Genomic DNA, 57671 nt, shown 5'->3' with positions numbered 1-57671 from the left:
CCCGCGCCCGTTCGAGGATGCGTTCGCCAACCCATTTCGACAGGTTGTAGCCGTTGCGGATGTAGATCGGCGGCGTCGGTGCGGCGGGCAATTCCAGCACCCGGCCTGCGTCGTCGACGGTGCTGGAGGCGGACAGCGTCGAGACGAAATTGAACACCTTCTTGCTGCGCCCTTCGCACAGTCGAAGCAGTTCGAAAATCGGCTCGACGTTGTCCGCCGCCAGCGACTCGTAGTCGAGTACGTGATTGACGTTGGCGGCGTTGTGCACCAGCGCGCCGAATTCACGATCCAACCGCTCGAAATCGTCATCGGCCAAGCCCAGTTGCGGCCGGGTGATGTCCGCCGAATAGACCCGCACCCGACTCAGGTCCAGATGTTCCAGGCGGTTCTCTCGCAGCGCTTGGGCAAAGCGCTGCGCCGCGGTTTGCCCGCCGCCGTCGCGCACCAGACACGCCACTTCGCTGACGCCCCATCCCAGCAGCGCCTCGACGATGTGCACACCGACAAAACTGTTGGCGCCGGTGACGATCACCTTGTGCACATCGCCCATGCGGCTGATCGGCAACGGCTCGATTTCCAGCGTTCGCTCGGCGTCGGCCATTGCCTGGGCGCTGAGCACCGCGCTGTCATCGGTGCCGCGTACCAGGGTGGCGAGCTTGGTGATGGTCGGCAGTTCGATGAAGCGGTTGATCGAAATGCTGCGACCGAATTCCTCCCGCAGACGCAGGAGCATGCGCGACAGCAGAATCGAGTGACCGCCGAGATTGAAGAAGCTTTCGTCGGTGGAAATGTCGCTGGTCGGCAGCTCCAGCAGTTCGCCCCAGATCTCCAGCAGCAGCGCTTCGTCGGCGTTGGCCGGCAGGCATTTGGGGCCGCTGTCCTGCACGCTGACCGGCAGTTCCAGCAAGGCCTTGCGATCGACTTTGCCATTGGCGGCGAACGGCATGTTCGGCAGTTCCGTCCATGCCACCGGTTGCATGTAGTCGGGTAAAAACTGCTGTGCGTGAGCTTTCAACGACTCGCGCGCGGCGTCCGATTGCGGCTGGGCAAGGAACGCCAGAATCCGTCGCTGACTGTCGATCACCACGGCGATCTGCCGATACAGCTGACTCTCGCGCAGGCAGCGCTCGATCTCCTCCGGCTCGACCCGGAAGCCGCGAATCTTCACCTGATTGTCGCGGCGTCCGCACAGCTCGATGCCATCCTCGCCCCACTTGGCCATGTCGCCGCTGCGGTAGGCGCGCAGACGCTGACCATCCGGCAACTCCAGGTCCAGATAGCGCTCGGCGGTCTGCTGTGGATTGTTCAAGTAACCCAGGCACACGCCGGGGCCGACGATGAACAGTTCGCCCACCGTTTGCTCCGGCACCGGTTGCAGATCGTCATCGAGGATCAGCACCTGACTGTTGGCAATCGGTCCGCCGAGCGTGCGATTGCTGTCGCTTGGTCGCAGTTGTCGCGCGGTGATCAGCACCGTGGCTTCGGTCGGACCGTAGAGGTTGTGCAGCTTGCCCTGGCGGGTCAGTTGCTCGATCACGAACGGCTCACACACATCACCGCCGGTCATGATTTGCCCGACGCTTTGCAGTTGCTCCAGCGGCAGGATGCTCAACAGCGCCGGCGGCAGGAACGCGTGGGTCAGTTGCCGACGGCGAATCAGCGCCACCAGTTGCAGCGGATCACGGCGCTGGTTGTCGTCGGGCACCACCAGTTCCGCGCCTTCGAGCAGGGTCGGGAAAATGTCGATCAGCGACGAGTCAAAACTCAGCGACGAGAACTGCAGCACCCGGCTCTCGGCCCGCAACTGCACATAGCTGGCGTACCACGCGGTGAAGTGGGCAAGGTTTGCCTGACTCAGCAGCACACCCTTCGGATGCCCGGTGGTGCCCGAGGTGTAGAGCGCCATGCACGGCGCATCGAGCTCGGGCTGGCGAAGCATCAACGGTTGCGACAGATCGACGTCAGTGCTGTCGATGCGGCAGACATCCAGCCCCGGCATCGAACCGCTCAGTGGGTGTTCGCCGTCGTGCAGCAACAGCACCGCTCCGGCGTTTTCCAGAATGTACTGCTGACGCTGAAGCGGATGGCTCGGCTCCAGCGGCAGGTACACCGCGCCGCTGCCGAGAATCGCCAGGATCGAAGCAAACAGCGCATCGCATTTCGGCAGGCAAATCCCCACCACCCAAGGTTGCGGTTGTGTCTCCAGCATTGTCAGCAACCGTTGCTGGATTGCACGGCTGTGATCATGCAACTGGCGATAGCTGATCGACTGCTCGGCGAGGTGCAGCGCCGGGCGCTCCGCGTGTTCGATCAGACTCTGTTGCAGCCGCTCGATCACCGGGATTTGCGCCTGTTGCAGCAAGGCCGGATGGGCCGTGGCATTGAGGCGATGGATGTAAGCCAGGCTGTCGAGGAACAGCAGGTTTTCCACCAGCTCGAAGTCCGGCGCACGGGCCGCTGTCGCGTGCTGGAAATACTCGGCATCGCGGGAAAAACGGCTGACCAGCAGCGCCACTTCGTCCACCACTTGCGCCAGTGTTCGCTGGCGCAGGGCCTGCCCATTGCCGGACGGTTCGTCGGCGATGGGCACGCGGCTCAGCAGCGTCGAGTTGCAGAGGCATAGCAGATCGAGCACCGGCAGTCCGCCGATGCCCGTTGCACCAATGCCCAGGCGCAAGTTCAGCTGCGCTGTCGTGCCGTAATCCTGGGGCGCAAGACTGCCGTCATCGATCACCAGATCCACCGACGGAGCAATCTCTGTCAGCAATGAATGACCGTGTTGTTCGAGCTCCTGCGCCAGGTCGGTCAAGGCCTGGCTGCGGCCCCTCAGCAAAATGTCGAGACGTCTCATGTCAGCCTCCTTGTCAAACCAGGTAGTCGCGCAGGGCGTGCTGCACGCACGGTGTGTCGAGCAGCGAGCTGTTGTGGAAAAACCGCACGATGTTGCCCACCAGCGGGTGGTGGCGATTGATCGGGAAGGCCAGCCCGGCCATCTCGTCTTTCAGTGCGCGGCGGGTGGCATCGTTGACTGGCAGGGCGTCGATCAGGCGCAGGTCGAAGGACTTCTGGATGTCGTTGGTCAGGTAATGGCCGATGAACACCGGCAGGATCTGCGCGATGCAGTCGCGATCCGCATCGCTCGCGGTGTGCCAGTAGATGCGCACCATCCGCGCCCAGAAACTCGAGTGCCGGCCCTCGTCGAGCAAGTGGTCGGCCATCAGGCCCTTGATCGATGGCTTGACCGTGTCGTCCCGGGCGAACGCCGCGACATCGCCAGTCACGGTGTTTTCGGCGATGGCCACGCAGATCAGCTCCACGGCGCTGCGCAGGTGTGGCGGAGCCAGTTCGACGGCGGCCGGAATCGCCCGGCTCAGTTCGATTTCATTCGGCAGCTCGATCGGCTGGATGCCGGTCATGGCCACCGTCTGCTGCATGAAATCCATCGCCACCAGCGCGTGGTAATCCTCGTCCACCACCACGGTCATAGCGTCGTAGCGACAGGCGAACGGGAAGGCCACGGCGAAGCGGTTCTTGGCGATGCTGCGGGCGGTCTTGTCGACGATCTCGGTTTCGAAAATCACCACGTCGTTGATGAATTTGTACAGCGTCTGCACCAGGGCGAAATCACGCTGCTGCGGGCATTCGCGCAGGAAGGTTTCGCTGAGCACCAAGGGCTGGCGGCTGAGCGGATAGATCAGCCGCGCGTCGTCCTCCAGCACGCGGCGTGGCCGGGTGCGGATGGTCGCGCGGCTTTCCCAGGCGTCGGCGAAAGACTGGTAGTCGGCGGCGTTCATTGGGCCACCTCCGCCAGCGGTTCGCGTATGCTCAGGCGCAGGCCGTCCCACAGGGCGATGCGGCTTTCCACGGCGGCGATGGCGCTGGCGTAGACCTCGGCTTCGCGCTGCGGATCGCCATCGACCAAGCGATCCAGCAGTTGCTCGGCGGCCGGGCCGTGGTCTTCGGAGTCGACCTCGATGTGTCGCTCGAGGTAGTAACGGAAGGTCGGCGCCTGTTCGACGCCGATGCCCCAGGCATCGAGCATGCGCTGGAACATGGTCGGGATCACGCTCTCGCGACCGTGAAGGAATGCGGCGGCAACGCTGTGACCGGGTGCATGCAGTGCGGTGTGCAAGGTGTCACGGACGAACCGCGCAGCGGCCGGATCGACCTCGACGCTTTGCAGGGCGACGTCGTAACTCACGCCTTCCTGTTGCAGCGTCACGAAGCGCTCCACCGCTGTCGTGTCCGCACCGACTTCGCGCATCGCATCGAGGTACAGTTCGAAGTGACTGTAATGCCCGTGTGACAGCCGATCGTCCGATTCTTCCCCGAGCACGATTTCGTTGATCAGTCTTGCCGCGTGCGGATCGCGAGGCGGCAACCACGGCAGACGCGTGCAAGTCAGTTCCTGCTGCAGGCGCTTGGTCAGCGACATGAAGTCCCAGACAGCAAATACATGGGACTCCATGAACCGGCGCAATGTCGCCAAAGAATCGATTTCGGAGAAGATCGGATGAACGCTGAGTTCGGATTTCTTTAGTGTAAGTTGCTCTTTAGTTGGCATGGTTGCGAGACTCTGGCTAATGGGGAAGTAGGGACTGCTCAATCAATCGCTAATAACGCTGAACAAGTTTCTCCAGGCGAACGACAGCCTCATTCGGTTTCGATGAAAGCAGGCAATGTTTGAAGGGCCCGAGACAGCAGCGGACGGTCAAGCCGTCGCAATCGAGGCCGTACTGCAAGGTTGTACCGGGTTCGTCATTTCGGATCCAAACTCGGCGAAGAAAAACTAATACATCGCAAAACAACTTAACAAGTTTATTTTTAATTATTTTTAGTTGGCTGTTTTTGAAGTATGAGTGGGTCTGATAAAACTTATAAGTTAAGTTTTATTTGGGCGTAGTTGCTCCTTTCGGCGTTTAATGGCCAAAATTGAACGACAAGAGTGAATGCCTCACTCGAACCAACTTTCCAATTGAGTAATTGAATGAATATGAGGGGATGAAGTCGGGCTGTAACGGCGCCGTTTCTTCCTGTTCCCGTGACAAGGCTCCTTCCGTAGGTTCCTGGTGCGGGGACTGCTGCCGGGGCGGCGCGTCCCCGTTCTATATTGGGTTGGCGGTCCAAGGGTGCGCGTAAATCAGCGCCGCGGCTATCGTCGAAAATGACTTCCTTGCGGGTGCAAATTCCGGGCTGTTCAAAGCAGGGGGAGGTTAGAGCGCAAGCGTCGATGTGCCACGGCAAATGACCGTGACCGGTGGGGGGATTTGTAAGCGGGTTATTCGCCGGGTGAGTGGAGGCTCACCCGGGAGGGAGAATTCAGCGTGCTGCTTTGCGGCTTTGGCCGGCTGAGCTGGCGAGGTAACGGGTGATCACCTCGACACCGCGATTGAGGTGTTGCTCCAGCAGTGTCACGGCGTGCGGGGTGTCACGCTCTTTCACGGCCTGCAACAACGCGCGGTGATCGTCCTGGGAGAGTTTGCCCAGGCCCATGGCCTCGAGGTTGAAGCGCAGGAAGCGTTCTTCTTCATTCAGGCCGTCTTCCACCAGTCGCAATAGCCGGCCATTGGGCGCCTTGCTGTAGAGCGCCATGTGAAACAGACGGTTGAGCCGGCCGATTTCGGTGTAGTCGTGTTCGTTTTCCAGTTCTTCGATGTAGCCGGCCGCGCGTTCGTGATCGGCCGGGGTCAGCAGCGGGATCGACTGGCGCAGCGCTTCTGACTCCAGCAGGATGCGCAGCTCATAGGTTTGCGTTGCATCGCCCTGAATCAGTGGCGCCACCACGGCGCCCTTGTGGGCAATCACGCTGAGCAGGCCCTGAGCCTCAAGTTGGCGCAAGGCTTCGCGCACCGGCATGCGGCTGACACCGAACAGGTCGGCCAGGTCTTGCTGGCGCACGGCGGTGCCGCAGGGCAGGCGCCCGTCGAGAATCGCGGCTCGCAGGGTTTCTTCGATGACCGAGCGCGCCAGATGCGCGGGAATCGGGCCGTCGACTTTGATGCTGTGGAGTGGCTTGGGCTTCTGGGTCACAACTGCACACCCTATGACTGCGGATTTGGATCCAAAGGACACTAGTGATTGCTCTACAGGTTGTCAAACCGTGTAGAAGAACCCTGTCACATCTGAAGTTTAGCGCGCCAGCGATGATCTCAGGGTGCCATTGTTTTTTGCTGGGCTAACCTTCACCATCAAGCGCTTTCCTCTCTGCCCTGGATGCCTTGCATTGGCGGTACGTTTCGCGTTCCCACGGATCGCGCGCTGGCTTGCCTGCGCGCTGCTGCTGGCCGGCATCATGCTGGGCGGCCTGCATGCCGATTGGGATTTTTCCGCGATCAGCCGCAAGGCCACGGCGCTGTACGGGCCGTTGGGTGCCGGGCAACAGCGGATCGATGCCTGGCAGAATCTGCTGGCCACGCAGAAGCAGGTCAGCGAGATGGAAAAGCTTAAAGTGGTGAACCTGTTTTTCAACAAACAGATGCGCTACGTCGAAGACATCGATCTGTGGCACGAGGTCGACTATTGGGAAACCCCCATCGAAGCCTTGTGGAAAGGCGCCGGCGACTGCGAAGACTATGCGATCGCCAAGTATTTCAGCCTGCGCCACCTCGGTGTGGCCAGTGACAAGTTGCGCATCACCTACGTCAAGGCGCTGCGCCAGAACCGCGCGCACATGGTCCTGACTTACTATTCCAGCCCTGACGCCATGCCGCTGGTGCTCGACAGCCTGATCGACCCGATCAAGCCGGCCGCCGAGCGAACCGATTTGCTGCCGGTCTACTCTTTCAATGCCGAAGGGTTGTACCTGCCGGGCGCCAAGGGCAACAAGAAGGTCGGTGACACCAAACGCCTGTCACGCTGGCAGGATGTGCTGAAGAAAATGCAGGCCGAAGGATTTCCGGTCGAGACGACTAACTAGGAGCACGCGCTCAGATGTCTTTGTTCAAACAGCTGTTGATCGCTATCTGTCTGTTCCTGGTGGTCGCCTTCACCGGCAGCTTCATGGTCAGTCTGGAGAGCTCGCGCACCCAGTACGTCAACCAGTTGCGCTCCCACGCCCAGGATGCGGCCACGGCGCTGGCGCTGTCGTTGACGCCGAACATCGATGACCCGGCGATGGTCGAGCTGCTGGTCAGTTCGATCTTCGACAGCGGTTATTATTCGAGCATCCGCGTGGTCGATCTGAAGACCGACCAGACCATCGTCGAGCGCAATGGCATTCCGGCGGTCACCAACGTGCCGGACTGGTTCGTCAAATTGATCGGCCTGGAGCCGGCCGGTGGCGATGCGCTGGTCAGCCGTGGCTGGGAGCAGGCAGCGCGGGTCGAGGTGGTCAGCCACCCGATGTTCGCCCTGGCCAAGCTCTGGCAGAGCGCACTCGGCAGTCTTGGCTGGTTGCTGGTCTGCGGTGCGGTCAGTGCGGTGCTGGGCGCGTTGTTGCTGCGTCGGCAATTGAAGCCGCTGGATTACATGGTCAAGCAATCCCACGCCATCGCCCGCCGCGAGTTCCTCAGCCTGCCGGACCTGCCGCGCACGCCTGAATTGCGCCGCGTAGTGCTGGCGATGAACCAGATGGTCGAGAAGCTCAAGGCGCTGTTTCAGGAGCAGGCAGAGCGCAGTGAAAAACTGCGCACCGAGTCCTATCAGGACAACCTCACGGGGCTGGCCAACCGGCGTTATTTCGAGATGCAACTGAATGCGCGGGTGAGCAACCCGGAGCAGGCCAGTTCCGGTTATCTGCTGCTATTGCGGGTCAAGGATCTGGCTGGGCTCAACCAGCGTCTTGGCGGTCAGCGTACCGATGAATTGTTGAAAGCGGTTGGCGAGCAACTGTCCCGCGAGTGCGCCAAATACCCGGAAACCCAGAACCTCATCACCCGCATTCGCGGTGGTGAATTCGCCGTGCTGGCGCCGGGGCTGACCCGCGAAGAAGCGTTGCAGCTGGCGCAGAGCCTCGACAGTGCCCTGAGCAGCCTGCACGCGACGGGCGCCACCGACGTGGCCGCCGTGGCTTCTATCGGCCTGGCACCGTTCGCTCACGGCGACTCGCCGCAAGCGGTCCTCAGCCTCGGCGATCAGGCGCTGGCCCAGGCCGAAGGGCAGGGCGAGCAGAACTGGGCATGCCTCGATCAGAGCCTGGTGGCGGACGTCGGTGACGATCACCACGCTTGGCACCGTTTGCTCGATCAGGCGTTGAATCAGCGGCGTTTCGAGCTGTTCTTCCAGCCGGTAGTGGCGGCGCAGGACACGCAACTGGTGCTGCATTACAAGGTGCTGTCGCGCTTGCTCGACGAGCAGGGCCAGACCATTCCCGCCGGGCGCTTCCTGCCGTGGCTTGAGCGCTTCGGCTGGACCGCGCGGCTGGACCGGTTGATGCTCGAGCGGGTGCTGGAGCAGATGGCCGGTCATGAAGAATCCCTGGCGCTGAATCTGTCCTCGGCGACCCTGGCCGATCCGCAGGCGTTGAACAAAGTGTTCGAGATTCTGCGAGCGCATTCCAACCTCGGTGCGCGCCTGACCCTGGAAATCGGCGAGGAACAATTGCCGGAGCAAGCGGTGCTGGAACAGTTGACCCGGCGCCTGCGCGAGCTCGGTTTCTCCCTGAGCCTGCAGCGTTTTGGCGGACGCTTCAGCATGATCGGCAACCTGGCGCGGCTGGGGCTGGCGTATTTGAAGATCGATGGCAGTTACATCCGGGCGATCGATCAGGAAAGCGACAAGCGTTTGTTCATCGAAGCGATCCAGCGTGCGGCGCACAGCATCGATCTGCCGCTGATTGCCGAGCGGGTCGAGACGGAAGGGGAATTGTCGGTGATTCGCGAGATGGGGTTGTATGGGGTTCAGGGGCAGCTGTTCGGTGAGCCCAAGCCCTGGAAATAATGCAGCGCCAAACTGATCGTTCCCACGCTCCGCGTGGGAATGCATAAAGGGACGCCCCGCGTTCCAGTCACACCGTCGGTGTCGCGTCAGACACTGATGTGACGCGGAGCGTCACGGGCGGCATTCCCACGCAGAGCGTGGGAACGATCGACTGTAGGCAAATCAGATCAACCCGCCCTCATCCTCATCAATCAACTGACTCAACCCGCCCAGCGCTTCCCGCGCCTGGGTCCGGTCCATCAACTTGGCCTGGGCCGCCGCTGGCAGGTCGGTGACGCGGATCACGCCTTTCTGGGTCAGCACCTGAATCAGGTCATCGAGTACCCGGATCATTTCCAGGTCGCTCTGCTTGAGCTGTTTGAGGCTGTTCTCCACGGCCTCGTTGGCGTACCAGGCCTGGATTTCGTGGTGGTCGGCCGGCAGCGTTTCCGTGGCCTCGGCGTAGGCCGCAGCTTCCACGCGAATCAACTGACCCTGCGCATCGCGTTGCACGTAAAACATTGAGCATCCCTCGGAAATGGACCAGCGTCATGCTGTCAGCAGCATAGCCAACTGCGCGCGAGTATGCGGTGCGCCGACGAAATCGTCACCGGTTCAAGCACCGCAAACGTGACGGCCGCCCCAAGTGGGGCGGCCGTTGTTCACGCATCAGCTGTTGTTGTGGTCGACCTTGATGGTCGGATCGCTGCCGGCAATCAGGTTATGAATGTTGGCCGTGGACCAGTTGTTGCCTTCCAGTTTGATCGTCACGTCCGGTGTGGCGGCTGCGGCATCGCCCGAGTTGAACTTGCCGCCCGAGCTGACTTGCAGCGACGACACGCCGTCGACCGTGGTGATCTTCAGGAAGTTGTCGATGGTGCTGCCACTCTCACCCTGCAACAGATCACGCAGGTCGATGCGGTCGCCTTCGCTGGCCTTGAAGTCCTTGATCACGTCGTTGCCGGTGTCGCCCGCCTTCCAGACGAAGGTGTCGGCACCCGAACCACCGATCAGGATGTCGTTGCCCTGACCACCGATCAGCGTGTCGTTGCCGGTGCCGCCGAGCAGGATGTCATTGCCCTTGCCGCCGTCGAGCAGGTCGTTGCCGCCCGAGCCGAACAGGATGTCGTTGCCCGCGCCGCCCAGCAGCGTGTCGTTGCCATCGTGGGCACCGGACACATCGAACGCCTGATAGTGCTCGGTGATGTACTGGTGCACGTTGCTGGTGGTGACTTTGCTGACGTCGACCCCGGTTTCCTTGGCCACGAACGCCTGCATCGCCTGATAACCCTCGCCGGCAATGCCGTTGAAGCTCACCAGGTCGCCGAACAGGATGTCGTTGCCGTCGCCACCGCTGACGGTGTCGTTGCCCGGCATCGTCGCTTCGGTGTGGCCGATGATCGAGTTGGCCAGGTCCTTCGGATCGATGTTGGTTTGCGGCGTCTTGTCCGAATCGTACGGTTTCAGGTCGTTGAGGCTGACACCGCTGTTGATGCCGATGGCCTCCACGTTCGACAAACCGTTGAGCAAGGCGAAACCGCTGCTGGCGTTATCGGTGGTCGTGGTCGTGGTGCTGCTGCCGTTGCCCGCCAGACTCGAGATCTCGTAGGTACCGTCACCCTGAGCGTGGATGGTACCCAGGCTGTTCCAGCTCCAGCTGCCGTTCTTGTACGTCTGCAATACCACGGCGCCGGCAGTGTTGATACTCAGGTAGTGGGTGTTGTCGATGTAGGTGCTGAAGCTGTCGCCCAGTTTGTAGTTGCTGGTTTTCACCACGTCATCGAGCTTCACGTTGCCGTACAGCGTCGGGTTGGTCTGCTCGTTGCTCTGGTAGTAGGTCGGCTGGCCGTCGGTGATGAAGTACGTGAGGTTCTTCGCCCCGGTGTTGGCCAGCGCTTCGGCGCTCTGGAAGAAGTTCGCCGTGGCCTTGAACACGTCCTCGTAGTTGGTGCCGCCGCCGGACGACATCGAGTCCAGCACGGCCTTGAGCAAGGTCAGCGCGTTCGGGTCGTTGAGGTTCACCGACACCGACTTGTTGACCTGGGTATCGAAGTCCACCAGGAAGATGTTCACCGTGCCGGAGTTGCTGCCCAGACTCTGCTTGAGGGTGTTGAACACCGACGTCAGCGAGTCCTTGGCGGCGTTGATTGACGAGGCGCTCATACTGCCTGAGCTGTCGACCATGAACGCGATGTTGTAGTTGGTGCCCGGCACCACGGTCAGGCCGCCGATGTCGGCGACGATGATGTCGTTGCCGTCGGTGCCGGTGACGGTGTCGTCCGCCGAAGTGGCGACCACCGCGTTGTAAACCGCTGGCACCACGGTGACCGGGATGGTCGCAGTGGTGCTGGCCGAGCCGCCGACTTGTTCGGTGGAGGTCGAGGTCACGGTCAGGTTGAACTGGCCGTTGTAGTAGGTCGGCGGGGTTACGGTCAGGGTGCCGAGGTTCCAGCCGGTGACGTTGGCGTCGCCGCTGGTGGCGGTCACGGTGAAGCTGTGGCCTGCGCCGTCGCTCAGTACCGAGCCGACCGGTGCGCCGCTGATCTTGATGCTCAGGGTTTCCGAGCCGTCGGTATCGGTCAGCGCGGTGCTGATCGACGACAGTTTCACCGTGGTGCCTTCGGCGCCGGTGTTGAGTTTGTAGCCGTCGTAATAGCCTTCGCCGTTGTTGCCGTGCAGATCGGAGACGGTCACGCCGGCATTCACCAGATCCTGCACGCCGGTGTAGATCGGCACGCCGGCACTGCTCAGGTCGATCGGCGTGCTGCCGTTGACCGACAGGTTGACGTCGTAGCTGCCCGGGCCGCTCTGGTTGTGGTGGTAGATGTCCAGGGTGTAGTAACCGCTGGTGGTCGGGGTGAACGAACCGTTGAGGTTGCCGCCCGCGCCCCACGTGGTCGAGGCCACGTTCTTGCCGCCGATGGTCACCAGCAGGCTGTCATCACCGGTGCCGCTGAAGGTATAGGTCTTGCCGGCTTCCAGATAAATCAGGCCCGAGGTTTTCGACGCAGTGCCGGCGGTCACGCTGCCGTCGGACTGCACGTTGTTCACAGTGCCGCTGGTGTTCGGCTTGCCTGCGCCGTCGATCACGTTTTTCAGGGTGGTCGAGTTGGCGCCGCTGCCGTCGGTGCCCAGGCCCGACAGACCGGTCCAGACTTCCTTGATCAGGCCGGTGGACTTCACGCTGTTGTCGGCCACCGACAGGGTCGGTGCATCCGCCACCGGCGTGATGTCGATCTTGATGGTGCCAGTGTTGCCCAGCAACTGGCCGTCGGTTGGCTGGAATTTGATCTGCGCGTAGTCGGCCTGATTGTTACCAACGCCAGTGCCACCGTAACCGTTCACACCCGACTCGTTGGCATCCGGCAGGAAGCGCAGCTTGCCGGCGTCGATATCGGCCTTGCTGAAGGTCTGGTTGTTGGCGACGTCTTTCCAGGTCGAACCGTCCAGATACTGCAGTTTGCCTTCGCCCGGCAGCTGGGTGATTTTCACGCCCAGGCTGCTGGCCGGGCTGTCGACGTCGCTGACGCCGAAGGTCGACCAGCCGAGAACCAGCGGGGTGTCTTCGGTGCCGGTGACGTTGACCGGTGCAGCGACCGGCGCATCGTTGACCGCCACCACGTTGACCGTGGTGGTCGCGGTGTTGGAGTAGTTGCCGCCATCGGTCACGGTCACGGTGATGATCCGTGGCACGGTGCTCGGATCTTCACTGCTGTTGGTGAAGCTGATGTTCTTGATCGCCTGCATGTAGTCGGCGAGCGTCGCGTTGCCCGACAGGGTCAGGGTGACGGTGCCGTTGGTGCTGTTGGCGTTGATGGTGATGCCGTTGACGCTGTTGCCCAGATTCAGCGCATCGCCGTCCTGACGGTTGGTCAGCACGACGGTGGCGCCGGTCAGCATGGTGCTGTCCGGGTCGGTGATCTTGATGTCGGTGTCGGCAATCGACACGCCTGCGCCCGGGGTGTTCTCGGTGAAGGTCACCTTGTAGTCGGCACCCGTTGCACCGCTGGAGTTGTTGGCGTCGAGGTCGATGACCGGCGGTGCATCGTTGTCGATGATCGAGGTGCTGACGCTGCCATTGGTGCTGCTGACCGCCAGGTTTTCGAAGTTGCCACCGGTGGCCGAGTCGATCTTGACCACGAAGTTCTCGGTGCCTTCGGTGATCTTGTCGTCGATGGTCGCAACGTTGAACTGCGCGCCGCTGGCACCGGCCGGGATCTTCACGGTGTACACGCCGGTGAAGTCCGAACCGTCGGCGGCGGTGCCGCTGTAGACGATTTTCAGGGTCACTTCGGTCTGCGCCGGGTGGGTCAGGCTGACGGTGTAGCTGGCGGTCTGGCCTTCGGTTACCGAGGTGCTGCCGGTGATGCTGACAGTGGTAGTGTCGATGGTGTCGGTGATGCTGGTCACGGCTGGCGTGGTGCTGGTGACCAGGTTTTCGAAATTGCCGCCCGTGGCGTTGGTGATCGTGGCTTGCACGTTGCCGGCGTCTTTGTAGACGTCATCGGCTGGCGCAGGAACGGTTACGGTGCCGGTGGTTTTGCCCGCTTCGATGGTGATCACGGCGCCGTTGCTCAAGGTCACGGTCACCGGAGTGCCCGCAGCATTGGTCAGGGTTGCGGTGTAAGTGATCGAACCACCCTCGGAGACCGAGTTGGTGGCGCTGAGGGACAGGTTGGTGGTATCGATGGTGTCGGTGACGGTGGTGCTGACCGGCGTCTTGTCGGCCACGAGGTTTTCATAGTTGCCGCCAGTCACGTTGGTGATGGCGTTGGTCAGCGGTGTGTGGCCGGTCAACGCGTCGTTCGGCGCGGTAGTGGTCACGGTGCCGGTGGTTTTGCCGACTTCGATGGTGATCGACTGACCGTTGGCCAGGGTCACGGTCACAGGCGAGCCTGTCACTGGCGCGCCGACGGTCGCGGTGTAGACCACGTTGCCACCTTCGGCCGCCGTCGTGGTCGCGGTCAGCTTCACGGTGGTGGTGTCGATAGTGTCGGTGACGCTGGTCACGGCTGGTGTGGTGCTGGTGACCAGGTTCTCGAAGTTGCCGCCGGTGGCGGACTTGATCGTCGCCTGCACGTTGCCGGCGTCTTTGTAGACGTCGTCAGCTGGCGCAGGAACGGTCACGGTGCCCGTGGTTTTACCGGCTTCGATGGTGATCACGGCGCCGTTCGACAGGGTCACGGTCACTGGTGAGCCAGCGGCGTTGGTCAGGGTCGCGGTGTAGGTGATCGAGCCACCCTCGGCCACGGTGCCGGTCGCGCTGAGCGACAGGTTGGTGGTGTCAACGGTGTCAGTCACGGTGGTGCTGACCGGCGTCTTGTCGGCCACGAGGTTTTCGTAGTTGCCGCCAGAAACGTTGGTGATCGAGTTGGTCAGCGGTGTGTGGCCGGTCAACGCGTCGTTCGGCGCGGCAGTGGTCACGGTCCCGGTGGTCTTGCCGACTTCGATGGTGATTGACTGACCGTTGGCCAGATTCACGGTTACCGGCGAGCCAGTCACCGGCGCACCCACGGTAGCGGTGTAGGTGACGGTGCCACCCTCGGCCGCTGTTGCGGTTGCGGTCAGCTTCACGGTGGTGGTGTCGATGGTGTCAGTAACGCTGGTCACTGCTGGCGTGGTGCTGGTCACCAGGTTTTCGAAGTTGCCGCCCGTGGCGTTGGTGATCGTGGCTTGCACGTTGCCGGCGTCTTTGTAGACGTCATCGGCTGGCGCAGGAACGGTCACGGTGCCCGTGGTTTTGCCCGCTTCGATGGTGATCACGGCGCCGTTGCTCAAGGTCACGGTTACCGGAGTGCCCGCAGCATTGGTCAGGGTTGCGGTGTAGGTGATCGAGCCACCCTCGGCGACCGAGTTGGTAGCGCTCAGGGACAGGTTGGTGGTGTCGACGGTGTCAGTGACGGTGGTCAAGACCGGGGTCTTGTCGGCAACCAGGTTCTCGTAGTTACCGCCGCTGACGTTGGTGATGGCGTTGGTCAGCGGTGCATGACCGTTCAGCACGTCGTTCGGCGCGGTGGTGGTCACGGTGCCGGTGGTTTTGCCGACTTCGATGGTGATCGACTGACCGTTGGACAGGTTTACGGTCACAGGCGAGCCGGTTACCGGCGCTCCCACGGTAGCGGTGTAAGTGACGGTGCCACCTTCAGCCGCGGTCGCGGTTGCAGTCAGCTTCACGGTGGTGGTGTCGATGGTGTCAGTAACGCTGGTCACCGCTGGTGTGGTGCTGGTGACCAGGTTCTCGAAGTTGCCACCGCTGGCGTTGGTGATCGTTGCCTGTACGTTGCCGGCGTCCTTGTAGACGTCGTCGGCTGGCGCAGGAACGGTCACGGTGCCGGCGGTTTTGCCCGCTTCGATAGTGATCACTGCACCGTTCGACAAGGTCACGGTCACTGGCGAGCCAGCGGCGTTGGTCAGGGTCGCGGTGTAGGTGATCGAACCGCCTTCGGCCACGGTGCCGGTCGCGCTGAGCGACAGGTTGGTGGTGTCGACGGTATCGGTGACGGTGGTCGAAACCGGGGTTTTATCAGCCACCAGATTTTCGTAGTTGCCGCCGCTCACGCCGGTGATTGCGTTGGTCAGCGGTGCATGACCGGTCAGCACGTCGTTCGGCGCGGTAGTGGTCACGGTGCCGGTGGTCTTGCCGACTTCGATGGTAATGCTCTGGCCGTTCGACAGGCTCACGGTCACAGGCGAGCCAGTCACTGGCGCACCTACGGTAGCGGTGTAGGTGACGGTGCCACCCTCGGCCGCTGTTGCGGTCGCGGTCAGCTTCACGGTGGTGGTGTCGATGGTATCAGTAACGCTGGTCACTGCTGGCGTGGTGCTGGTCACCAGGTTTTCGAAGTTGCCGCCCGTGGCGTTGGCGATCGTGGCTTGCACGTTGCCGGCGTCTTTGTAGACGTCATCGGCTGGCGCGGCGACGGTCACGGTGCCCGTGGTTTTACCGGCCTCGATGGTGATCACGGCGCCATTGCTCAGGGTCACGGTCACCGGGGTGCCCGCAGCGTTGGTCAGTGTCGCGGTGTAGGTGATCGAACCACCTTCGGCCACGGTGCCGGTCGCGCTGAGCGACAGGTTGGTGGTGTCGACGGTGTCGGTCACGGTAGTGCTGACCGGCGTTTTGTCGGCCACCAGATTTTCGTAGTTGCCGCCCGTCACGTTGGTGATCGCGTTGGTCAGCGGCGCGTGGCCGTTGAGCGCATCGTTAGGTGCCGTGGTCGTCACGGTGCCGGTGGTTTTACCCACTTCGATGGTGATGCTCTGGCCATTCGACAGGTTCACGGTCACTGGCGAGCCAGTCACCGGCGCGCCAACGGTAGCGGTGTAGGTGACGGTGCCGCCTTCAGCCGCCGACGTGGTCGCGGTGAGTTTCACCGTGGTGGTGTCGATGGTATCGGTGACCTGGGTCACGGCCGGAACGGTGCTTGGCACCAGGTTCTCGAAGTTGCCACCGGTGGCGGTCGAAATGGTCGCTTCGACTTTGCCGGCGTCTTTGTAGACGTCGTCTTTCGGTGCGTCGACGGTCACGGTGCCGGTGGTTTTGCCAGCTTCGATGGTGATTACGGCGCCGTTGCTCAAGGTCACGGTCACCGGAGTGCTCGCAGCGTTGGTCAGTGTGGCGGTGTAAGTGATCGAACCGCCCTCGGCAACCGAATTGGTGGCGCTGAGGGTCAGGTTGGTGGTGTCGACCGTGTCAGTGACGGTGGTCGAAACCGGTGTTTTGTCGGCTACGAGGTTCTCGTAGTTGCCGCCCGTCACGCCGGTGATCGCGTTGGTCAACGGCGCGTGGCCGGTCAGCGCATCGTTCGGTGCGGTGGTGGTGACGGTGCCGGTGGTCTTGCCCACCTCGATGGTGATCGACTGACCGTTGGTCAGGGTCACGGTGACTGGCGAGCCGGTCACAGGCGCGCCCACGGTGGCGGTGTAAGTGACAGTGCCGCCTTCAGCCGCCGACTCGGTCGCGGTCAGTTTGACCGTGGTGGTGTCGATGGTGTCGGTGACTTCGGTCACAGCCGGAACGGTGCTCGGCACCAGGTTTTCGAAGTTGCCACCGGTGGCGGTCGAAATGGTCGCTTCGACTTTGCCGGCATCTTTATAGACGTCGTCTTTCGGTGCGTCGACGGTCACGGTGCCGGTGGTTTTGCCGGCTTCGATGGTGATCACGGCGCCGTTGCTCAAGGTCACGGTCACCGGAGTGCCCGCAGCGTTGGTCAGTGTGGCGGTGTAAGTGATCGAACCGCCCTCGGCAACCGAATTGGTGGCGCTGAGGGTCAGATTGGTGGTGTCGACGGTGTCAGTGACGGTGGTCGACACCGGCGTTTTGTCGGCTACGAGGTTTTCGTAGTTGCCGCCAGTCACGCCGGTGATCGCGTTGGTCAGCGGCGTGTGGCCGTTGAGCGCATCGTTCGGCGCGGTGGTGGTGACAGTGCCAGTGGTTTTACCCACTTCGATGGTGATCGACTGACCATTGGCCAGGGTCACGGTCACAGGCGAGCCGGTCACTGGCGCGCCAACAGTCGCGGTGTAAGTGACGGCGCCACCTTCAGCGGCCGTTTCGGAAGCGGTCAGCTTCACGGTCGTCGTATCGACGGTGTCGGTGACTTCCGTTACGGCTGGAACGGTGCTCGGAACCAGGTTCTCGAAGTTGCCACCGGTTGCGTCCTTGATGGTCACTTCAACCTTGCCGGCGTCTTTGTAGACGTCATCGGTTGGCGCGGCGACGGTCACGGTGCCGGTGGTTTTGCCGGCCTCGATGGTGATGACAGCGCCGTTCGACAGGGTCACGGTCAGCGGTGTGCCGGCCGGGTTGGTCAGGGTCGCGGTGTAAACGATCGAGCCACCTTCGGCCACGCTGTCGGTCGCGGTCAGCGACAGATTGGTGGTGTCGACGGTGTCGGTCACGGTGGTGCTGACCGGCGTCTTGTCGGCGACGAGGTTTTCGTAGTTGCCACCGCTCACGCCAGTGATCGCGTTGGTCAGCGGCGTGTGGCCGTTAAGCGCATCGTTTGGCGCAGTGGTGGTCACGGTGCCGGTGGTCTTGCCCACTTCGATGGTGATCGATTGACCATTGGCCAGGGTCACGGTGACCGGCGAGCCAGTCACCGGAGCACCAACGGTGGCGGTGTAAGTAACGGTGCCACCTTCAGCGGCCGTTTCGGAAGCGGTCAGCTTCACGGTCGTCGTATCGACGGTGTCGGTGACTTCGGTCACGGCCGGAACGGTGCTCGGCACCAGGTTCTCGAAGTTGCCACCGGTGGCGGTCGAAATGGTCGCTTCGACTTTGCCGGCGTCTTTGTAGACGTCGTCTTTCGGTGCGTCGACGGTCACGGTGCCGGTGGTTTTGCCGGCCTCGATGGTGATGACAGCGCCGTTCGACAAGGTCACGGTCACCGGAGTGCCGGCCGGATTGGTCAGGGTCGCGGTGTAAACAATTGAACCGCCCTCGGCCACCGAGCCAGTTGCGCTCAGGGTCAGGTTGGTGGTGTCGACGGTATCAGTGACGGTGGTCGAAACCGGCGTTTTGTCGGCCACGAGATTTTCGTAGTTGCCGCCAGTCACGCCAGTGATCGCGTTGGTCAGTGGCGCATGGCCGTTGAGCGCATCGTTCGGTGCGGTGGTGGTGACGGTGCCCGTGGTCTTGCCGACTTCGATGGTGATCGACTGACCATTGGCCAGGGTCACGGTCACAGGCGAACCGGTCACAGGCGCGCCGACGATAGCGGTGTAAGTAACGTTTCCGCCTTCAGCCGCCGACTCGGTCGCGGTCAGTTTCACCGTGGTGGTGTCGATGGTGTCGGTGACGTTGGTCACGGCCGGAACGGTGCTTGGCACCAGGTTCTCGAAACCACCGCCAGTAGCGGTCGAAATGGTTGCCTCGACTTTGCCGGCGTCTTTGTAGACGTCGTCTTTCGGTGCATCGACGGTCACGGTGCCGGTGGTTTTACCGGCCTCGATGGTGATGACGGCGCCGTTCGACAGGGTCACGGTCACCGGCGTACCCGCCGGGTTGGTCAGGGTCGCGGTGTAAGTGATCGAACCACCCTCGGCAACCGAATCGGTGGCCGTCAGGTTCAGGTTGGTCGTGTCGACAGTGTCCGAAACCGAGGTATTTGCCGGTTTGCCGTCGACCGCCAGGTTTTCGTAATTGCCACCGGTGGCCTTGTCGATGGTCACGCTCAGCGAGCTGCCGCCCGCCAACGGGCTGTTCGGCGCGACGAAGTTCACGGTGCCGGTGGTCTCGCCGACGGCGATGGTGATGGTCTGTCCGTTGGACAGGGTCACGACGAGCGGCGAACCGGTCACTGGCGCCGTCACGGTCGCGGTGTAGACCACGGTTTCGCCTTCGGCGACGTTGGCGGTAGCGGTCAGCGACACGGTGGACGTGTCGATGGTGTCATTGACGGTGGTGACCGCCGGGGCGGTGCTGGTGACCAGGTTTTCGAAGTTGCCACCGGTGGTGGTCGAAATGGTCGTCTCGACTTTGCCGGCGTCCTTGTAGACGTCGTCCTTCGGTGCATCGACGGTCACGGTGCCGGAGGTTTTACCGGCCTCGATGGTGATCACTGCGCCGTTGCTCAAGGTCACGGTCACCGGGGTGCCGGCGGCGTTGGTCAGGGTCGCGGTGTAGGTGATCTGGCCACCTTCGTTGACTTCCGGCGTGGCGCTCAGGGTCAGGGTGGTGGTGTCGACGGTGTCGGTCACGGTGGTGCTGACCGGGGTTTTGTCGGCCACGAGGTTTTCGTAGTTGCCGCCGCTCACACCGGTGATCGAGTTGGTCAGCGGCGTATGGCCGTTGAGCGCATCGTTTGGCGCGGTGGTGGTAACGGTGCCGGTGGTCTTGCCAACTTCGATGGTGATCGACTGACCGTTGGCCAGGGTCACGGTCACAGGCGAGCCGGTCACTGGCGCGCCAACGGTGGCGGTGTAGGTAACAGTGCCGCCTTCAGCAGCCGACTCGGTCGCAGTCAGTTTGACGGTCGAGGTGTCGATGGTGTCGGTGACTTCGGTGACGGCTGGAGCGGTGCTTGGCACCAGGTTCTCGAAGTTGCCGCCAGTTGCATCCTTGATGGTGACTTCGACCTTGCCGGCATCTTTGTAGACGTCGTCTTTCGGCGCATCGACGGTCACGGTGCCGGTGGTTTTACCGGCCTCGATGGTGATGACGGCGCCGTTGCTCAACGTCACGGTCACCGGGGTGCCGGCCGGGTTGGTCAGCGTCGCGGTGTAAACGATCGAACCGCCCTCGGCCACCGAGTCAGTGGCGCTGAGGGTCAGGTTGGTGGTGTCGACGGTATCGGTGACGGTGGTCGAAACCGGGGTCTTGTCGGCTACGAGATTCTCGTAATTGCCGCCGGAAACGCCAGTGATCGCGTTGGTCAGCGGGGTGTGACCGTTCAACGCGTCGTTCGGTGCGGTGGTGCTGATGGTGCCGGTGGTCTTGCCGACTTCGATAGTGATCGACTGACCATTGGCCAGGGTTACGGTCACAGGCGAACCCGTCACCGGAGCGCCGACGGTCGCGGTGTAAGTAACGGTACCGCCTTCAGCCGCCGACTCGGTCGCGGTGAGTTTCACCGTGGTGGTGTCGATGGTATCGGTGACTTCGGTAACAGCCGGAACAGTGCTCGGCACCAGGTTCTCGAAGTTGCCGCCGGTTGCATCCTTGATGGTCACTTCGACTTTGCCGGCGTCCTTGTAGACGTCGTCTTTCGGCGCATCGACGGTCACGGTGCCGGTGGTTTTACCGGCCTCGATGGTGATGACTGAGCCGTTGCTCAACGTCACGGTCACCGGAGTGCCGGCCGGATTGGTCAGGGTCGCGGTGTAGGTGATCGAGCCGCCCTCGGCCACGGAATCGGTGGCGCTCAGGGTCAGGTTGGTGGTGTCGACGGTGTCAGTGACGGTCGTCGAAACCGGAGTCTTGTCGGCGACCAGATTCTCGTAGTTGCCGCCGCTCACGCCGGTGATCGCGTTGGTCAGCGGAGTGTGACCGTTCAACGCGTCATTCGGCGCAGTGGTGGTCACGGTGCCAGTGGTCTTGCCGACTTCGATGGTGATCGACTGACCGTTGGCCAGGGTCACGGTCACCGGCGAGCCGGTTACCGGAGCGCCAACGGTGGCGGTGTAAGTGACAGTGCCACCTTCAGCCGCCGACTCGGTCGCAGTCAGTTTCACCGTGGTGGTGTCGATGGTGTCAGTGACTTCGGTAACGGCAGGAACAGTGCTCGGTACCAGATTCTCGAAGTTGCCACCGGTTGCATCCTTGATGGTCACTTCGACTTTGCCGGCGTCCTTGTAGACGTCGTCTTTCGGCGCATCGACGGTCACGGTGCCGGTGGTTTTGCCAGCCTCGATAGTGATGACGGAGCCGTTGCTCAACGTCACGGTCACCGGAGTACCGGCCGGGTTGGTCAGGGTCGCTGTGTAGGTGATCTGGCCACCTTCGGCCACGGTGCCGGTCGCGGTCAGCGTCAGATCGGTGGTGTCGACGGTATCGGTCACGGTAGTGCTGACCGGGGTTTTGTCGGCTACGAGGTTTTCGTAGTTGCCGCCGCTCACGCCAGTGATCGAGTTGCTCAGCGGGGTATGACCGTTGAGTGCATCGTTCGGCGCGGTGGTGGTGATGGTGCCGGTGGTCTTGCCGACTTCGATGGTGATGGTCTGACCGTTGGCCAGGGTCACGGTGACCGGCGAACCAGTCACCGGAGCGCCAACAGTGGCGGTGTAGGTGACGGTGCCGCCCTCAGCCACCGACGTATCGGCGCTCAGCTTCACGGTCGACGTATCGATGGTGTCAGTCACTTCAGTGACGGCCGGAACGGTGCTCGGAACCAGATTCTCGAAGTTGCCGCCGGACGCATCCTTGATGGTCACTTCGACTTTGCCGGCGTCTTTGTAAACGTCATCGGCAGGCGCCGGAACGGTCACGGTGCCGGTGGTTTTACCCGCTTCGATGGTGATCACCGAGCCGTTGCTCAGGGTCACGGTCACTGGCGTGCCAGCCGGATTGGTCAGCGTGGCGGTGTAAACGATCGAACCGCCTTCGGCCACGGAACCTGTAGCGCTCAAGGTCAGGTTGGTGGTGTCGACGGTGTCGGTGACTGACGTCACGGCCGGAGTCTTGTCGGCGACCAGGTTTTCGTAATTGCCGCCGCTGGTGCCGTCGATCTTCACGCTCAGCGTGTTGCCGCCGGCCAGTGCATCGTTCGGTGCGGTGTAGTTGACGCTGGCGCTGCTGGCGCCGACCGGGATGGTGATGGTCTGGCCGTTGGACAGCGTCACGACCACTGGCGAGCCGGTCACCGGTGCGGTGACGGAGGCGGTGTAAACCACCACGCCGCCTTCAACTGTGCTGGCCGTAGCGCTCAGGGAAACGGTGCTGTTGTCGATGGTGTCGGTGACGTCGGTCACCGCCGGGGTCTTGTCGACCACCAGGTTTTCAAAGTTGCCGCCCGTGGTCTTGGTGATGCTGGCGTCGACTTTGCCGGCGTCCTTGTACACGTCGTCGCCCGGTGCGGCGACGGTGATGGTGCCGGTGCTCGCGCCTTTGGCGATGTTGATCACCGCGCCGTTGCTCAGGGTCACGGTCATGGCCGTGCCGGCCGGGTTGGTCAGGGTCGCGGTGTAGACGATCGAACCGCCCTCGGCAACCGAGCCGGTGGCGCTCAGGCTGATGTTGGTGGTGTCGACGGTGTCGGTGACCTTGGTCACCACCGCCGAACGGTTGGCATCGACCTGTTCGAAGTTGCCGCCGCTGTGGCTGGCAATCGCGGTCTGCACCTTGCCGCCGTCGATGTAAGGAGTGTTGGCCGGCGCAGGGAAGTTCACCGAACCGCTGGTGGCACCGGCGGCGATGTTGATGACCGCGCCGTTGGCCAGGGTCACGGTCATGGCGGTGCCGGCCGGGTTGCTCAGGGTCGCGGTGTAGGTGATCTGGCCACCTTCGCTGACAGTATCGCTGGCGCTCAGGGTCAGCGTGGTCTTGTCGATGGTGTCGTTGACCGTGGTGCTGACCGGCGTCTTGCTGACGTCGAGCTTCTCGAAGTTGCCGCCGCTGGCATCGGTCATGGTCACGGTGAGCTTGCTGACATCCTTGTAGACGTCATCGCTCGGCGCCGGGATGGTCACCGAACCGCTGGTCTTGCCGGCCTCGATAACGATGGTCTGGCCGTTGCTCAGGTTGACGGTCACCGGCGTCTGCGCGGCGTTGGTCAAGGTCGCGGTGTAAGTGATCGACGTGCCTTCGAGCACATAGCTTTCGGCGCTGAGGGTCAGGTGCGTGGTGTTGATGGTGTCGGCGACGTTGGTCACCGCTGGCGTCGGGTTGGCCACCAGGTTTTCGAAATTGCCGCCGGAAGTGTCCTTGATGGTCACTTCGACTTTGCCGGCATCTTTGTAGACGTCATCGGCAGGAGCCGGAACGGTCACGGTGCCAGTGGTTTTGCCGGCTTCGATGGTGATGACGGAGCCGTTGCTCAACGTCACGGTCACCGGGGTGCCGGCCGGGTTGGTCAGGGTGGCGGTGTAGATGATCTGCCCGCCCTCGTTGACGTTGCCGGTGGCGGTCAGCGATACGGTGGTGGTGTCAACGGTATCGGTGATGGTGGTGCTGACCGGCGTTTTGTCGGCCACGAGGTTTTCGTAGTTGCCGCCGCTCACACCGGTGATCGAGTTGGTCAGCGGTGCATGGCCGGCCAGTACGTCGTTCGGCGCCGTGGTAGTCACGGTGCCGGTGGTTTTGCCGACTTCGATAGTGATCGACTGACCGTTGGCCAGGGTCACGGTCACCGGCGAGCCGGTTACCGGGGCGCCAACCGTCGCGGTATAAGTGACGGTACCGCCTTCAGCGGCCGATTCGGTCGCGGTCAGTTTGACGGTTGAAGTGTCGATGGTGTCGGTGACCTGGGTCACGGCCGGCACAGTGCTTGGCACCAGGTTTTCGAAGTTGCCGCCGGTTGCGCCGGTAATGGTCGCTTCGACTTTGCCGGCATCCTTGTAGACGTCATCGGCAGGGGCCGGAACGGTCACGGTACCGGTGGTTTTGCCGGCTTCGATGGTGATGACGGAGCCGTTGCTCAACGTCACGGTCACCGGAGTGCCGGCTGGATTGGTCAGCGTCGCGGTGTAGATGATCGAGCCGCCCTCGGTCACGGAGTCGGTGGCGCTCAGGGTCAGGTTGGTGGTGTCGACAGTGTCGGTCAAGGTGGTGCTGACCGGCGTCTTGTCGGCGACCAGATTCTCGTAGTTTCCGCCGCTCACGCCGGTGATCGCGTTGGTCAGTGGTGCGTTGCCGGCCAATGCGTCGTTCGGTGCGGTGGTGGTGACGGTGCCGGTAGTTTTGCCGACTTCGATGGTGATCGACTGACCGTTAGCCAGGGTCACGGTGACAGGCGAGCCAGTCACCGGTGCGCCGACGGTGGCGGTGTAAGTAACGGTGCCGCCTTCAGCCGCCGACTCGGTCGCGGTCAGTTTGACGGTGGTCGTGTCGACGGTGTCGGTCACGTCGGTGACGGCCGGAACGGTGCTCGGCACCAGGTTCTCGAAATTGCCGCCGGTGGCGTCCTTGATGGTCACTTCGACTTTGCCGGCGTCTTTATAGACGTCATCGGCTGGCGCCGGAACGGTCACGGTGCCGGTGGTTTTGCCAGCTTCGATGGTAATGACGGAGCCGTTGCTCAACGTCACGGTCACCGGGGTACCGGCCGGATTGGTCAGGGTCGCGGTGTAAACAATCGAACCACCCTCGGCGACAGTGCCGGTGGCGCTAAGGGTCAGATTGGTGGTGTCGGCCACGTCTGTCACCGTGGTCGAAACCGGGGTTTTGTCGGCCACCAGATTTTCGTAGTTACCGCCGGAAACGCCGGTGATCGAGTTGGTCAGCGGTGCATTGCCGGTCAACGCATCGTTCGGCGCAGTGGTGGTCACGGTACCGGTGGTTTTGCCCACTTCGATGGTGATCGACTGACCACTGGCCAGCGTCACAGTGACCGGCGAACCGGTCACTGGTGCGCCGACAGTAGCGGTATAAGTGACAGTGCCACCTTCAGCCGCTGATTCGGTCGCTGTGAGTTTTACCGTGGTGGTGTCGATAGTGTCGGTGACTTCGGTAACGGCCGGAACGGTGCTTGGCACCAGGTTCTCGAAGTTGCCGCCGGTTGCGTCCTTGATAGTGACTTCGACTTTGCCGGCGTCTTTATAGACGTCATCGGCTGGCGCCGGAACGGTCACGGTGCCGGTAGTTTTGCCAGCCTCGATGGTGATGACGGAGCCGTTGCTCAACGTCACGGTCACCGGGGTCCCGGCAGGATTGGTCAGGGTCGCGGTGTAGACGATCGAACCGCCTTCGGCCACGGAACCGGTGGCGCTCAGCGACAGGTTGGTGGTGTCGATGGAATCGGTGACGGTGGTGGTCGCTGGCGTCGTGTTTGGCACCAGATTCTCGAAATTGCCGCCGGTGGCACCGGTAATCGTGGTGCTGACGGTGCCGCCGTTGTTGTAAACGTCATTCGGCGCGGTCGGCACGTTGACGCTGCCGGTGGTCTGGCCGGCGCCGATGGTGATGGTCGAGCCGTTCGACAGGGTGACGGTCACCGGCGTCTGCGCCGGGTTGGTCAGGGTCGCGGTGTAGGTGATCTGGCCACCTTCGACCACGGTGCCGGTAGCGGTCAGGGTCAGGCCGGTGGTATCTCGCGAATCGACGATCGTGGTAACGGCCGGTGTCGGGTTCGGCACCAGGTTTTCGAAGTTGCCGCCCGTGGCACCGGTGATGGTGGTGGTGACGGTGCTGCCGTTGTTATAGACGTCATTCGGTGCGGTCGGCACGTTGACGGTGCCGGTGGTCTGGCCGGCGCCGATAGTGATGGTCGAGCCGTTGGACAGGGTCACGGTCACCGGCGTCTGCGCCGGGTTGGTCAGGGTCGCGGTGTAGGTGATCTGACCGCCTTCGGTCACGCTCGGGCCCGCCGTCAGGGTGACGGTGGTGGTGTCGATGGTGTCGGTGACCTGGGTCGTGGCCGGGGTGGTCGGCGGGGTCACGGTGATGCCGTTGCCGCCGGTGGTGCCGGTGACGGTCACGTCGATCTGGGTCGGGTCGTTATAAACAGTGTCGTTCGGTGCCAGCGGCACGTTGACGGTGCCGGTGGTGGAACCGGCCGGAATCACGATCACCGCGCCGTTGGACAGGGTGATGGTCAGGTCGGTCAGCGGCGCCTGGGTCAGGGTCGCGGTGTACACCAGAACGCCGCCGGCTTCGGTAATGCTCGGCGTGGCGCTGAGGCTCAGGGTCGATTCGCGCAGGACATTGGCGTTGGTGTCGGTGGTCTGGCCGCCGGTGATGTTCTGGGCGGCCTGGCCGGCAGCGTTGATGCCTGCGGTCGGGAAACCAATGGTCGGGTCGACACGGCCAGCGGTCGCATCGAGCATCACGAAGCTGTGACCGCCACCGGCGGCACCGCCAGTTCCTGCGGCGCTAGGGCCGGCGGCGGTGGATTCAAGGGCGGTAGTCGGGTCGACACCGGCGGCGATGGCTTGTTGCAGCTCTTCTACCGACGGCGCGGCTTGCGCGGTGGCTTCGGCCAGGTCGGTGCTGGAATCCGGGGCATCGGCGCTCCACTGAGTGTCGCGGCCCAGATCGATCGTGCGGCCATCGGCCAGTTCCAGGGACACGGCGCCGGAAACGCCGGTGTCGACCTGATCGCCGGCAAACAGCCGGTCGCCTTCAACGAGTACGCGACGGACGCCCTCTGGGGACACCACGAAAACCTGACCAACAATGCTTTTGACGATGGCAACAACACTGCTCATTGAAGACTCTCCGGGTGTCACGTTCAGTTGACTTCCATAGACCTGATGGCTGTCTGCGCCGATTCAGTCTGGACGTACTTTTAAAAAAAGATGAAACAAAGTTGACGCTGTTGTTCGTCAATATTTTGGCTAGATTCTTTCGCTATTAACTTTATGCCAAACTATTGACCTTCTGGGTGCCATCCTAAACAATCGCCCCAGTAATGTCACATTGATATTTATGCGGCGACCTGCCCTTCAGCGTGTGATCCAGTTCCGGTTTTAAACTTTCCGACATACGGTCATTCCGGTTGCCATCTTCCGACGCAGCTCGTCATTTTGCTGTGATTCAAGACAAGAAGTTCTGGGAAATCTTTACCATGCGTTCGCACCTGTTCAAGGCTCTACCCTTCGCTCTCGCCGCGTCTTTCGTACAAGCACAATCCTTACCAGAAGCCATGCAGCAGGCGCTGGATGTCCATCCGGAAATCCAGGCAGGGGTCAACAGCCGACTGGCCGCGGATTATCAATTAAAGGCTGCAAAAGGTGGATACCTGCCCAAGGTCGATCTGCTGGGCGGTTATGGCCGTGAAGGCACCGACAGCGTGACCACCCGTGCCGCCGGTGGTGGCAATCACTGGGAAACCCTGAACCGCAGCGAGTCAAGTTTGCGTCTGTCGCAAATGGTTTTTGACGGTTTTGCGACGTCCAGCGAAGTCGGGCGTCAACAAGCCACCGTCAACTCCCGCGCGTATTCCTTGCTCGGCACTTCCGAGCGCACTGCGCTGACCGTGGCCCAGGTTTACCTGGACGTGCTGACCCGTCGTGAGTTTGTGCGTCTGGCCGAGGAAAACCTGAAGAGCCACCAGCGCATCTACGACCAGATCCAGCTGCGCACCCAGCGCGGCGTCGGCAGCGGTGCCGACCTCGATCAGGCCGAAGCGCGGATGGCCCAGGCCCGCAACAACCTGATCACCGAGCAGACCAACCTCGCCGACTCGGAAACCAATTTCCTCAGCGCCGTCGGCCAGATGCCCGATCAGCTGGAGCGTCCGGCGCCGTTCATGGCGATGATGCCGGCCAACCTGAATGAAGCGCGCCAGCAGATGCTGGAAAACAGCCCGATCCTGCGTTCGGCCGAGTCCGATATCGCCGCGGCCGAGAAGCAATACGAGACTGCCAAGTCGACCTTCTACCCGCGTTTCGACGCCGAGCTGGGCCGCACTGCTGACAATGACCTCGACGGCCAGAACGGTCACAACAATGAATGGCAGGCCATGCTGCGCATGCGCTTCAACCTGTATTCGGGCGGCAGCAACAAGGCGGATCTGGAATCCAAGTCGTACCTGTCGAACCAGGCGCTGGATATCCGCAACAACGCCTTGCGCCAATTGAATGAAGAACTGGGCCTGGCCTGGAACGCCCTGAACAACGCCAACGCTCAGGTGCCGATCGCTCAGCAGTACGTTGATCACAGCACCTCGGTGCGCACCGCATATCAGCGTCAGTTCAGCCTCGGCGAACGTACCCTGCTGGATTTGCTCGACAGTGAAAACGAGCTGTTCACCGCTTCGCGGCGTCTGGCTGAAATCAAAAACATTCAGTTATTTACTCAGTATCGAATCAAGGCGACCATTGGCGAATTGCTCAAGAGCCAGGGAGTGGTCGCACCCTTGGCATCCGTTGTGCAGAACGACGTTAAGCCCAAGGTTCAGCTGCCTGGGATGAATTGAGTTGTCCCTTTTCAACTGCTAAAGAGTGTCGAGCGTGGAATCAGAAGTCAGTCGAGTTCATCTCAGTCATGATCCACGCGCGTTGCATGACGATCCGTTACTGGACGGTCTGCTCGCTCTTTGCATGCTCCACCAGAAACCCGCCAGCGCGGCGATGCTGACCACCGGCCTGCCGCTGCCCAAACAACGCCTGAGTGTCGAGCTGCTGCCCCGTGCGGCGGCGCGCGCCGGGCTGCAAGGACGGGTGCTGCAGCGCAAGCTGGAAGAGATTCCGGCGATTGCCATGCCGGCGCTGTTGCTGCTCAAGGATGGCCGCAGTGCCGTCCTGCTCGGCTGGCAGGGTGAGAACGACGCGCGGGTGCTGCTCAGCGAAAGCGACGGCGGTGAATCCCTGGTCAGCCGCGAGCTGCTGGCCGACGACTACACCGGCAAAGTGTTCTTCGCCCAGCCCCAGCACAAATTCGACGTCAACCACGGCACGCTGATCCCGCGTGCGCGCTCTTGGTTTCGCGACACCCTCAAGCGTTCGCGCTGGCTGTATGCCGACGCCATCGCCGCCAGTTTTCTGATCAACATCATCGCCATGGCCGCGCCGCTGTTCGTGATGAACGTCTACGACCGCGTGGTGCCGAACCAGGCCGAAGCGACCCTGTGGGTGCTCGCGCTGGGTATCACCGGCGCCTATCTGTTCGACCTGATCCTCAAGAGCCTGCGCAGCCTGTGCCTGGATCTGGCCGGCAAGAAAACCGACCTGATCATCTCTGCCACGCTGTTCGAGCGCATCGTCGGCATGGCCATGAAATACCGCCCCGCGCGGGTCGGCAGCTTTGCCCAGAACATCCATGAGTTCCAGAGCCTGCGTGACTTCCTCGCCTCGCTGACCCTGACCAGCCTGATCGACCTGCCGTTCACCCTCCTGATCTTCATCGTCATCGCGATTCTCGGCGGGCATCTGGTGTGGATTCCGGTGCTGGCCTTTCCGATTGCGCTGCTGATCGGCTACGCATTGCAGAAGCCGCTGGTGGCAACCATGGAACGCACCATGGCCCTCGGCGCCGAGCGTCAGTCGAGCCTGATCGAAACCCTCGCCGGCCTCGACGCGGTGAAGGTCAACAACGCCGAAAGCGAACGCCAATATCAGTGGGAGCAAACCATCGGCACCCTCAGCCGCCTCGAGCTGCGGGTGAAAATGCTCTCCGGTCTGGCGATGAACATCACCCTGCTGATCCAGCAATTGGCCGGGGTGATCATGATCGTCTTCGGCGTGTACCAGATCATCGCCGGCAACCTGAGCATGGGCGGCCTGATCGCCTGCTACATGCTCAGTGGCCGCGCCCTCAGCCCGCTGGCGTCGTTGTCCGGTCTGCTGACCCGCTACCAGCAGGCGCGGGTGACCATGACCTCGGTCGACCAGATGATGGAGTTGCCGCAGGAGCGCAATTTCGAAGAACGCCCACTGAGCCGCAAGGTGCTGCAAGGCGCGATCGAATGCCGCCAGCTCAGCTTCACTTACCCGGAGCAACAGAACCCGGCGCTGAAGAACATCAACCTGGTGATCCGTCCCGGCGAGAAGATCGGCATCATCGGCCGCAGCGGTTCCGGCAAAAGCTCACTGGCGAAACTGCTGGTCGGCCTGTATCAGCCGGACGATGGTGCGTTGCTGGTGGATGGCGTCGACATTCGACAGATCGACGTCAGCGAGCTGCGCTACAACATCGGCTACGTGCCGCAGGACATCCAGCTGCTGGCCGGCACCCTGCGCGACAACCTGATTTCCGGCGCTCGTTACGTCGAAGACGAACTTGTCCTGCAGGCCGCTGAACTGGCCGGCGTCCACGAATTCGCCCGACTGCACCCGCAGGGTTATGAACTGCAAGTCGGCGAGCGCGGGCAGAACCTGTCCGGCGGTCAGCGCCAGAACGTCGCCCTGGCCCGGGCGCTGTTGCTCAATCCGCCGATTCTCTTGCTCGACGAACCGACCAGCGCCATGGACAACACCGGCGAAGAACGCCTCAAGCAACGCCTCGCGGCGGTGGTGGAAAACAAGACCGTGGTGCTGGTGACGCACCGGGCATCGCTGCTGTCGCTGGTCGATCGCCTGCTGGTGGTCGACCGTGGACAGATCCTCGCCGACGGTCCGAAAGCGGCCGTCATGGAAGCGTTGAAGAAGGGGCAGATCAGTGTTGCTTAAGTCGGGTTTCAAGGATTCGATCCGCCGCTACTTCAAGGGCTCGGCATCGCTGCAGGGCCAGCCGCTGCCAGAGGTCAACAAGGCCTTGATCGAGGACGCGCCGCGCGTGGTGCGCCTGACGATCTGGGCAATCATCGGCTTCTTCGTGTTCCTGATGCTGTGGGCCAACTTCGCCGTCATCGACGAAGTGACCAAGGGCGACGGCAAGGCGATTCCCTCGTCGAAGATCCAGAAAATCCAGAACCTCGAGGGCGGGATCGTCTCCGAGCTGTTCGTCAAGGAAGGCCAGATCGTCGAGGCCGGCGCACCGCTGGTACGGCTGGATGACACGCGATTCGCCTCCAACGTCGGTGAAACCGAGGCTGATCGCCTGTCGATGCTGCTGCGGGTCGAGCGCCTGAGTGCCGAGGTCGATGACCGGCCGCTGAATTTCCCCGAGGACGTGCTCAAAGCCGTGCCGGGTCAGGCGAAAAGTGAAGAATCGTTGTACATCAGCCGTCGTCAGCAACTGCACGATGAAGTCGGTGGTTTGCAGGAACAGTTGATCCAGCGTCAGCAAGAGCTGCGTGAGTTCACCTCGAAGCAGGCGCAGTACCGCCAGCAACTCGGCCTGCAACGTCAGGAAATCAACATGTCTGAGCCGCTGGTGGCCCAGGGCGCGGTGTCGCCGGTGGAAGTGCTGCGACTCAAGCGTGCCGAAGTGGAAACCCGTGGTCAGCTCGATGCCACCACCCTGGCGATCCCGCGCGCCGAATCGGCGATCAAGGAAGTGCAGCGCAAGATTGACGAGACGCGCGGCAAGTTCCGCAGTGAAGCCCTGACCCAGCTCAACGAGGCGCGCACCGACCTGAACAAGGCCCAGGCCACCGGCAAGGCGCTGGAAGACCGGGTCAGCCGGACGCTCGTCACCTCGCCGGTGCGGGGCATCGTCAACAAGATGCTGGTCAACACCATCGGCGGCGTGATCCAGCCGGGCAGCGACCTGTTGGAAATCGTGCCGTTGGACGACACGCTGCTGGTCGAAGCGAAGATCCGTCCGCAGGACATTGCATTCCTGCATCCGGGTCAGGAAGCCACGGTGAAGTTCACCGCGTATGACTACACCATCTACGGTGGGCTCAAGGCCAAGCTGGAACAGATCGGCGCCGACACCATCACCGACGAAGACAAGAAAACCACCTACTACGTCATCAAGCTGCGCACCGAGCGCAGCCATCTCGGCACTGACGAGAAGCCGTTGCTGATCATCCCGGGGATGGTCGCGTCGGTGGACATCATCACCGGCAAGAAGACCGTGCTGAGCTATCTGCTCAAACCGATCATCCGGGCGCGCGCCGAGGCGTTGCACGAACGCTAGATCTTTATTGGCCTTTCGGGCCTCATCGCTGGCAAGTCGAATCGTCGCACCGCAGCTCCCACAGAGTTCTTTAATGAGCACACAATTGTGTTCTAACCGAGCTCCCTGTGGGAGCTGGCTTGCCAGCGATGGCGTCAGCTCGAACACCACATCCCTGTCAGTAAGTGACACAAATGGTCACTCACCATCCAGTCCATTCCTAAGCATTCGCCATATCGTTATTCGTTAACAGTATTTAAATTCCGCTTCTTATAGCTATAAAGTCAGCCTCCTGCGTACCTGCCGACCAATCGGCGCGCCGCACGACACGAACCAACACGCAATCCAGCGTGAGTTTCTGATCGACGCGCGCGCCATCGAGCGCGCCGTGCGTGGGAGATTGATTGATGTCCGCAGCTACTGCTACCCCAAGCGCCGCGACTGCCGCGCCGCAAACCTTCGAGATCCGCCCGTTCAGCGGTGCCGTCGGCGCCGAAATCATCGGCCTCGACCTGACCCGTCCGGTCAATGATGAAGACTTCGCCCGCATCCACCGCGCGCACCTCGATCACCACGTCGTGGTGTTCCGCGACCAGCGCATCACCCCGCAACAGCAGATCGACTTCAGCCGCCGCTTCGGCGTGTTGCAGATCCACGTGCTCAAGCAGTTCCTGCTGGCCAATCACCCGGAAATCCTCATCGTTTCCAACATCGTCGAGAACGGCCAGAACATCGGCCTCGGTGATGCCGGCAAGTTCTGGCACTCGGACCTTTCCTATAAAGAGCTGCCGAGCCTCGGCTCGATGCTGCACGCCCAAGAGCTGCCGTCCGAAGGCGGCGACACCCTGTTCGCCGACATGCACAAAGCCTGGGACAGCCTGCCCGACGCCCTGCGCAAAGCCGTTGAAGGCCGCTCGGCTGCGCATTCCTACACCGCGCGTTACAGCGAAACCAAATTCGAAGGCAACTGGCGCCCGACCCTGACCCCGGAGCAATTGGCCCAGGTCGCCGAGGTCGTGCACCCGGTGGTCCGCACCCATCCGGAAAACGGCCGCAAGGCCTTGTTCGTCAGCGAAGGCTTCACCACCCGCATCGTCGGCCTGCCGGAGGACGAGAGCAAACAACTGCTCGACGAGCTCTACGCCCACAGCGTGCTGCCGCAGAACATCTATCGCCATCAATGGCAGCCACACGACCTGGTGTTCTGGGACAACCGCTCGCTGATCCACCTTGCCGCCGGTTGCCCTGCGCACCTGCGCCGCAAGCTGTATCGCACCACCATTCAGGGCGACGCGCCTTTCTGATTCGCCGGAGATCCGATCATGTCCAAACGTCTTCCATTCGCGCCGCTGGCGGCGACCATCGGCCTCGGTTTCAGCCTGATCGCCGGCAGCCTGGTGGCACCGACCGTGGCCCACGCCGAAGGTGAAATCCGCATCGCCGAACAGTTCGGCATCGTCTATTTATTGCTCAACGTGGTTCGCGATCAGGGTCTGATCGAGAAGTACGGCAAGCAGGAAGGCCTCGACATCAAGGTCGACTGGACCCAGTTGTCCGGCGGTGCGGCAGTCAACGATGCGCTGCTCTCCGGCTCCATTGACATTGCCGGCGCCGGCGTCGGGCCGCTGCTGACCATCTGGGATCGCACCCACGGCAAGCAGAACGTCAAAGCCGTGGCCTCGCTGGGGAACTTCCCGTACTACCTCGTCAGCAACAATCCCAAGGTCAAAACCATCGCCGACTTCACCGAGAAGGACCGCATTGCGGTGCCGGCAGTGGGCGTTTCTGTGCAGTCGCGCTTCCTGCAATACGCGGCGGCCAAGCAGTGGGGCGACAAGGAATTCAATCGCCTCGACAAGTACACCATCGCCGTTCCGCACCCGGACGCCACCGCTGCGCTGATTGCCGGCGGCACCGAGCTGACCGGGCACTTCTCCAACCCGCCGTTCCAGGATCAGGCGCTGGAAAATCCGAATGTGCACGTGGTGCTCAACTCCTATGACGTGCTCGGCCCGAACTCGCCGACCGTGCTGTTCGCCACCGAGAAATTCCGCAACGAGAACCCGAAAACCTACAAGGCGTTCGTCGAAGCGCTGACCGAAGCCGCGCAATTTGCGCAGAACGATAAAGGCGCGGCGGCGGACACCTACATCCGCGTGACCAAGGCCAAGATCGACCGCGCCGCGTTGCTGAAAATCATCGACAACCCGCAGTTCGAATTCAGCGTCACGCCGAAAAACACCTACCCGCTCGCCGAATTCCTCTACCGCGTCGGCGCGATCAAGAACAAACCCGAATCGTGGAAGGACTACTTCTTCCAGGACGCCAAACCGTTGCAGGGGAGCTGATCGACATGAACGCCCCTTTGCAAGGCCACGCGGCCAGCAACCCGATCGCCACTGCGCAAGCGCTGTTGGCGGTCGATCAGGTCAGCCTCGAATACCGCACGCCGCAGCGCGTCGTGCGGGCCACCCACCAGGTCAGTTTCGAAGTCGATCAACAGGATCGCTTCGTGCTGCTCGGTCCTTCCGGCTGCGGTAAATCCACCTTGCTCAAAGCCGTCGCCGGGTTCATTGCGCCGTGCGAGGGCGAGATCCGTCTGCAGGGCCAGCGGGTCGACGCGCCGGGGCCGGACCGGATCGTGGTGTTTCAGGAGTTCGATCAACTGCCACCGTGGAAAACCGTCAAACAGAACGTGATGTTTCCGCTGCTGGCTTCGCGCACGTTGAAGAAAAAGGAAGCCGAAGAGCGCGCGCTGCATTATCTGGAAAAAGTCGGTCTGGCGGCGTTCGCCGATGCCTATCCGCACACCTTGTCCGGGGGCATGAAAGCGCGGGTGGCGATTGCCCGGGCGCTGGCGATGCAGCCGAAAATCCTGCTGATGGACGAGCCGTTCGCCGCGCTGGATGCCCTGACCCGCCGCAAGATGCAGGAGGAATTGCTGCTGCTCTGGGAGGAGGTGCGGTTCACCTTGCTGTTCGTCACCCACTCGATTGAAGAAGCGCTGGTGGTCGGCAATCGCATCCTGCTGTTATCGCCGCACCCGGGCCGGGTGAGGGCGGAAGTGCACAGTCATCAATACGATTTGCACAGCCTTGGCGGCGTGGCGTTTCAAGAGTCGGCACGGCGCATTCACCGTTTGCTGTTCGATGAAGGGCAGTCGCCGGAAGCCGAGCGCGAACTGGATTTCACCGATATCCGCATCGCTTATTGAGCCGCCTGGAGGATTGCCCGATGAGCCATTCATCATCCGTACGTCAAGAATTCGAAAACGATCTGCAACCGCTGACCAGCGTCCCGGTGGAGCGCGAGCTGCCGCTGGGCCAGCGCCTGTGGCAACAGGGCTGGCTGCGCAAAAGCGTGATCCTGATTTTGCTCGCCGTGCTCTGGGAGGTGGTCGCCCGGGTGCAAAACAACGACCTGTTGCTGCCGAGCTTTTTGCAGACCAGTCATGCGCTGTACGACGGCCTGCTCAGCGGCGAGCTGCTGGGCAAGGTGTGGATCTCGCTGGTGGTGCTGATCAAGGGTTACCTGATCGGCATCGTCCTGGCCTTCGCTCTGACCACGCTGGCGGTTTCGACCCAGGTGGGTCGGGACTTGCTCAGCACCCTGACTTCGATGTTCAACCCGCTGCCGGCGATTGCGCTGTTGCCGCTGGCGTTGCTGTGGTTCGGCCTGGGGCAGAACAGCCTGATTTTCGTGCTGGTGCATTCGGTGCTGTGGGCGCTGGCGTTGAACACTTACGCCGGGTTTCTCGGCGTCTCGGAAACCCTGCGCATGGCCGGGCGCAACTACGGCTTGAAGGGCATGCGCTTCGTGCTGTTCATCCTGATTCCGGCGGCGCTGCCATCGATCCTCGCCGGGCTGAAAATCGGTTGGGCCTTCGCCTGGCGTACCCTGATCGCCGCCGAACTGGTGTTCGGCGCCACCAGCGGCAAGGGCGGCCTGGGCTGGTACATCTTCCAGAACCGCAACGAGCTGTACACCGACAAGGTGTTTGCCGGTCTGGCGGTGGTTATCCTCATCGGTCTGCTGGTGGAGAACCTGGTATTCGACACGCTGGAGCGGGTGACGGTGAAACGCTGGGGGATGCAGCGCTGATTTTCTGATCTGCTAGCATTGCGTGCGAATCAATCCTGATCGGTCACGAGTGCTCAGCATGCAACTCCCGGACATGAACCTGTTGGTCGCCCTCGACGCCTTGCTCGACGAGGGCAGCGTGGTCGGCGCCGCGCGGCGGATGAACCTCAGCCCGGCGGCCATGAGCCGCACGCTGACGCGGATCCGCGAAGCCATTGGCGATCCGATTCTGGTGCGCGCCGGTCGCGGCCTGGTGCCGACGCCCAAGGCCCTGGAGCTGCGCGAGCAGGTGCGCGATGTGGTCGAGCAGGCGGCGCTGCTGTTTCGCTCGGCCGATGCGGTGGAACTGGGGACGTTGCGCCGGCGCTTCAGCATTCGCGCCAACGACTTCTTCGTCGGTGTGTACGGCGGCAAGCTGTTCGACACCCTCGATCAACTGGCGCCGCACTGTGAGTTGCGTTTCGTTCCCGAAGGTGATGGCGACGATGAAGCCCTGCGCGAAGGGCGGATCGACCTGAGTGTCAGCAACACCCGCCCGGTGACGCCGGAAGTCAAAGTGCAGAACCTGTTTTCCACCCACTTCGTCGGCTTGGTGCGCGAGGATCATCCGCTGCTGGATGGCGAGATCACGGCCGAACGTTACGCCGGTTTTTCCCACATCAGCATGTCCCGCCGGGGCATCGCCCGTGGGCCCATCGACACCGCTTTGAATGCCCTGGGGCTGGAGCGACGGGTGGCAGTGATTGCGCCGAGTTTCCACGCGGCGATGTTCGCCCTGCCGGACTCCGACCTGATTTTGCCGGTGCCCAAGGAAGCGCTGCTCAGCGTGCGGCGGCTGGGCTTGAAGCTGCGCTCGTTCAATCTGCCGGTCCCGTTGCCGACCCTGATGCTGACCCAGGCCTGGCACCCGCGTTTCGACAAGGATCCGGCCCACCGCTGGCTGCGTGAAACCCTCAAGACCTGCTGCGACGAAACCTGGCTGGCGGCACAGCCCTGACGATTGCGTCTGGCGCACTTATAAGCTGCCAATAAGTCAATTTTCGTCAGCACTAAGCCCTACTAACATGCTCCGGTATTTTTCCCTCCGGAGTTTGCTTGCATGACATCCCTGACGGTCACGGCACCGATTGCCGCTACCGCTCCGATGGCAGCCGCGCCACCGGTGTTCGGGGCGCGGATCATCATCGGTCTGGTCGGTGTGCTGCTGGCGGTGCTGGTGTCGGGTCTCAACGAGATGGTGACCAAGGTCGCCCTGGCCGACATTCGCGGCGCCCTGAGCATCGGTTACGACGAAGGCACCTGGCTGGTCGCCAGTTACACCGCGACCTCGGTGGCGGCCATGGCGTTCGCGCCGTGGTGCTCGGTGACCTTTTCCCTTCGTCGCTTCACCCTGTGCGCCATCGGCGTGTTCACCCTGCTCGGGGTGCTTTGCCCGTTCGCCCCGAACTACGAAAGCCTGCTGCTGATGCGCATCCTGCAAGGCTTGGCCGGCGGTGCGCTGCCGCCGATGCTGATGACCGTTGCCCTGCGTTTCCTACCGGCCAATATCAAACTGTATGGCCTCGCCGGTTATGCCCTGACCGCTACCTTCGGCCCTGGTCTCGGTACGCCGCTGGCCGGGCTGTGGACTGAGTACGTCGGCTGGCAGTGGACGTTCTGGCAAATCATCGTGCCGTGCCTGATCGCCATGGCCGCTGTTGCGTACGGCTTGCCGCAGGATCCGCTGCGTCTGGAACGCCTCAAGTCATTCAACTGGAAAGGCCTGCTGCTGGGCTTTCCGGCGATCTGCATGCTGGTGATCGGCCTGCTGCAGGGCAATCGCCTGGACTGGTTCGAGTCGAACCTGATCTGCGCTTTGCTCGGCGCCGGTTCGCTGTTGCTGGTGGCGTTTCTGATCAATGAATGGTCGCAGCCGATTCCATTCTTCAAGTTGCAGATGCTCGGCATTCGTAACCTGTCGTTCGCGCTGATGACGTTGGCCGGCGTGCTGGTGGTGCTGCTGGCGGTGGTGCTGATTCCATCGAGTTATCTGGCTCAGGTGCAGGGTTACCGGCCGGTACAGACCGCGCCGATCATGCTGATCGCGGCGTTACCTCAGTTGATCGCGCTGCCGCTGGTGGCGGCGTTGTGCAACCTGCGTTGGGTCGATTGCCGCTGGGTGCTCGGCATCGGTTTGAGCATGCTGACGCTGTCGTGCCTGGGCGGCTCGCAGCTGACCTCGGAATGGATTCGCGACGATTTCTATGTCCTGCAATGGCTGCAGATTTTCGGCCAGCCGATGGCGGTGCTGCCGTTGCTGATGCTGTCGACCGGCAGCATCCAGCCGCAGGACGGGCCGTTCGCTTCGGCGTGGTTCAACACCGTGAAAGGCCTGGCGGCGGTGGTCGCCACCGGCGTGATCGAGGCGCTGACCACTTCGCGCCTGCATTTTCACTCGACGATGCTGGTCGATCGCCTCGGCAATTCGCCGCTGGCCGCAAGCAACGACCCCGGCCTCGCCCATCGCCTGCATGAACAGGCGGTGGTGCTGACTTCTTCGGATCTTTATCTGTGCATGGCCGGCGTCGCGGTGGCGCTGATCCTGCTGATTTTCTGGCTGCCGACGCGGATCTTCCCGCCGCGCGCGCCGACCTGACTGAAATAGAAGGTTCTTATGACGACTCAAGCAAAGCAAAAACTCGCGGTGGCTGTGGCCGCTGCGCTGGCGGTCGGTGTGCTGGTGTATCTGGCGATGCCCGGCCTGTTCGGCAAGCGTACTCAGCAGAACACCAACGATGCGTTCGTTTCTGCCGACTTCACTCTGGTGGTGCCGCGTGTGGCGGGGTTCATCAAAGAGGTGCTGGTGGAAGACAACCAGCAGGTCAAGGCCGGGCAGTTGCTGGCGCTGATCGATGACCGCGACCTGCGCGCCGCCGCCGAGGCCGCCGATGCGCAAACCCTGGTCGCCCGCGCTCAATTGCAGAACACCAAGGCCACGCTGGAGCGCCAGACCTCGGTGATCGCCCAAGCGCAGGCGTCGGTGGTTTCGGCCAAGGCTGAAATGGCCTTCGCCCAGCAGGAATTGAACCGCTACAACCACTTGGCCGGCGTCGGTGCCGGCACCGTGCAGAACGCGCAACAGGCGCGCACCCGGATCGATCAGGCCTCTGCGCGGCTGGACACGGCCACCGCGAAACTGGCGGCGGAACGTAAACAGGTCGAGATTCTGACGGCGCAGCGCGATGCTGCCGAAGGCAGTTTGAAACACGCTCAGGCCGCGCTGGAAATCGCCAGTTTCGAGCTGTCCTACACGCGCATCACCGCGCCCCAGGACGGCATGATCGGTGAGCGCGCCGTGCGGGTCGGCGCCTATGTGACGCCGGGCAGCAAACTGCTGGCGGTGGTGCCGTTGAAGCAGGCCTATGTGGTCGCCAACTTCCAGGAAACCCAGCTCACCGACGTGCAGCCGGGGCAGGACGTTATCGTGCGGGTCGACAGCCTCGGCGGCGAAGCGCTCACCGGCCGTGTCGAGAGCATCGCCCCGGCTACCGGCGTGACCTTCGCGGCGGTCAAACCGGACAACGCCACCGGCAACTTCACCAAAGTCGTGCAGCGGATTCCGGTGAAGGTCCTGCTGGATCCGGGCCAGCCGCTGGCCGAACGCTTGCGGGTGGGGATGTCGGTGGAGGCGAGCATCGACACCGAAAGCTCGGCGACGTCGGTGCGTGAGGTGACACAGCGATGAAGCGCTTTCATTCCCTGACAGTGGTCCTGAGTCTGTCGGCGCTGGCGGCGTGCACCGTCGGCCCGGACTTCCAGAAACCCGAAGCCACGCAGATTGCCGAGTGGGCAAAACCGTCAAAAACTGCCGTCAGCCAGGCTGTCAGCGAACCTTTGAACGAGCGCTGGTGGGAAGTCTTTCACGACGCGCAACTCTCGGCCCTGACCCAGCGCGCCCTGCGCAGCAACCTCGATCTGCAACTGGCCAGCAGCCGTCTGCAACAAAGCCGCGCTGCCCGTCAGGTGATCAGCGCCGACCGCTATCCTACGACTGCCGCCACCGGTAGCTACGCACGCAAACGCAACAGCGGCGAGGGCCTGAACGACCCGTCCGGGCACAACGGCGATTCTGCCTTCAACCTGTGGGATGCCGGTTTCTCCGCCTCTTGGGAGCTGGATTTCTGGGGCCGTGTGCGCCGGGAAACCGAAGCGGCCGATGCCAATCTCGAAGTCGCGGAAAACGACCGTCGCGGTGTGCTGCTGGCGGTGCTCGCGGACACCGCGCAGAACTACATCCAGCTGCGTGGTGTGCAGAACACCCGCGCGGTCACCGAGCAGAACCTCGACGTGGCGCGGCACAGCCTGAAGCTCTCGCAACTGCGCCTCAACGATGGCGTGGCCACCGATCTCGACGTCGCCGAAGCCGCCGCGCAAGTGGCGGCCATCGAATCGCGCCTGCCGGCGCTGGAGCAACGTCAGGCGCAACTGATCAACGCCATCAGCCTGTTGATGGGCGAACCACCGCAGGCGCTGGCGAAAGAGTTATCCACAGATGCGCCAGTGCCACAGTCGCCGCTGACCGTCGCCATCGGCCTGCCGTCGCAACTGGCCGAACGTCGCCCGGACATCCGCCAGGCCGAAGCCCGATTGCATGCCGCCACCGCCAACATTGGCGTGGCCAAGGGCGATTTCTATCCGCGCATCACCCTGTCCGGCAATCTCGGCTCGCAAGCCATGCAGCTCAGTGATTTCGGCTCCTGGGGCTCACGGGCCTTCGGCATCGGCCCGCAATTCAGTCTGCCGCTGTTCGACGGCGGCCGCCTGCGCGGCGTGCTGCAACTGCGCGAAGCCCAGCAACAGGAAGCGGCGATCGGTTATCAACAGACCGTCCTGCGCGCCTGGCACGAAATCGACGACCAGTTGACCGCCTACAACGCCAGCCAGCGCCGCCGCGACAGCCTCGCCGAAGCCGTGCGCCAGAACCAGATCGCCCTGCGCACCGCACAACAGCAATACGTCGAAGGCGTGGTCGACTTCGTCAACGTCCTCACCGTGCAAGGCGCACTGCTCGCCACCCAGGAACAATGGGTGGAAAGCTCCACCGGCGTTTCATTGGCGATGGTCGGGCTGTACCGGGCGTTGGGCGGGGGATGGGAGTCGGTGTATCCGGTGGGGGAGATGGCGCAGCGTTGATTCTCCCACCCGAATGATGGCCTTTCGCTTGACGCTAATCCCCGCTGTCGTAGACTCCGAGCATCCGTCAGGGAGTAACGGTTATGCGGCGTTTTCGTGGTTGGGTTGTCGGATTGACCTTTGTAACGTGTGCAGTTCAGGCTCAAACGCCCGCGCCAGACGATCCGCTGCTGGATAACGGCGGGGCGGCGAATGCGTCGGCCAGCAGTGAAGCGCGCGGGGTGTTGCGGGCGCGGGATCAGGCGACGCTGGCCAGTGAGTTGTCGGGGCGGATTATCGAGTTGCCGTTCAGCGAGGGCGAGTCGTTCAAGAAGGGCGATACCCTGGCGCGGTTCGACTGTTCGGCTTATCAGGCCCAGTTGAACGCCGCGCAAGCCGCCAGCCGTGGCGCCGGTGAAGAGCTGGCGCACAACCGGCAACTGGCGGCGCTCAATTCCGTCGGGCGTTTCGAAGTGGCCCGGGCCGAAGCCAAGGTCAGCGAGACCCAGGCGCAATCTCAGGTTTATCAAGTCCAGGTCAAACGCTGCAGCGTGGTTGCGCCATTCGACGGGCAAGTGGTCGAGCGCAAGGTGCAACGCTACGAAAGCGTGCCGGCCGGTGCACCGCTGCTCGATGTGGTCGACAACCGCACGCTGGAAATCCATCTGCTGGTGCCGTCGCGCTGGATGGCCAGGCTCAAGCCCGGTCAGTCGTTCAGCTTCGTGCCCGATGAAACCGGTCAGGCCATCGACGCCACGGTCAAACGCCTCGGTGCGCGGATCGATGAGGGCAGTCAGACCCTGTTGCTGGTCGCAACACTCCCCGAAGCCAAAGGCTTGCTCGCCGGTATGAGCGGCACCGCGCGTTTTCCGGAGCTTAAGTGAACGCCCCGGTGAGCGGCGCCGCCGAGCAAGTGTTCGCGCGGTTTCTCGATCTCGAACGGCAGACCCGCGCGGCCCAAGACATTTCGCAACTGGCCTACAGCCTGGTCAATGACGGCCAGTCGCTGTTCGGTTTTCGCCATGCGGCGCTGTTGATCGCCGGCAAGGTGCAGGCGGTGACCGGGGTCAGCGCGGTGGAGCCGAATGCGCCGTTCGTGGCGTTCGTCGAGCAGGCTGTGGCGCAGTTGTTCAAGCAGGATGTGCTGAAACAGGCGCGGGTGATCACGCCGGAAATGGTCGGCGAATCGATTCAGGCCGATTGGCGCAGCCTGTCGGCCATGCAAGTGTTCTGGTTGCCGCTGATCGACCGTCAGGGTCAGGTGTTCGGCGGTTTGTGGCTGGCCCGTGATCTGCCGTGGAACCCTTCCGAGCAAGTGCTGCTGTCGCAACTGGGCGACACCTACAGCCATGCCTGGCTGGCGTTGCAACCGCGAAAACCTTGGCGGCTGCGCTGGACCCGTAAACGCCAGGTGGCGCTGGTCGCCTTGTTGTTGCTCGGGCTGTTGATCCCGGTGCGCCAGTCGGTGCTGGCGCCCGCCGAAGTGGTGCCTCAGGGCGGGCGCGTTGTCGCCGCACCGCTGGACGGGGTGATCGCCGAGTTTCTGGTCAAACCCAACCAGAGCGTGAAAGCCGATGACCTGTTGCTGCGTTTTGAAAGCACGACGCTGAAGGCTCAGGCCGATGTCGCCGAGCGTGCGCTCGGGGTCGCCGAAGCGGAGCTCAAAGCCAATTCCCAGCGCTCGTTCGTTGATGCCGAATCCAGCTCCCGGGTCGACCTGCTGGCCGCCCGCGCCGAACAGAAACGCGCCGAACGCGACTACGCCCGCGAACTGCTCAACCGCAGCGAAGTGCGTGCCGAGCGCGACGGCATTGCGGTGTTCGCCGATGCCGAGCGCTGGACCGGCAAACCGGTGCAGACCGGCGAACGGCTGATGGAAATCGCCGACCCGAGCCAGGCCGAACTGCGTATCGAACTGGCCGTGGGCGACGCGATCTCGCTGGAGCCGGGCGCCGAAGTCGCGCTGTTTCTCGACAGCGACCCGTTGCAACGTCACCTCGCCACCCTCGAACGTTCGGCCTACGAGGCGCAGCCCACCGCCGGCGGCCAGTTGGCCTATCGGCTGGACGCCAATTTCGCCGACGCACCGCCGCGCATCGGCCTGCGCGGCACCGCCAAAATTTTCGGCGACCGCGCGCCGCTGGCCCTGTACCTGCTGCGGCGTCCGCTCGCCGGGCTGCGCCAGAGCGTAGGCCTTTAAATGACCCTGCCGAGCCTGCGTGCCGACCTGCAATTGTCGCCCGCGGCGCCGGCATTGGACGGTTCGCCGCGCTGGACCCTGGCCGACCCGGTGCGCGGGCGCTACTTCAAACTCGGCACGGCGGCCATGCGCCTGTTGCGCCACTGGTCGCTGGGCGATCCCGAACAAGTGCTGCGCGCCGCCAACCGTGAACCGGGGTTGCCTCTGGACGGCAACGAGCTGGCGCAACTGCTGGAGTTCCTGCGCGGTCACGATCTGATCAGTGCCCTCGACGAGCAACAGCGCGCCAGTTATCGGCTCAAGGCCCTCGTACAACGCCAGAGCCTGTGGAAAATCCTGCTGCATCAATACCTGTTCTTCCGCATTCCACTGTGGCGCCCGGACGCTTTTCTCAACCGTGCCTGGCCGTGGCTGGAGCGCTTCGGTCCGAAGGTTTTGCGCTACGGTCTGCCGGCGACGCTGGCGCTCGGGGTGTTTCTGGTGTCGCGGGACTGGCAGCGGTTCGTCGGCACCTTTCCGCACCTGTTCAGCCTCGGCGGCGCGATCGCGTTCGGCATCTCGCTGTTCTTCGCCAAGCTCTGTCACGAGTTCGGTCATGCGTTCATGGCCAAGCGCGCCGGGTGTCGGGTGCAAAGCATGGGCGTGGCGTTCATGGTCTTGCTGCCGATGTTCTACACCGATGTCAGCGATGCCTGGCGGGTCAATGATCGACGTGCGCGACTGCTGATCGGTGCCGGTGGGGTGCTGGCGGAATTACTGCTGGCGAGCATCGCGCTGCTGGTCTGGTCGTTCCTGCCGGACGGGCCCGGTCGCACGGCGGCGTTCATGCTCGCCAGCGCGACGTGGATCACCACACTGGTGGTCAATCTCAACCCCTTCATGCGCTTCGATGGCTACTTTCTGCTCAGCGACTTATGGGAAGTCGACAATTTGCAGGGCCGGGCCTTTGCCCTGTGTCGCTGGCGGCTGCGGGAGTTTCTGTTCGGCTATGGCGCTCCGGCGCCGGAGCCTTGGTCGCCGACGATGCAGCGGCGTTTGCTGATCTGGGGGTATGGCTCGTGGTTATGGCGTGCGGCGTTGTTTTTCGGGATCGCGCTGGCGGTCTATCACTTGTTCTTCAAGGTGTTGGGGATCTTCCTGATGCTGGTGGAGCTGGTGTGGTTCATCTTTCTGCCGATCATGAGTGAGTGGCGCCAGTGGTGGAGCCGCCGCGAACAGGCTCACGGCCCTCGGGTGTTGCTCAGCAGCCTGGCGGTACTCGGCTTGTTGCTGGTGCTGATCGTGCCGTGGCGCAGTTCGGTGGAATTGCCGACGATGCTCGAGGGCGGTCGCGCCAGTGCCTTGCACGCACCGACGGCGGCGCGGGTCAAAGCCGTGAAGGTCGAGGATGGTCAGACCGTGGCTCAGGGCGACGTGCTGATCGAGCTGGAATCGCCGGACCTCGATTCGCGGCAGGCCATCGTCCGCCGGGAAATCCGCATCCAGCAATTGCTGATGCGCCGTCAGGCTGGCCGCAGTGAAACCGCTGCCGACGCCGGCATCGTCGAGCAACGCCTTGCCGAAGCGGTGGCGGAATACCGTGGCCTGACTGCTCAACGTGAACGCCTGCTGTTGCGCGCACCTCATGCGGGCACCGTGCGTGATCTGCTGCCAAATCTGACGCCGGGTCGCTGGCTGTCGAGCAAGGATGCGCTGGCGCGGGTGGTCGAGGACGGCACGCGACTGCGTGGTTACCTGGCCGAAGCCGAACTGTGGCGGGTCAAGCCCGGTGCCACCGGGCGGTTTATCGCCGACGACCCGATGCATGCCGCCATCGCGGTGCAACTCAATGAAATCGACACCAACGGTGTGGCCTATGTCGATCAGGAGGCGCTGACCTCCGATCACCACGGGCCGATTGCCGTGCGCCGCGATCAGCAGCAACGAGCGGAACCGGTGCAGGCGCAATACGGCGTGCGTTTGACTACGCTGGATCAGGCACCGACCCCGGTGCAGCCGCTGCGCGGCGTGGTGGTGTTGCAGGGCAGCGGCGAATCGGTGCTCGGCGTGGCCTGGCGCCGGATGGCGGCGCTGGGGGTCAGGGAAAGCGGTTTCTAGGGAGCATTAAGATGACGGACAACCTGGCGGCGGGCGGATTGGTGGTGCGGCCTTCGCGGGCGTCGGACGGGCCATTTCTGCACAGCCTCTATCAATCGGCGCGGCCGGATCTGCAATGGATCGACGGCGAGCAGGAGCAAGTGCAGCAAATCGTCGCCCAGCAGTTTCAGGTGCAGGAGCAGGGCATGGGGGAAAACCATCCCAACGCCATGCACTACATCGTGGAAAAACTCGGCACGGCCATCGGCGCACTCAGCACCGATTTCGGCGTCAATGAAATCCGCGTGTTGTACCTCGCGTTCATTCCACAGGCCCGGGGCAAAGGTTACGGACGAACCGTGCTGCAAGGCGTGCAAAAAGCCGCGCAGCAAGTGCGCTGCCCGGTGGCGACGGTGGTCTGGGCCAACAACCCCCATGCGCGCCAGCATTACCTGGCGCTGGGTTTTGCGGTGGAGGAGCGCAACCCGGCGGCGGAGCGGCTGGTGTGGTATCCACAGGCTTGAGTCAGATGATCGAGTCAATGTCGAAAGTGTGGGGCGCGCCGATTCTGTGGCCGTAGAGCGTTACCAGCAGCGGGTCATCCTCAGCGGCTTCCGGTGCCATGGCCAGCTGTTCGGCTGCGAGGTTTTCCGGGTGCAGCTGCCAGCGCGGCAGGCTTTCGGCCAGACGTTCCGGTTGTTTTGCCAGCGATCCATAAACATCCGTGGTCGTCAGGCGCCGGTGCCGCAGACTGGCCAGCCGTTCGCGGGTCGTGCGGATGTTCTCGATTTCATGATTGAGCGCTTCGACGATGTTTTTCCGGCTGCGCACATAGCTGTCCGGCCGTCCCGGCAAATTGCTGCGCTGGCGGCGCAACTGATCGGTGATGCGCTGCAGCGCTGTCTCAACCAGCGCGAATTCTCGCTCGGTAACCAGCGTGCGGTTTGACTCCTGTGCCTCCTGCCAACGCCGCAACACCGCCCAGCACGCCGGGATGTAAGCCCCGGTCATAGAATGGTGCCCGGCGTCGAAGATCTGCTTGAGCAACGTCGGCCGATCCGGCAGGCCGTGCCGCTGCCGGATCGCCACGTCGCAGGCTGCGTGCTGGGTGATGGTGTCGCAGCCCGGCTCCCAGAGAATTGACGATACCTGCTGGCGGCCGAACTCCACCGGCATGGCGTGTCGCAAACGGCCGTGGTGGTCGTAGGCTTCCCCGGTCCAGTTGGTGATGCCCGCGACGAACACCGACAGACCGAGCGGGACATTCACGAAGGTCAGCGCCGCCCCGGTGCCGTAGATATCGGCCTTGGTGTTCATCCAGCTGCCGGGCACGCTGGGCACCGGGTCGTTGTGGTTGACCATCCGGTGATGCACGAGATCGGCTGCGCCCTTGACGAAATCCGCGTCGCCGGCGCGGGGGGCGCCGTAGGTGTAGAGCTGGATTTTGTAGCCCTCAGGCCTACGGCGGAGCATTTCGGCCAGCAGCAGCGTGATTGCGCCACCGAGGCTGTGGCCGCAGATCAGGAGGTGTTGGCCGGTGTAGAACTTTTCGAGGTAATTGACGGCGAATGCGGCAGCTTTTTTGGCCGCTTCATAGAAACCTCGATGTACCTGGCCTTCGCCTTCCGCAAACGGCACCTGCAAGGCATCGGCATCGCGTAACCCATCGGCGACGATCTCGGCGGTGCCGCGAACGGCGATCAGGATCAGTTCGTCGTTGTGGGTGATGAAGGCTTGGGTGTCGGTAGCCTCATTTCCTTCGCTTCTGTCATCAAGGAAGTGAACCTTGGCTGGATGTTCTTGCGACTCGATCCTCTTCGGGTCATTCACTTCGTACAGATCCGAGTCGAATGGAACGATTTCCAGGCGTTTGGAATACGGCACGTCTTCGTACAGAGGGTAATAGGCTTTGATTTGATTCGAGTCGACTTTCCATAGTTCGTCGGACTTGGCCAAGGCGTCGCCAAACCAATTGCCTACGCTGGGTTGCAAAGGAAAGGTCACTCGATTTTCTTTGATGGGAGCACTTTCTGGCTTCTGACCGAAGGGGCAGTAGCTCAAGGTTGCCATCAATGAGAGCTGGTACAGATTGAGTGCACAGAATTGCGGAGCTGTGGATAACATCGGTCGCAACGCGCGTAACGGGCGCACTTCAAGAACAGTGTGACGTTGTGGCATCAGAGCGACACCCAGTTTGCCGTGTTCGCGCATGATGGCTGCACAGCCGGAGTCGAGAGGGTAATCGCGATACACCTCGGGTGGCAGATGCGAGGCATATCTGACCAGGTGACGGACTTCGACTTGAAAGTAGTCTGCACCGTCAGCAATCTCGGGTCGTTCCCGTGTGCGGGTGGCATTCCGGTTCAGATCACGAGTTTTTTCGGCGCGTACCTGAAGTTCGGTTATTTTTAGGGGGGTAATGTCGCCTGCTTTGCAAACTTGAGTAGAGCTGTTCCTTTCCTTCATACGATTGATCAAATAGCAACGATATAGGCCCCGCAAAGTGATAGTCCACTCTGCCCTTGCCCGCTGCATCCAGACGTCCTATGTATTTATGGCCTTCCGAATCAGTGGCGACATAGGCCAATCCAGCATAGGGCTCACCCGAGTAAAACTCATCGATGAGTTGAAAACTTGTCCATTTGCCACCGGCAGGACATGTCAGCATGCGGCCGCCTAACGGCGACGGCAGATCCTTTTCAATTGATTCCATCGTGAAACCTCCTTACTCAGTGCAACTTGGATAAATGGTGCAGACTCGGCCATCCGGCATTGTGAAAGTGCTGAAGTCGGTGTAGTTGCCATAACAAAAGGCGTACTGATCCTCAAAGTTGTCGCCTAAGCATCGCTTCCAGCCATTTGGAAAATTTACCCAGGTGTCCCTGAAGTAAGGTTGTTCTTCCCTTGCTACTTTGATTTTCATCCTCACGGTTGTGCCTGGAAGTTGATCGTGGGTGTATGCCGCAAACGGGCGCCCCGGCTGTGGAGTGCCCTGAGCATCGGTTTCCTTGCAGTCGAGTATTTTTCGCAGGATCCTCGGCTTACCTGAGGTGCGAAAAAGCCACTGACATTGGCCGTAGAAAATGCTTAGACCTTTATGGTTAAAAGTGCCTTTGTAGCGATCGTCCAATTCCGACCGTATAACAACAGCTGCACTATCAGCGCTAATGTCGCTCCAGTCCTTCCCGTAGGCGGCTCTGATGTCCAGATCAATTCGACGTATTACCATCGGGCAACCATTGATGGTCTTGCGGATGGCGATTTCGGAAACCGGCTCGTACGTTTCTCGCCAATTCCTGTTGTATCTGTTGGCTGTTTTGCGGAGGTCTATGGCTCTGCAGTTTTCACTACTATTGATCGGCTCATACTCTGCGAGGGCTTCATAGGCGAACCCTGGCGGTAGCTCTGCCGTGAAAGTGAATGTATTTGCCGGTTGGGTTTTGCACCCAGCGATGAGGGCAAGGCAAACAACCAAAGTCGCACTGCGCAGCGCGAGTCCAATCGTCGGGGAGGTCAGTGTTGGAGATTGCAGCTCCTTTTGAATTGATGTCATGGCGAAACCTCCTTATTCCGTACAGCCCGGATAAATGGTGCAGACTCGGCCATCAGGCATTTTGAATGTGCTGAAGTCGGTGTAATTGCCGTTGCAATAGGCATGCGGATCGTCATATCCATCACCCAGGCATCGCTTCCAGCCATTCGGAACTTTCACCCACGTATCCCCCCATCCGGGTTTCTCTTCCTCTGCCAAAGTAATCTTCATCCTCACCGTTTTGCCCGGCAGTTGATCAGGGTTAAAAGCCCCGAAGGTCTTCCCGTAGGCACGTGCTCCTTGGGCATCGACCGTTCTGCAATCCAGGATTTTTCTTAGAATTCGCGGTTTGCCCGAGGTGCGAAACCACCACTCGCACTGACCGTGGAAGGTGCTTTCACCGGCCTCGTTGAATACGCCTTTGAACTGCTCCTCCAGATCATCGCGGATGAAAACCATGGCTTCGTCACCACTGAAGTCGCCCCGTGTTTTGCCATAGCTCGAGTTGATCTCCAGCTCGATTCGCCTCACGACCAACGGACACCCCTTAACAATCTTGCGAATCGTGATCTCGGCATCCGGCTTGTACTCCGTGCGCCACTTGCTGTTGAACACCGGCGCAAGGTTGTCGCGCCTGTCGACCGTGCAGGTCTGGCCTTTCTCGGGTACGTAATAAACCACTGCGACGTAGGCAAACCCCGGTGGTAGATCGGCTGTGAATTTGAAGGTGTTGGGCGGTTTTCCCTGGCAGCCCCCCAGTGCCGCGAAGGCGCCGATCAGGACGATGCTCTTGAGCTGAATCTTCATGAAGGCATCTCCCCGCTCCAGCTCTTCGAAAGCAGGTAAACCCGATCAAAGTGCTCATCCGGCGTTTCGTCCGGTCGGGGTTGCCAATGAGGCGCGAGGGCCGGGGTGTGCAGGCTCTGGATCAGCAGAAACTCCAGCCGCTCCGGCGCCAGCCAGCCCCAGGCTTCGGCCTGTGCCAGTCGCTCGCGTAGCCAGATGTGCGGATCCTGCGAGCCCGCCAGCCCGGCGTAGGCCTGCACATGCTCGGCCAGCAGAAAACGGTGGGCATTGGCCAGACGAATCTCCATGGCGGGCTGATCGGGCATCGGCAGGTGCAGCCATGGCGGCGAGTCCGGCAGCAGATTGGTGCCGGGCGCTGGGTTGTCGGTGCTTTGCCAATGCGAGCCCTGCCAGTAACACACGCTGATCGCCGGCCCGAGATACGCCGGTAGCGCCTTGACCGGCAGATGTTCCAGCGCCCGGGCCAGCACCCGGTTGTCGTGGAAGCGGTACAGCGCCTGATGCGGACGGGTGCCGACGAGCATCCGTTCCTGCCAGTGCCTGATCCACGTCTTCAACTCGCCTTTGCCCAGGCTGGCGAGCCAGCCCCAATGGCTGTCGGGCCTGTCGAGCAGGGCATCGAGGCGACGGTCGTCGGGCTGGTCGAAGGTGAACAGGAACGGGCCGGTGTCCGCCAGTTCGGCGACCACGGTTTCACCGTAGACGCTGGCGTACTGCTCGTAACGGCTGCTTTTCAGCCAGCGCTGGCGCATGTCGCGTTCGTTCTGCGAGTCGAGTACCAGACACAGGAGGCGATCCGCCCGGTGTTGCTCGATCAGCCAGTGCGGCACAAAGGATTGGCTCATGCGGCGGCTCCCTCGATCAGGCACGCTCCTCCTCGACAGGCCTCGCAGATCGGGCAGAAATCTGCACCCAGCGGATCCGGGTGTGGCTGTTCTGGCTGACGTGCAGGTAGTCGCTGGCCTTGAGATGGGTCTTGCGATCACCGGTAATGGTGCGTTGCTCTTCTGCGTGGAGCACGCTGACGCTGTTGCCCTTGATGGTTTCCCGGCGCTGGTTGCCGATATCCAGGTGACTGTCGTGCTCGATCTTCTGCTGCAGATCGCGCTGGGCGCGCAGATAGATCAGTTCCTGACCGGCGCGGTCTTCGATCATCAGCTCATTGAAGCCATTGCTGTCGGGCGTGCTGCGGGACCGGAACACGCTGCGGGTCTTGTGCGCCGGCAATTCATAGGGCACCGGGTTGGCGCTGTTGGCCAGGCAACCGCTGATCACCGGATGGTCGGGATCACCGTTGAGAAACGTCACCAGCACCTCCATGCCCACGCGCGGAATGATCACGCTGCCATGGGCGTTGCCGGCCCAGTTCGTGGTGGTCCGCAACCAGCAACTGCTCTTGTCGTTGTGCCGGCCTTCGCGGTCCCAGAAAAACTGCACCTTGACCCGGCCGTAACTGTCGCAATGGATGTCTTCGCCTTCCGGCCCGGTGACCACGGCGGTCTGGGTACAGCCGATGGAAGGTTTGTCGTAGCGCAACGGCGGGCGATAGATCGCATCCCACGGTGTGGCTTCGAAATGGTTGCGGTAGCCCTGGACGAAGTCGCTTTTATCGCTCACGGCGATGTCGCTGCCGCTTTCTTCGAGCACCTGAGGCTGTTGGCCTTCGTGTTCGATTTCGGTGAGCAGCCAAAGGTCGTTCAATGCGGGGTCGGGGTGTTCTGACAACGACAGGAAATGCCCCGACACCAGCGCCGGTTCGTCGCTGTCACCCTGAGCCACGCGCTCATCGCTGCGATGACGTTCCAGGATTCGTCGGGCGAGCAGATTGCCGTGCTCCCGGTCGAGGACTCGCCCCGGATAGGCGTAATCCTCCAGATCAGGCTGACAGTTCTCGTTCGGTATCCGCGCGTCGGACTCCAGCACGATGCGCGCCCTTTCGAAATCGTAGGCGCGCCGACTGGCGCGACTGGTGCGGGTATTGAGCCCGCAGTCTAAACGGTGGATCACCGGCCGGTCGGCCACCATCGCGTTGCGCGGTTTGAACGGGGTCGGTCGGGCCAGCCTGGGAAACACGGTCTGGTCGTCGCCGAACACCAGCAGGTGCCTGTCGAGGCTGTGGCGAAAGTGATAGTGCAGGCCGTCTCCCTGGCACAGGCGCTGGATGAAATGCAGATCGGACTCGTTGTATTGCACGCAATATTCGCGATCCGGCAGGGCCTGGCCGATCTGGAACAGGTAGCCATCCGCGTGAATGCCATGTTCCTGAAGAATCTGCCCGATGATTTGCGCAACGCTCAGGTGCTGAAAAACCCGCTGATTGAAACGATGGCCCAGGTTCGCCAGGCATGGCGCGAGGGTCAGGTGGTATTGGGTCAACCGGTGCCCGATATCGCCCCGGCCAATGTGCTGGATCTGTCCATGGACGCCATGCCCGTTGTCATCGAAGGCCAGAAAGGCCTGCCGGTGCATGAGGCCGGGAAGATCGATGTCCGGTCTCGGGCTGACCAGTTTGACGTCGAAGGAGTAAGGCTGGCTGATGGATTCGGTGCCGGTGAAGGACAGCACCTGCAGGTCGTGTTTAAAGGCGTCGGTGATGAGGCGCAAACGAGCATTGGCATTGAACATCCGTTGTTCCTTGTCCTGTGACAGATTCGGAACAACGCTAACAAGATGAACCGCGAATTTATGTCGGACGTTTCCCAATTCATTCGGTTTAAAAGCCCGGATTACAAGGGCTTTAGCCGCATCCTACGGAATCGCCCTACAAGATTTTCAGAGTGGCGAATCAGTTGAACGAAATGCAGAAATACCCCAACTGCGGATCCCGCCCCAGCGCCGGCACCCGCGACACGAAGATGTCCTCTACCCGACCGAGTTCCGGCAGCTCCAGCGCGCATAAACCGTCGACGAAGTCGGTCGGCACCAGGCTGTTGAATTCGAGGCAGAAGGGCATGCGTTCGCTGTAGCGGGTTTTCGCCGCGGGGACCTCATCAAGGTGCTCGATCCGGATCGGCAATGCCGTGCCATCGGGCAGGTGCAGCGTGCGTTGCTGTCCGAGCAACGGCTGGACGTGTTGAATCTGAACCGCTTGCAGCATGGTCTGACTCCAGTGAAAAAAGAACGGCCGGGGGCGGTGAAGCCCCCGGCGTTTGCTCAGTTGCGCGACGGGAACAGGCCGTTCAGGGCAACGCTGAAGTTGAGGACCAGGGCCGGGTTCAGGATCGGCAGTGGCTGACTGCCGCCGGTGGAGGAAATGTCCCCGGTGACGGTGGTGGTCACACCCTTGAGCGGCACCGGCGTGGCGCCTTGTGCGTCGGAGTAAATGTTCGCCGAACCCGGGCCGCCGCCGGACGCGCCGATGTACGAATTGGTGGCGGTGGGCACAGTCGCTGGATTGCTGGCGGGTACGGCCAGGGACAAGGCCGTGTTGGCGGTGAGGCCGGTCATCGCGTGGGTGTGGTTGGGCATGTTGGCGATGGTGGCGGTGACGTTTTCGGTGCCGTACACCTGACCGATGACGCGCGGTGTCAGGCCCAGTCCGGTGCCTTGTGCGACGGGCACGCGACCTTGCAGGTTGGGCAGTTGAAAGTTGGTCGTGCCATTGCCGCCGTAGTAAGTGCCCAGCAAGGCGAACAGCGCCTGGTATTGCGAGATGCCCAGGATTTGCCCGTTGCACAAGGCCCAGCCACTCGGGGCGAAGTTGAAGGCGAACGGTTGAATCGTACCCATAAAGACTTCCATGGTTCCTCATCCTTCTGTTGTGTGGTCGGCGCGCCGCGCGGTCGCCCTTGTTGTCGGGCCGGTCGAAACGTTGTGCTGACTCCTTCCTTTTGCGCGGGCAGGTCACGCCACGCCGTAGCGTAGACCCGGATCGACGGACTTGCCGGACGTCGTCGTGGCCGCGCGTCGACTGCGGTGCTGGCCTACAGTGTTGGCAGTTGATGACGCAATTGTGTTCGCAAAAACGCTGAGGGGAGGTTGATGGAGGTCCTTCGCGAGACACCGCTGGGAGATACTCAGGATCCGTTCGCCGCACCGAATGCCGGTGTCCGGCGCCTGTTGCGCTGGGCGCGCGAGCACTGGTTGATACCGATCCTGCTGCTGGCCACCGTGGTGCGTTTTTATGACCTGACGGCTGCCGCGATCTGGGGCGATGAAGGTTCGAGCCTGCTGCTGGCGCGCTATTCGCCGGGCGGGATCTGGACGCATGCCGCGTTCGATGTGCATCCGCCGCTGTACTTCATGCTGCTGCACGGCTGGATCGGCGTGTTCGGCGACGGCCTCCTGGCCATTCGCAGCTTCAGCGCACTGGCCGGCATCGCCACGGTCGGACTTGGCGTGAGCCTGGTCGACCGGCTGGCCACTCGCCGCGCGGCGATCATCGCGGGGGTGTTGCTGGCGCTGCTGCCGACGGCGGTGCGCTACAGCCAGGAAGTGCGCATGTATGCGTTGCTGGGTTTGCTGCTGATCGGTGCGACGCTGGTGCTGGTCAAGTGGATCAGGCGACCGCATCGTCACCGCTATCTGCTGATCTATGCGCTGCTGATGACGGCGGCGTTGTACACCCACTATTTCGCCGTGCTGGCGGCGCTGAGTCATTGGCTGTATCTGGGGTTGATCCGCCTGTTGCCGGGTTATCGCCTGAAGCATCTCCAGCGCAAGGATTGGTGGCTGGCCAATCTCGCCATCGTCGTGCTCTACCTGCCGTGGCTACCGAACCTGATCGATCTGCTGCAACACATGGACGCGCTCAAGGCCGGCGGCGATGTGGGCTGGGAAGATCCGGTGACCCTGTCTTCGCTGCCGTCGATGATCTGGCTCTGGTTGATTCAGGACGAGGGCGAACATCTCCCGTTGCTGCTGTTCGGCGGTGTGCCCCTGGCTTTGCTGGTGCTGGCGGGGGTCGCCGTTGCCCGTGATCGCAGCGTGAACCATGGCAGCGTGCTGCTGGCGGTCTACACCGGCGTGCCGTTGTTGCTGGTGTTCGCCGTGTCTTTCATTACGCCGATGTTCATCGAGCGTTACCTGACTGCCTACGCGCTGGGGCTGCCGATGCTGGCGGCGCTGGCCATCGACCGGCTCTACAGCAGCGTGCGCGTGCTGGCGATGGCGGTGCTGCTGTCGCTGGTCGGGGTCGAGATGATCGGGGTGAACAACAACGCCACGGTCGACCGCAACGACCAGTTCAACGTCATGGTCGATTACGTCAACCGCCACTTCGCCAGCGGCGACCGGATCGTCACCAGCGACATGCTCTGGTACCTCAGTTACGTCTATTACAACCGCACTGAGGCTCAAGTCCGGCTGTTTACGCCGCCCACCGCCGAGGGACGCTCGACTCGCCCGAACCATTACGGTTTCGGCACGCTGGTGTCCGATGAGGTTTACCTTGATCGGTTGGGCGACCTGTCGAAGGACAGTGCCCGGGTCTGGTTGATCGGTGATCTGGACGTGGAAGTACCCGATCCATTTCTGCCCTTGCCTGCGACCTGGCAGCTGCGGGATCAGGTGCACGCGGGCGGGGCGAAAGCGCGACTTTTCTCGTTGCAGGCGCCCAATAGATCGGGAGAAAACTGACTTAAACGCTTCACCATTTTATTCGCGATAAAAGCTAAGTTTTTAAGTCCGTTTTGCTCTTTTCTGATATCAAAACACTACTAGTCGAATGGGTATTGTTGGATTACGCTCATCAGACAAAAGGACTTACAAATACGGTGAAGGGATTGCAGCAGTTCCACTTTATCTCCGGCTTGCCGCGCTCAGGTTCTACCCTCCTTTCTGCAATCCTCCTGCAGAACCCGCGTTTTCATGCCGGCATGACCAGTCCGGTCGGCGCGCTGTTCTCCGGTGTCCTTGAACAATGCAGTGCCGGCAGCGAATTCGGCGCGGTGATCGACACCGACATGCGCCGCCGCCTTTTGCGCGGTCTGTTCGATTCCTACTACGCCGACAAGGCCGACAAACCGGTGGTGTTCGACACCAACCGCCAGTGGTCTGCGCGACTGCCGGCCATCAACGACCTGTTCCCTCAAGCCAAGGTCATCGCCTGTGTGCGCAACGTCGCCTGGGTGATGGACAGCCTGGAGCGGCTGTACCGCGCCAATCCTTTCGAAAACACCAAGCTGTTCGGCGATGCGGTCGAGCGCAACACGGTCTACAGCCGCTGCGAAACCCTGGCCCAGCGCAATCGCCTGGTGGGTTTTGCCTGGGCGGCGCTCAAGGAAGCCTATTACGGCGAGCACGCCGATTCGCTGCTGATCGTCGATTACGACCTGCTGACCCAAGCCCCGGAGCGGGTGCTGCGGCTGGTCTACGACTTCATCGGCGAACCCTGGTTCGAGCACGATTTCGAGCACCTGGCCTATGACGCGCCAGAGTTCGACCAGGCCCTCGGTGTGGCTGGCCTGCACAAGGTCAAACCCAAGGTCGCCCTGCAGTCGCGGCGTACGATCCTGCCGCCGGATCTGTTCAAGCAATACGCCGATCTGTCCTTCTGGCTCGATGGCTCAGCCAGCGCTGCCAATGTCATTCGTATGAAGTCCGACGCCGCGATCAGTTGATCGCGGCGTTTTCATTGATGCGTCAACAACTGTGTTCGAGTCCGGGTGAGCAACATGTGGTGGAGCAAGCAGAAGTCGCGGGTTACCGAAGGCCAACGGACGCTGGCGGCGCCCATGATCATGTCGCTCGAACCGCGCATGCTGTTCGACGGCGCCGTCGCGGCCACCGTCGCCGACACCGCCGCCCAGGCTGACAGCCATGCCACCGCCGATGCCGCGAAAGCGCCGGTCGCCGACCACCCGAGCGCCAGCAAGGACACCCATGGCCAGGCCGATGCTACGCCCGCCGCCAGCCCGGTAGCCGTGCCGGGGCAGAGCGTGGTGTTCGTCGATTCCCGGGTCAAGGATGCCGACAGCCTGCTCAAGGGCGTGGCCCCCGGCACGCAAGTGGTCAAGCTCGATGCCGGCAAGGACGGTTTGCAGCAGATCGCCGATTATCTCGACCAGCATCAGGGCGTGAGCTCGGTGCAGATCATTGCCCACGGCAATGCCGGTGACCTGTGGCTGGGCAACAGTTATCTGTCGGCCGACAACGTTGCCCAGCGCAGCGCGATCCTGGCGGAAATCGGCAAGGACATGAACGCTGGCGGCGACATCCTGATCTACGGCTGCTACACCGCCGAAGGGGATCGTGGCCTGAGCTTCGTCGACTCGCTGGCGCAGCTGACCGGCCGCGACGTGGCCGCCTCCAGCAACCGCACGGGCTTGGGCGGCGACTGGGATCTGGAGATCGCCACCGGCACCATCGAAAGTGCCAACGTGCTGTCGACCCAGGCGATGAGCGAATACCAGTGGGGCCTGGCCACCTGGACCGCCACCAACAATGCCAACACCGGGGTCGGCTCGCTGCGCGCAGCGCTGGCGTCGGCGCAGAACGGCGACATCGTGACCTTCAGCTCCGGGATGACGGTGCAGCTCACCTCGGAATTGCTGATCAACAAGAACATCACCGTCGATGGTGACCTGAACAATGACGGGGTTGCCGACGTCACGCTCGATGGCCAATACCGGACCCGAGTGGTGGAAATCACCTCCGGCAGCACGGTGACCCTGGATGGTCTGGTCATTACCCGTGGCCTGGTTTCGGGCAACGGCGGTAATGGCGGCTACGGCGCAACCGGTGCCATGGGCGGGGGGATTTTCAACGCCGGTATCCTCACGTTGAACAACGTTACGGTGACCAGCAACGCGGCAGCCGGTGGTGGTGGTGGCGGAGGGGTCACCAGTGCGTACTACGGCGGCGGTGGCGGCGGTGGCGGCGGGATTGGCGGTCAGGGTGGCGGTCATGGTGGCTCGGCCGGACCGGGCACCGGCACCCTTGGCGGGCAGGCCGGCAGCGGCGGCGTCGGCGGTTACGGCGGTGGCTAC

The 57671-nt window shown here is 62.3% G+C and carries 32 protein-coding genes and 1 pseudogene (1 of these 33 running past the window's edge); 20 read left to right on the top strand and 13 right to left on the bottom strand.

Annotated features, from left to right (window positions below):
- The 4 genes from CAF74_RS28275 to CAF74_RS28260 all read right to left on the bottom strand — a co-directional run.
- On the bottom strand, positions 1-2851 hold the 5' portion of the coding sequence (locus tag CAF74_RS28275) for a non-ribosomal peptide synthetase (protein WP_085748541.1). It extends 539 nt beyond the left edge of the window; 2851 of the gene's 3390 nt are visible here — the first part of the coding sequence; it begins with the start codon at positions 2849-2851; its stop codon lies beyond the left edge, outside the window.
- 13 nt (positions 2852-2864) lie between these two features.
- Positions 2865-3794 (bottom strand): diiron oxygenase, encoded by a 930-nt coding sequence (locus CAF74_RS28270; protein WP_085748540.1) that lies wholly within the window; start codon positions 3792-3794, stop codon positions 2865-2867.
- Positions 3791-4564: a DUF3050 domain-containing protein gene (locus CAF74_RS28265; protein ID WP_085748539.1), complete on the bottom strand. Its 774-nt coding sequence runs from the start codon at positions 4562-4564 to the stop codon at positions 3791-3793. The genes CAF74_RS28270 and CAF74_RS28265 overlap by 4 nt, the downstream gene beginning before the upstream one ends.
- A 755-nt stretch (positions 4565-5319) precedes the next feature.
- On the bottom strand, positions 5320-6030 hold the full coding sequence (locus CAF74_RS28260) for a GntR family transcriptional regulator (protein ID WP_085748538.1): 711 nt from the start codon (positions 6028-6030) through the stop codon (positions 5320-5322).
- A gap of 193 nt (positions 6031-6223) precedes the next feature.
- Between CAF74_RS28260 and lapG the strand changes: the two genes are divergently transcribed.
- Positions 6224-6916: a cysteine protease LapG gene (gene lapG / locus CAF74_RS28255; protein ID WP_085748537.1), complete on the top strand. Its 693-nt coding sequence runs from the start codon at positions 6224-6226 to the stop codon at positions 6914-6916.
- Positions 6917-6930: 14 nt separating this feature from the next.
- Entirely contained in the window at positions 6931-8877 is a 1947-nt protein-coding gene (gene lapD / locus CAF74_RS28250; RefSeq protein WP_085748536.1) for a cyclic di-GMP receptor LapD, read from the top strand.
- A gap of 162 nt (positions 8878-9039) precedes the next feature.
- Here the strand turns inward: lapD and CAF74_RS28245 are convergent, their stop codons facing one another.
- Both CAF74_RS28245 and CAF74_RS28240 read right to left on the bottom strand, forming a co-directional pair.
- Positions 9040-9378: a tryptophan synthase subunit beta gene (locus tag CAF74_RS28245; RefSeq protein WP_085613332.1), complete on the bottom strand. Its 339-nt coding sequence runs from the start codon at positions 9376-9378 to the stop codon at positions 9040-9042.
- A gap of 147 nt (positions 9379-9525) precedes the next feature.
- Positions 9526-26658, bottom strand: coding sequence for a LapA family giant adhesin (locus CAF74_RS28240; RefSeq protein WP_085748535.1), 17133 nt, complete (start codon positions 26656-26658; stop codon positions 9526-9528).
- A 359-nt stretch (positions 26659-27017) separates the two neighbouring features.
- On the opposite strand from CAF74_RS28240, the gene CAF74_RS28235 reads away from it, so the two are divergent.
- The 15 genes from CAF74_RS28235 (at position 27018) to CAF74_RS28165 (ending at position 45928) form a co-directional block, all read left to right on the top strand.
- Positions 27018-28370, top strand: coding sequence for a TolC family outer membrane protein (locus tag CAF74_RS28235; RefSeq protein ID WP_085748534.1), 1353 nt, complete (start codon positions 27018-27020; stop codon positions 28368-28370).
- A 34-nt stretch (positions 28371-28404) separates the two neighbouring features.
- Entirely contained in the window at positions 28405-30561 is a 2157-nt protein-coding gene (locus tag CAF74_RS28230; RefSeq protein WP_085748533.1) for a type I secretion system permease/ATPase, read from the top strand.
- The gene (locus CAF74_RS28225; protein WP_011331851.1) at positions 30551-31918 is read left to right on the top strand and encodes an HlyD family type I secretion periplasmic adaptor subunit; all 1368 of its coding nucleotides are present in this window, start codon (positions 30551-30553) and stop codon (positions 31916-31918) included. The genes CAF74_RS28230 and CAF74_RS28225 overlap by 11 nt, the downstream gene beginning before the upstream one ends.
- A gap of 386 nt (positions 31919-32304) precedes the next feature.
- Entirely contained in the window at positions 32305-33201 is an 897-nt protein-coding gene (locus tag CAF74_RS28220; RefSeq protein WP_064382651.1) for a TauD/TfdA family dioxygenase, read from the top strand.
- Between the two features lie 18 nt (positions 33202-33219).
- Entirely contained in the window at positions 33220-34245 is a 1026-nt protein-coding gene (locus CAF74_RS28215) for an ABC transporter substrate-binding protein (RefSeq protein WP_085748532.1), read from the top strand.
- Positions 34246-34250: 5 nt separating this feature from the next.
- Entirely contained in the window at positions 34251-35111 is an 861-nt protein-coding gene (locus CAF74_RS28210) for an ABC transporter ATP-binding protein (RefSeq protein WP_085748531.1), read from the top strand.
- 20 nt (positions 35112-35131) lie between these two features.
- The gene (locus tag CAF74_RS28205) at positions 35132-35998 is read left to right on the top strand and encodes an ABC transporter permease (protein ID WP_011331855.1); all 867 of its coding nucleotides are present in this window, start codon (positions 35132-35134) and stop codon (positions 35996-35998) included.
- Between the two features lie 58 nt (positions 35999-36056).
- Positions 36057-36974 (top strand): LysR family transcriptional regulator, encoded by a 918-nt coding sequence (locus CAF74_RS28200; RefSeq protein WP_039773030.1) that lies wholly within the window; start codon positions 36057-36059, stop codon positions 36972-36974.
- A 102-nt stretch (positions 36975-37076) separates the two neighbouring features.
- On the top strand, positions 37077-38612 hold the full coding sequence (locus tag CAF74_RS28195; protein WP_085748530.1) for an MFS transporter: 1536 nt from the start codon (positions 37077-37079) through the stop codon (positions 38610-38612).
- Between the two features lie 18 nt (positions 38613-38630).
- Positions 38631-39701: an HlyD family secretion protein gene (locus CAF74_RS28190; RefSeq protein WP_085748529.1), complete on the top strand. Its 1071-nt coding sequence runs from the start codon at positions 38631-38633 to the stop codon at positions 39699-39701.
- On the top strand, positions 39698-41149 hold the full coding sequence (locus CAF74_RS28185; RefSeq protein WP_085748528.1) for an efflux transporter outer membrane subunit: 1452 nt from the start codon (positions 39698-39700) through the stop codon (positions 41147-41149). The genes CAF74_RS28190 and CAF74_RS28185 overlap by 4 nt, the downstream gene beginning before the upstream one ends.
- Before the next feature lie 83 nt (positions 41150-41232).
- Positions 41233-42012, top strand: coding sequence for an efflux RND transporter periplasmic adaptor subunit (locus tag CAF74_RS28180; protein WP_085748527.1), 780 nt, complete (start codon positions 41233-41235; stop codon positions 42010-42012).
- Complete coding sequence (locus tag CAF74_RS28175) at positions 42009-43328, top strand: efflux RND transporter periplasmic adaptor subunit (RefSeq protein ID WP_085748526.1); 1320 nt, start codon at positions 42009-42011, stop codon at positions 43326-43328. The genes CAF74_RS28180 and CAF74_RS28175 overlap by 4 nt, the downstream gene beginning before the upstream one ends.
- Complete coding sequence (locus CAF74_RS28170) at positions 43329-45425, top strand: biotin/lipoyl-binding protein (RefSeq protein WP_085748525.1); 2097 nt, start codon at positions 43329-43331, stop codon at positions 45423-45425. It begins immediately after the preceding gene.
- An 11-nt stretch (positions 45426-45436) separates the two neighbouring features.
- The gene (locus CAF74_RS28165) at positions 45437-45928 is read left to right on the top strand and encodes a GNAT family N-acetyltransferase (protein WP_085748524.1); all 492 of its coding nucleotides are present in this window, start codon (positions 45437-45439) and stop codon (positions 45926-45928) included.
- A gap of 1 nt (position 45929) precedes the next feature.
- Here the strand turns inward: CAF74_RS28165 and CAF74_RS28160 are convergent.
- The 7 genes and pseudogenes from CAF74_RS28160 to CAF74_RS28130 all read right to left on the bottom strand — a co-directional run bounded on the left by CAF74_RS28160 (position 45930) and on the right by CAF74_RS28130 (position 53484).
- Positions 45930-48117 (bottom strand): annotated as a pseudogene (locus CAF74_RS28160) (lipase family protein).
- Between the two features lie 12 nt (positions 48118-48129).
- Positions 48130-48957, bottom strand: a complete 828-nt coding sequence (locus CAF74_RS28155; protein ID WP_219733687.1) for a hypothetical protein — start codon at positions 48955-48957, stop codon at positions 48130-48132.
- 12 nt (positions 48958-48969) lie between these two features.
- Positions 48970-49743: a hypothetical protein gene (locus CAF74_RS28150; RefSeq protein WP_085748523.1), complete on the bottom strand. Its 774-nt coding sequence runs from the start codon at positions 49741-49743 to the stop codon at positions 48970-48972.
- On the bottom strand, positions 49740-50588 hold the full coding sequence (locus tag CAF74_RS28145; RefSeq protein WP_085748522.1) for a DUF4123 domain-containing protein: 849 nt from the start codon (positions 50586-50588) through the stop codon (positions 49740-49742). Before CAF74_RS28145 ends, CAF74_RS28150 begins: the two co-directional genes overlap by 4 nt.
- A 16-nt stretch (positions 50589-50604) precedes the next feature.
- The gene (locus CAF74_RS28140) at positions 50605-52368 is read right to left on the bottom strand and encodes a type VI secretion system tip protein VgrG (protein ID WP_139832939.1); all 1764 of its coding nucleotides are present in this window, start codon (positions 52366-52368) and stop codon (positions 50605-50607) included.
- 160 nt (positions 52369-52528) lie between these two features.
- Complete coding sequence (locus tag CAF74_RS28135; protein ID WP_085748521.1) at positions 52529-52840, bottom strand: hypothetical protein; 312 nt, start codon at positions 52838-52840, stop codon at positions 52529-52531.
- 56 nt (positions 52841-52896) lie between these two features.
- Positions 52897-53484 (bottom strand): phage tail protein, encoded by a 588-nt coding sequence (locus CAF74_RS28130; protein WP_064382667.1) that lies wholly within the window; start codon positions 53482-53484, stop codon positions 52897-52899.
- Positions 53485-53724: 240 nt separating this feature from the next.
- Here CAF74_RS28130 and CAF74_RS28125 point away from each other — a divergent pair, with 240 nt between their 5' ends.
- The 3 genes from CAF74_RS28125 to CAF74_RS28115 form a co-directional block, all read left to right on the top strand.
- Positions 53725-55320 carry a glycosyltransferase family 39 protein gene (locus tag CAF74_RS28125; protein WP_085748520.1) on the top strand — a complete coding sequence of 532 codons (1596 nt, stop codon included), beginning with the start codon at positions 53725-53727 and terminating at the stop codon, positions 55318-55320.
- A gap of 137 nt (positions 55321-55457) precedes the next feature.
- On the top strand, positions 55458-56303 hold the full coding sequence (locus CAF74_RS28120; RefSeq protein WP_011331872.1) for a sulfotransferase: 846 nt from the start codon (positions 55458-55460) through the stop codon (positions 56301-56303).
- Between the two features lie 54 nt (positions 56304-56357).
- On the top strand, positions 56358-57671 hold a 1314-nt coding region (locus CAF74_RS28115; protein WP_139832938.1), incomplete at its 3' end, for a DUF4347 domain-containing protein.

Origin of the sequence: Pseudomonas sp. R45(2017) (assembly GCF_002112305.1) — a bacterium.
GTDB lineage: Bacteria > Pseudomonadota > Gammaproteobacteria > Pseudomonadales > Pseudomonadaceae > Aquipseudomonas > Aquipseudomonas paraglycinae.
This window is presented reverse-complemented; position numbering and strand designations above follow the sequence as displayed.

Excerpts from the sequence above, each read along its gene's own strand:
- CAF74_RS28180 (WP_085748527.1), top strand. The coding sequence starts at position 41,233 with ATGCGGCGTTTTCGTGGTTGGGTTGTCGGATTGACCTTTGTAACGTGT.
- CAF74_RS28195 (WP_085748530.1), top strand. The coding sequence starts at position 37,077 with ATGACATCCCTGACGGTCACGGCACCGATTGCCGCTACCGCTCCGATG.
- CAF74_RS28270 (WP_085748540.1), bottom strand. The coding sequence starts at position 3,794 with ATGAACGCCGCCGACTACCAGTCTTTCGCCGACGCCTGGGAAAGCCGC.
- CAF74_RS28235 (WP_085748534.1), top strand. The coding sequence starts at position 27,018 with ATGCGTTCGCACCTGTTCAAGGCTCTACCCTTCGCTCTCGCCGCGTCT.
- CAF74_RS28245 (WP_085613332.1), bottom strand. The coding sequence starts at position 9,378 with ATGTTTTACGTGCAACGCGATGCGCAGGGTCAGTTGATTCGCGTGGAA.
- CAF74_RS28205 (WP_011331855.1), top strand. The coding sequence starts at position 35,132 with ATGAGCCATTCATCATCCGTACGTCAAGAATTCGAAAACGATCTGCAA.
- CAF74_RS28135 (WP_085748521.1), bottom strand. The coding sequence starts at position 52,840 with ATGCTGCAAGCGGTTCAGATTCAACACGTCCAGCCGTTGCTCGGACAG.
- CAF74_RS28185 (WP_085748528.1), top strand. The coding sequence starts at position 39,698 with ATGAAGCGCTTTCATTCCCTGACAGTGGTCCTGAGTCTGTCGGCGCTG.
- CAF74_RS28220 (WP_064382651.1), top strand. The coding sequence starts at position 32,305 with ATGTCCGCAGCTACTGCTACCCCAAGCGCCGCGACTGCCGCGCCGCAA.
- CAF74_RS28200 (WP_039773030.1), top strand. The coding sequence starts at position 36,057 with ATGCAACTCCCGGACATGAACCTGTTGGTCGCCCTCGACGCCTTGCTC.
- CAF74_RS28190 (WP_085748529.1), top strand. The coding sequence starts at position 38,631 with ATGACGACTCAAGCAAAGCAAAAACTCGCGGTGGCTGTGGCCGCTGCG.
- lapD (WP_085748536.1), top strand. The coding sequence starts at position 6,931 with ATGTCTTTGTTCAAACAGCTGTTGATCGCTATCTGTCTGTTCCTGGTG.
- CAF74_RS28145 (WP_085748522.1), bottom strand. The coding sequence starts at position 50,588 with ATGAGCCAATCCTTTGTGCCGCACTGGCTGATCGAGCAACACCGGGCG.
- CAF74_RS28215 (WP_085748532.1), top strand. The coding sequence starts at position 33,220 with ATGTCCAAACGTCTTCCATTCGCGCCGCTGGCGGCGACCATCGGCCTC.
- CAF74_RS28130 (WP_064382667.1), bottom strand. The coding sequence starts at position 53,484 with ATGGAAGTCTTTATGGGTACGATTCAACCGTTCGCCTTCAACTTCGCC.
- CAF74_RS28240 (WP_085748535.1), bottom strand. The coding sequence starts at position 26,658 with ATGAGCAGTGTTGTTGCCATCGTCAAAAGCATTGTTGGTCAGGTTTTC.
- CAF74_RS28170 (WP_085748525.1), top strand. The coding sequence starts at position 43,329 with ATGACCCTGCCGAGCCTGCGTGCCGACCTGCAATTGTCGCCCGCGGCG.
- CAF74_RS28140 (WP_139832939.1), bottom strand. The coding sequence starts at position 52,368 with ATGTTCAATGCCAATGCTCGTTTGCGCCTCATCACCGACGCCTTTAAA.
- CAF74_RS28155 (WP_219733687.1), bottom strand. The coding sequence starts at position 48,957 with ATGACATCAATTCAAAAGGAGCTGCAATCTCCAACACTGACCTCCCCG.
- CAF74_RS28125 (WP_085748520.1), top strand. The coding sequence starts at position 53,725 with ATGGAGGTCCTTCGCGAGACACCGCTGGGAGATACTCAGGATCCGTTC.
- CAF74_RS28150 (WP_085748523.1), bottom strand. The coding sequence starts at position 49,743 with ATGAAGATTCAGCTCAAGAGCATCGTCCTGATCGGCGCCTTCGCGGCA.
- CAF74_RS28210 (WP_085748531.1), top strand. The coding sequence starts at position 34,251 with ATGAACGCCCCTTTGCAAGGCCACGCGGCCAGCAACCCGATCGCCACT.
- CAF74_RS28165 (WP_085748524.1), top strand. The coding sequence starts at position 45,437 with ATGACGGACAACCTGGCGGCGGGCGGATTGGTGGTGCGGCCTTCGCGG.
- CAF74_RS28265 (WP_085748539.1), bottom strand. The coding sequence starts at position 4,564 with ATGCCAACTAAAGAGCAACTTACACTAAAGAAATCCGAACTCAGCGTT.